The organism is Hymenobacter fodinae (assembly GCF_004745825.1).
Lineage (GTDB): Bacteria > Bacteroidota > Bacteroidia > Cytophagales > Hymenobacteraceae > Hymenobacter > Hymenobacter fodinae.
Genome location: NZ_SRLA01000002.1, coordinates 400,374 through 458,044, shown reverse-complemented (window position 1 = coordinate 458,044; position 57,671 = coordinate 400,374). Strand labels below are relative to the sequence as shown.

The 57,671-nt window shown below is 57.0% G+C and carries 48 protein-coding genes (2 of these 48 cut by a window edge); 24 read left to right on the top strand and 24 right to left on the bottom strand.

Features of this window, described 5'->3' with window-relative positions; genetic code table 11:
* The 4 genes from EU556_RS09195 to EU556_RS09180 form a co-directional block, all read left to right on the top strand.
* A protein-coding gene (locus EU556_RS09195; protein ID WP_135433447.1) for an FAD binding domain-containing protein crosses the window boundary here: on the top strand, nucleotides 1–1,008 show its 3' portion. 477 nt of this gene lie to the left of the window's left edge; only the last 1,008 of its 1,485 coding nucleotides appear in the window; its start codon lies off the left edge, out of view; it ends in the stop codon at nucleotides 1,006–1,008.
* A gap of 181 nt (nucleotides 1,009–1,189) precedes the next feature.
* On the top strand, nucleotides 1,190–3,499 hold the full coding sequence (locus tag EU556_RS09190; RefSeq protein ID WP_135433445.1) for a xanthine dehydrogenase molybdopterin binding subunit: 2,310 nt from the start codon (nucleotides 1,190–1,192) through the stop codon (nucleotides 3,497–3,499).
* Nucleotides 3,460–3,936 carry a hypothetical protein gene (locus EU556_RS09185; RefSeq protein ID WP_245327540.1) on the top strand — a complete coding sequence of 159 codons (477 nt, stop codon included), beginning with the start codon at nucleotides 3,460–3,462 and terminating at the stop codon, nucleotides 3,934–3,936. The genes EU556_RS09190 and EU556_RS09185 overlap by 40 nt, the downstream gene beginning before the upstream one ends.
* Nucleotides 3,937–4,031: 95 nt before the next feature.
* A complete protein-coding gene (locus EU556_RS09180) occupies nucleotides 4,032–5,018 on the top strand; it encodes an XdhC family protein (protein ID WP_135433441.1) in 987 nt (328 codons plus the stop codon).
* A gap of 57 nt (nucleotides 5,019–5,075) precedes the next feature.
* On the opposite strand, the gene EU556_RS09175 is transcribed toward EU556_RS09180, so the two are convergent.
* From EU556_RS09175 to EU556_RS09160, 4 genes are all read right to left on the bottom strand, one after another.
* Nucleotides 5,076–5,669, bottom strand: a complete 594-nt coding sequence (locus EU556_RS09175; RefSeq protein ID WP_135433439.1) for a DUF4136 domain-containing protein — start codon at nucleotides 5,667–5,669, stop codon at nucleotides 5,076–5,078.
* Nucleotides 5,670–5,731: 62 nt separating this feature from the next.
* Entirely contained in the window at nucleotides 5,732–6,226 is a 495-nt protein-coding gene (locus tag EU556_RS09170; protein ID WP_135433437.1) for a GNAT family N-acetyltransferase, read from the bottom strand.
* Between the two features lie 75 nt (nucleotides 6,227–6,301).
* Complete coding sequence (locus EU556_RS09165; RefSeq protein WP_135433435.1) at nucleotides 6,302–7,255, bottom strand: bifunctional helix-turn-helix transcriptional regulator/GNAT family N-acetyltransferase; 954 nt, start codon at nucleotides 7,253–7,255, stop codon at nucleotides 6,302–6,304.
* A gap of 138 nt (nucleotides 7,256–7,393) precedes the next feature.
* Nucleotides 7,394–9,271, bottom strand: a complete 1,878-nt coding sequence (locus EU556_RS09160) for an ABC transporter ATP-binding protein (RefSeq protein WP_167855518.1) — start codon at nucleotides 9,269–9,271, stop codon at nucleotides 7,394–7,396.
* Between the two features lie 342 nt (nucleotides 9,272–9,613).
* Between EU556_RS09160 and EU556_RS09155 the strand changes: the two genes are divergently transcribed.
* Nucleotides 9,614–11,209, top strand: coding sequence for a hypothetical protein (locus EU556_RS09155; RefSeq protein WP_135433431.1), 1,596 nt, complete (start codon nucleotides 9,614–9,616; stop codon nucleotides 11,207–11,209).
* Between the two features lie 75 nt (nucleotides 11,210–11,284).
* Here the strand turns inward: EU556_RS09155 and EU556_RS09150 are convergent, their stop codons facing one another.
* Complete coding sequence (locus EU556_RS09150; RefSeq protein ID WP_135433429.1) at nucleotides 11,285–12,967, bottom strand: catalase; 1,683 nt, start codon at nucleotides 12,965–12,967, stop codon at nucleotides 11,285–11,287.
* 178 nt (nucleotides 12,968–13,145) lie between these two features.
* Here EU556_RS09150 and EU556_RS09145 point away from each other — a divergent pair, with 178 nt between their 5' ends.
* From EU556_RS09145 to EU556_RS09120, 6 genes are all read left to right on the top strand, one after another.
* Nucleotides 13,146–14,327 carry an MFS transporter gene (locus tag EU556_RS09145; protein WP_135433427.1) on the top strand — a complete coding sequence of 394 codons (1,182 nt, stop codon included), beginning with the start codon at nucleotides 13,146–13,148 and terminating at the stop codon, nucleotides 14,325–14,327.
* Between the two features lie 390 nt (nucleotides 14,328–14,717).
* Nucleotides 14,718–15,293: a methyltransferase domain-containing protein gene (locus EU556_RS09140; RefSeq protein WP_167855517.1), complete on the top strand. Its 576-nt coding sequence runs from the start codon at nucleotides 14,718–14,720 to the stop codon at nucleotides 15,291–15,293.
* A 152-nt stretch (nucleotides 15,294–15,445) separates the two neighbouring features.
* Complete coding sequence (locus tag EU556_RS09135; RefSeq protein WP_135433423.1) at nucleotides 15,446–17,476, top strand: DUF3857 domain-containing protein; 2,031 nt, start codon at nucleotides 15,446–15,448, stop codon at nucleotides 17,474–17,476.
* A gap of 294 nt (nucleotides 17,477–17,770) precedes the next feature.
* Complete coding sequence (locus tag EU556_RS09130) at nucleotides 17,771–19,816, top strand: DUF3857 domain-containing protein (RefSeq protein WP_135433421.1); 2,046 nt, start codon at nucleotides 17,771–17,773, stop codon at nucleotides 19,814–19,816.
* 2 nt (nucleotides 19,817–19,818) lie between these two features.
* Nucleotides 19,819–21,774 (top strand): DUF3857 domain-containing protein, encoded by a 1,956-nt coding sequence (locus EU556_RS09125; RefSeq protein ID WP_135433419.1) that lies wholly within the window; start codon nucleotides 19,819–19,821, stop codon nucleotides 21,772–21,774.
* 238 nt (nucleotides 21,775–22,012) lie between these two features.
* A complete protein-coding gene (locus EU556_RS09120) occupies nucleotides 22,013–25,609 on the top strand; it encodes a reprolysin-like metallopeptidase (RefSeq protein WP_135433417.1) in 3,597 nt (1,198 codons plus the stop codon).
* A 105-nt stretch (nucleotides 25,610–25,714) separates the two neighbouring features.
* Here EU556_RS09120 and EU556_RS09115 read toward each other — a convergent pair whose 3' ends face one another.
* From EU556_RS09115 to EU556_RS09105, 3 genes are all read right to left on the bottom strand, one after another.
* Entirely contained in the window at nucleotides 25,715–27,844 is a 2,130-nt protein-coding gene (locus EU556_RS09115; protein WP_245327534.1) for a helix-hairpin-helix domain-containing protein, read from the bottom strand.
* A complete protein-coding gene (locus EU556_RS09110; protein WP_135433413.1) occupies nucleotides 27,823–28,731 on the bottom strand; it encodes a PorV/PorQ family protein in 909 nt (302 codons plus the stop codon). The genes EU556_RS09115 and EU556_RS09110 overlap by 22 nt, the downstream gene beginning before the upstream one ends.
* A 151-nt stretch (nucleotides 28,732–28,882) precedes the next feature.
* Nucleotides 28,883–31,180 carry a S46 family peptidase gene (locus EU556_RS09105; protein ID WP_135433411.1) on the bottom strand — a complete coding sequence of 766 codons (2,298 nt, stop codon included), beginning with the start codon at nucleotides 31,178–31,180 and terminating at the stop codon, nucleotides 28,883–28,885.
* A 134-nt stretch (nucleotides 31,181–31,314) separates the two neighbouring features.
* Between EU556_RS09105 and yidD the strand changes: the two genes are divergently transcribed.
* The 3 genes from yidD (at nucleotide 31,315) to fbaA (ending at nucleotide 33,806) form a co-directional block, all read left to right on the top strand.
* The gene (yidD, locus tag EU556_RS09100) at nucleotides 31,315–31,536 is read left to right on the top strand and encodes a membrane protein insertion efficiency factor YidD (RefSeq protein ID WP_135433409.1); all 222 of its coding nucleotides are present in this window, start codon (nucleotides 31,315–31,317) and stop codon (nucleotides 31,534–31,536) included.
* A 119-nt stretch (nucleotides 31,537–31,655) separates the two neighbouring features.
* Entirely contained in the window at nucleotides 31,656–32,549 is an 894-nt protein-coding gene (locus EU556_RS09095; RefSeq protein ID WP_135433407.1) for an SdiA-regulated/phytase-like domain-containing protein, read from the top strand.
* A gap of 168 nt (nucleotides 32,550–32,717) precedes the next feature.
* On the top strand, nucleotides 32,718–33,806 hold the full coding sequence (gene fbaA, locus EU556_RS09090) for a class II fructose-bisphosphate aldolase (protein ID WP_135433405.1): 1,089 nt from the start codon (nucleotides 32,718–32,720) through the stop codon (nucleotides 33,804–33,806).
* Between the two features lie 199 nt (nucleotides 33,807–34,005).
* Here the strand turns inward: fbaA and lgt are convergent, their stop codons facing one another.
* The 7 genes from lgt to EU556_RS09055 all read right to left on the bottom strand — a co-directional run bounded on the left by lgt (nucleotide 34,006) and on the right by EU556_RS09055 (nucleotide 40,636).
* Nucleotides 34,006–34,998, bottom strand: a complete 993-nt coding sequence (lgt, locus tag EU556_RS09085) for a prolipoprotein diacylglyceryl transferase (protein WP_135433404.1) — start codon at nucleotides 34,996–34,998, stop codon at nucleotides 34,006–34,008.
* A 119-nt stretch (nucleotides 34,999–35,117) separates the two neighbouring features.
* On the bottom strand, nucleotides 35,118–35,402 hold the full coding sequence (locus EU556_RS09080) for a hypothetical protein (protein ID WP_135433402.1): 285 nt from the start codon (nucleotides 35,400–35,402) through the stop codon (nucleotides 35,118–35,120).
* Complete coding sequence (locus EU556_RS09075) at nucleotides 35,395–36,027, bottom strand: RNA polymerase sigma factor (RefSeq protein WP_135433400.1); 633 nt, start codon at nucleotides 36,025–36,027, stop codon at nucleotides 35,395–35,397. The genes EU556_RS09080 and EU556_RS09075 overlap by 8 nt, the downstream gene beginning before the upstream one ends.
* Before the next feature lie 209 nt (nucleotides 36,028–36,236).
* On the bottom strand, nucleotides 36,237–38,171 hold the full coding sequence (nadE, locus tag EU556_RS09070) for an NAD(+) synthase (RefSeq protein WP_135433398.1): 1,935 nt from the start codon (nucleotides 38,169–38,171) through the stop codon (nucleotides 36,237–36,239).
* 129 nt (nucleotides 38,172–38,300) lie between these two features.
* Nucleotides 38,301–39,050 carry a ribonuclease III gene (gene rnc / locus EU556_RS09065; RefSeq protein WP_135433396.1) on the bottom strand — a complete coding sequence of 250 codons (750 nt, stop codon included), beginning with the start codon at nucleotides 39,048–39,050 and terminating at the stop codon, nucleotides 38,301–38,303.
* Nucleotides 39,050–40,297 carry a beta-ketoacyl-ACP synthase II gene (gene fabF / locus EU556_RS09060; protein ID WP_135433394.1) on the bottom strand — a complete coding sequence of 416 codons (1,248 nt, stop codon included), beginning with the start codon at nucleotides 40,295–40,297 and terminating at the stop codon, nucleotides 39,050–39,052. Before fabF ends, rnc begins: the two co-directional genes overlap by 1 nt.
* Nucleotides 40,298–40,399: 102 nt before the next feature.
* Nucleotides 40,400–40,636, bottom strand: a complete 237-nt coding sequence (locus EU556_RS09055; RefSeq protein ID WP_019948606.1) for an acyl carrier protein — start codon at nucleotides 40,634–40,636, stop codon at nucleotides 40,400–40,402.
* Between the two features lie 162 nt (nucleotides 40,637–40,798).
* On the opposite strand from EU556_RS09055, the gene EU556_RS09050 reads away from it, so the two are divergent.
* Together EU556_RS09050 and pyk are read left to right on the top strand one after the other, a co-directional pair.
* Nucleotides 40,799–41,227, top strand: coding sequence for an IPExxxVDY family protein (locus tag EU556_RS09050; RefSeq protein WP_135433392.1), 429 nt, complete (start codon nucleotides 40,799–40,801; stop codon nucleotides 41,225–41,227).
* A gap of 178 nt (nucleotides 41,228–41,405) precedes the next feature.
* Entirely contained in the window at nucleotides 41,406–42,845 is a 1,440-nt protein-coding gene (pyk, locus tag EU556_RS09045; protein ID WP_135433390.1) for a pyruvate kinase, read from the top strand.
* Nucleotides 42,846–43,167: 322 nt separating this feature from the next.
* Here pyk and rpsT read toward each other — a convergent pair whose 3' ends face one another.
* Complete coding sequence (rpsT, locus tag EU556_RS09040; protein WP_135433388.1) at nucleotides 43,168–43,425, bottom strand: 30S ribosomal protein S20; 258 nt, start codon at nucleotides 43,423–43,425, stop codon at nucleotides 43,168–43,170.
* 247 nt (nucleotides 43,426–43,672) lie between these two features.
* Entirely contained in the window at nucleotides 43,673–44,263 is a 591-nt protein-coding gene (locus tag EU556_RS09035) for a DUF4142 domain-containing protein (protein WP_167855516.1), read from the bottom strand.
* Between the two features lie 416 nt (nucleotides 44,264–44,679).
* Here EU556_RS09035 and EU556_RS09030 point away from each other — a divergent pair, with 416 nt between their 5' ends.
* On the top strand, nucleotides 44,680–45,666 hold the full coding sequence (locus tag EU556_RS09030; RefSeq protein WP_135433384.1) for a YheT family hydrolase: 987 nt from the start codon (nucleotides 44,680–44,682) through the stop codon (nucleotides 45,664–45,666).
* Between the two features lie 37 nt (nucleotides 45,667–45,703).
* Here the strand turns inward: EU556_RS09030 and EU556_RS09025 are convergent, their stop codons facing one another.
* The 6 genes from EU556_RS09025 to EU556_RS09005 form a co-directional block, all read right to left on the bottom strand.
* Entirely contained in the window at nucleotides 45,704–47,056 is a 1,353-nt protein-coding gene (locus EU556_RS09025) for a serine hydrolase (protein ID WP_135433382.1), read from the bottom strand.
* On the bottom strand, nucleotides 47,047–47,499 hold the full coding sequence (locus EU556_RS09020) for a MarR family winged helix-turn-helix transcriptional regulator (protein WP_167855515.1): 453 nt from the start codon (nucleotides 47,497–47,499) through the stop codon (nucleotides 47,047–47,049). Before EU556_RS09020 ends, EU556_RS09025 begins: the two co-directional genes overlap by 10 nt.
* A gap of 157 nt (nucleotides 47,500–47,656) precedes the next feature.
* Nucleotides 47,657–48,289 (bottom strand): 16S rRNA (guanine(527)-N(7))-methyltransferase RsmG, encoded by a 633-nt coding sequence (gene rsmG / locus EU556_RS09015; RefSeq protein WP_135433378.1) that lies wholly within the window; start codon nucleotides 48,287–48,289, stop codon nucleotides 47,657–47,659.
* 71 nt (nucleotides 48,290–48,360) lie between these two features.
* The gene (locus EU556_RS26325; RefSeq protein ID WP_210116251.1) at nucleotides 48,361–48,651 is read right to left on the bottom strand and encodes a hypothetical protein; all 291 of its coding nucleotides are present in this window, start codon (nucleotides 48,649–48,651) and stop codon (nucleotides 48,361–48,363) included.
* Between the two features lie 132 nt (nucleotides 48,652–48,783).
* Nucleotides 48,784–49,401 (bottom strand): RNA polymerase sigma factor, encoded by a 618-nt coding sequence (locus tag EU556_RS09010; protein WP_110978453.1) that lies wholly within the window; start codon nucleotides 49,399–49,401, stop codon nucleotides 48,784–48,786.
* Complete coding sequence (locus tag EU556_RS09005; protein WP_135433376.1) at nucleotides 49,392–50,513, bottom strand: glycosyltransferase; 1,122 nt, start codon at nucleotides 50,511–50,513, stop codon at nucleotides 49,392–49,394. Before EU556_RS09005 ends, EU556_RS09010 begins: the two co-directional genes overlap by 10 nt.
* Nucleotides 50,514–50,677: 164 nt before the next feature.
* On the opposite strand from EU556_RS09005, the gene tgt reads away from it, so the two are divergent.
* From tgt to EU556_RS08985, 4 genes are all read left to right on the top strand, one after another.
* Nucleotides 50,678–51,808, top strand: coding sequence for a tRNA guanosine(34) transglycosylase Tgt (gene tgt, locus EU556_RS09000; RefSeq protein ID WP_135433374.1), 1,131 nt, complete (start codon nucleotides 50,678–50,680; stop codon nucleotides 51,806–51,808).
* Nucleotides 51,766–52,230 (top strand): hypothetical protein, encoded by a 465-nt coding sequence (locus EU556_RS08995; protein ID WP_135433372.1) that lies wholly within the window; start codon nucleotides 51,766–51,768, stop codon nucleotides 52,228–52,230. Before tgt ends, EU556_RS08995 begins: the two co-directional genes overlap by 43 nt.
* Before the next feature lie 289 nt (nucleotides 52,231–52,519).
* On the top strand, nucleotides 52,520–53,596 hold the full coding sequence (locus EU556_RS08990; RefSeq protein ID WP_135433370.1) for an LptF/LptG family permease: 1,077 nt from the start codon (nucleotides 52,520–52,522) through the stop codon (nucleotides 53,594–53,596).
* Nucleotides 53,597–53,729: 133 nt separating this feature from the next.
* Complete coding sequence (locus EU556_RS08985) at nucleotides 53,730–54,644, top strand: DMT family transporter (protein ID WP_135433368.1); 915 nt, start codon at nucleotides 53,730–53,732, stop codon at nucleotides 54,642–54,644.
* Between the two features lie 71 nt (nucleotides 54,645–54,715).
* Here the strand turns inward: EU556_RS08985 and ispE are convergent, their stop codons facing one another.
* Entirely contained in the window at nucleotides 54,716–55,528 is an 813-nt protein-coding gene (gene ispE / locus EU556_RS08980) for a 4-(cytidine 5'-diphospho)-2-C-methyl-D-erythritol kinase (protein ID WP_135433366.1), read from the bottom strand.
* A 67-nt stretch (nucleotides 55,529–55,595) separates the two neighbouring features.
* On the opposite strand from ispE, the gene EU556_RS08975 reads away from it, so the two are divergent.
* From EU556_RS08975 to EU556_RS08965, 3 genes are all read left to right on the top strand, one after another.
* A complete protein-coding gene (locus EU556_RS08975) occupies nucleotides 55,596–56,252 on the top strand; it encodes a sugar transferase (RefSeq protein ID WP_135433364.1) in 657 nt (218 codons plus the stop codon).
* Nucleotides 56,249–56,965: an acetyltransferase gene (locus EU556_RS08970; RefSeq protein ID WP_135433362.1), complete on the top strand. Its 717-nt coding sequence runs from the start codon at nucleotides 56,249–56,251 to the stop codon at nucleotides 56,963–56,965. The genes EU556_RS08975 and EU556_RS08970 overlap by 4 nt, the downstream gene beginning before the upstream one ends.
* 127 nt (nucleotides 56,966–57,092) lie before the next feature.
* Nucleotides 57,093–57,671: the start of a DegT/DnrJ/EryC1/StrS family aminotransferase gene (locus EU556_RS08965; RefSeq protein WP_135433360.1), read on the top strand. It continues 579 nt past the right edge of the window; 579 of the gene's 1,158 nt are visible here — the first part of the coding sequence; its start codon is at nucleotides 57,093–57,095; the stop codon falls past the right edge of the window.

Sequence of the window (57,671 nt, the reverse complement as noted above, 5' to 3'; positions counted from 1 at the left end):
CAACAACTGACGAACCGGCCTACGGAGCAACCCTTAGCTTGGCTGGCGGAGCAAGGTTTCGTGCCTACCTATTTCCAAGGCATTCCGGCTAAGCTCACGGCTCTGCGCGCGGCCACCGAAGCCTCCGCAGTAAGCGCACAGCCGGCTCAGAACAGTCATTCCGTTACCGTCACTGGCCTAGATGCTGCCTCGGCGGCCCGTGCCCAAGTGCTAGGCGGCGGCACCGATTTGCTGGTGCAGCGCCCCGAGCAGCTGCGCGAGATGCCGGTGCAACTGCTGTACGGGCAGCCCGAGCGCCGTGGTATTCGCCGCGAAGGCCACCAAATTGTGCTGGGCGCCGCCACCACGGCCCAAGAACTGCTGGAGTCTGAGGTGCTGCAAGAGATGCTGCCGCACCTGCCAGAGTACCTGAAGCTGGTGTCGAGTACCCCTATTCGGAACATGGGCACCGTGGCGGGTAACTTCATCAACGCTTCGCCCATCGGAGACCTAACTATTCTGTTTTTGGCCCTCGGTGCTAGTCTTACCCTGGAAGACCCTGGCCTAGGCCAGCGCCGAGAGTTACCGCTGCAAGACCTATACCTAGGCTACAAGCAACTGGCAAAAATGGCCGACGAGCAAGTGCTTTCCATTCATTTTCCGGCGCCCTTAATTACCGATTACTTCAACTTTGAGAAGGTATCAAAGCGCACTCACCTCGACATTGCCAGCGTGAACTCAGCGGCGTGGCTGCGGGTGCAGGGTGGCCTAGTGCAAGCTGTTCGGCTTTCGGCGGGGGGAGTTGGTCCAGTGCCGCTGATGCTGCCGCGCACGGCCGAGTTTTTGGTAGGTCGGGAAATTAGCGCCGAGACGGTACGTGGGGCACTAGAGCTGGCCCAGGAGGAAATAAGCCCCATCAGTGACGTACGCGGAACTGTGCAGTACAAGCGCCTGCTGTTGCGGCAGTTACTGGCGGCGCATTTCCTGCAGTTCTTCCCGGCGCAGCTGCAGTTAACTGACCTGCTGTAAGACGACGCTCAATGCCCCAGCTGTTCAGGCATACCTAATCGGTGGGCTCTTCCTCTCCATTCTGAAAATAGCGCCGGGAAGTAAGGCACCCCGCCAGCATGAAGCTGCGCAGCCATTTACCCTGTTCTAGGCCACCCTATCTATAATCCGCCCAGCGGAGGATTCGCATTACACTCTCGCCATGAACCACCTCGACCCAGCCCGCCACGTGCGCGGCGAATCGCAGTACCTCGATGATATTCCGGTGCAACAGGGCACCTTGTACGCGGCCGTGGTAGAGTCACCGGTGGCGCATGGCAAGCTGCTTAGCATTGATTTTGAGGCCGCCCTGCAATTGCCCGGCGTGGTGCGCATTCTTACTGCCGAGGATATTCCGGGGGAAAACCAAATTGGCGGTATCGTGCCTGATGAGCCGTTGCTGGCCGAAGGGCACGTGCATTTCAGGGGGCAGCCGGTAGCGCTGGTACTAGCTGAAACCGAGCATCAGGCCCACGCTGCGCTCGGCCACGTGCGCGTAGAGGTTTCACCCCTGCCCATTATTACCGACCCGCGGCTGGCGGCCGCGCAGAACGAGCTGATTGTACCGCCGCGCACGTTTCAGATTGGCGACACGCAAACGGCTTGGGCGCAATGCGCGCACGTGTTTGCGGGCGTAGCCGAATCGGGCGGGCAGGAGCACCTCTACATCGAAACCCAGGGTGCCTATGCCTTTCCCACCGAAATGGGCGGTGTGCGTGTAGTTTCTTCAACCCAGGGCCCTACCGCGGTGCAGCGCCACACGGCGCGGGTGCTGGGTGTGGGTATGCATCAGGTAGAAGTAGACGTTACACGCTTGGGCGGTGGTTTCGGGGGCAAAGAAGACCAGGCCACTACTTGGGGTGCCTTGGCCGCACTGGGCGCTTCCATAACCCGCAAGCCGGTGAAGCTGGTGCTTGACCGCATGGCCGACCTGCGCATGACCGGTAAGCGTCACCCCTACTCCTCCGATTTTAAAATCGGGTTTGACGAAAACCTAAAGCTAGTGGCCTACGAAGCCACGTTCTACCAAAATGCTGGTGCCGCAGCCGACCTTTCGCCAGCCGTGCTGGAACGGACGCTGTTTCACGCCACCAACAGCTACTTCATCCCCAACGTAACGGCCACGGCCTACAGCTGCCGCACCAACCTGCCGCCCAACACCGCTTTCCGGGGCTTTGGCGGGCCGCAGGGAATGTTCGTGATAGAGTCGGCGCTGGTGTGTGCGGCGGAGCAACTGGGCGTGCCGGTGGCGGAATTGCAACGGCGTAACCTGCTGCGCGAGGGCGACGTGCTACCCTACCGTCAGCCCACCGAGGGTTGCCATGCCGAGCAGGCCTGGGACACAGCCGCTAGCCGCTACAACCTACCTGGCCTACGAGCCGAGGTAGATGACTTCAACGCCCAGAACCAGCAGTTCAAGAAGGGGCTGTCGGTAATGCCGATTTGCTTCGGCATCAGTTTCACCAAAACGCCCATGAACCAGGCTCGTGCCCTGGTGCACATATACACCGACGGTTCGGTGGGCGTGAGCACGGGTGCCGTGGAAATGGGGCAGGGCGTAAACACCAAAATCATGCTGGTGGCAGCGCGCACGCTGGGTATTTCGCCGGAGCGCGTGAAGGTGGAAAGCACCAATACTACCCGCGTGGCTAACACCTCGCCTTCCGCTGCCAGCGCCACCGCCGACCTCAACGGCAAAGCCACCGAACTGGCCTGCCTAGCTTTGCGCGAGCGGCTGCTACGCTTAGCAGCCACCGAGCTGCAATTGGAATACGAAGGCCTGACCATCGAAGGCGAGCAGGTGCTAGCCGCCGGCACGCCCGCCGATACTACCTGGGAGAAGCTGGTGTCGGCGGCGTACTGGCAGCGCGTGAGTCTCACCGAAAACGCCCACTACGCTACGCCCGGCATTCACTTCGACGGGCAGACCAATCAGGGGCACCCCTTCGCATACCACGTCTATGGCACGGCCATTACCACCGTCACCGTCGACTGTTTGCGCGGCACGTATGCCTTCGATGCGGTGCAGATTGCCCACGACTTCGGCCAGAGCTTGCACCCGCAAATCGACCGGGGACAGATTGAGGGTGGCCTAGTGCAGGGCATCGGCTGGATGACGCTGGAGGAACTGGTGTTCAACGAAGAAGGTCGCCTGCTGAGCAATTCCCTGAACAGTTACAAAATCCCGGACCTGTACTCGGCGCCCAAAACTATTGACGTGCATTTCCTGGATACGCCCGGCCACCCCAACGCCATTATGCGCTCCAAGGCCGTGGGCGAACCACCCCTGATGTACGGCATTGGGGCCTACTTTGCCGTGCGCGACGCTATTCGCAGCTTCCGTCCCGGCGCTACCCTACCATTTTCCGCTCCTATCACCCCCGAAAAGGTATTGCTCAGCCTCTACCCCGACGTTTTACTTACCACACCCGCTTGCGTTTCGACTACCGTACCCACATCCGTGGCTCCCTGATTTACGCCGCCGGCGACACGGCCGCGGCCCTGCTTCAACACAACTTTTCCTGGTCGCGCCTGCTCGGCATTGCCCTGATTGCGGGCACCATTTACTCGTGGGAGGTACCGGCGTATTTCCGCTGGATTGACCACCGGGTGCCACACCGCCCTGGCTGGACGGCCAAACTCCGGCGGGCCTCCCTGGCGCTGGCCTACTTCAACCCTCTCTGGATTGCCCGCCACTTTGTATTCATCCGGCTGTGCTCGGGCCAGCTTGACCAGATAACCTGGGACTTGCTCCCCATGGCCGCACGCTCATTCTTGTATAATGCACCCGTATCGTTACTGGTGAACTACTACATCCAGAATAAGGTACCAGCCGACCGGCGCTTTTTAATCAGTGCCTTATTTTCGGGTGTAATGGCCGTGTACTACGCCCTCAGCGCCAACTGGTAACTACCGGCTACAGATTTCAGCTCGTGCTCACCTGCTCTTTTCAATAAGCCAGAGGCGCGGACTGCCCTAGTGCTACACTTCTCCCTTACTTCACGTTGAGCCCCCTTCCTCCATACGCCTCCCCTGCCACCCCGCGCGATTTGCTTGTGTGGGAACACGCGGCTGCCAACTTGCGGGCGGGGGTGCCGGTGGCGCTGCTGTGCGTGCTGGCGAGTGAGGGCAGCAGCCCCGGCCGCCAGGGCTTCAAAATGAGCGTAACAGCCAACGACACAACCGGCTCCATTGGAGGTGGCGTGATGGAACACAAGTTTGTGGAGCTAGCCCGCGCCCGCCTACTGGAAGCCGATACTAGGCCGCTCTTCCGCCCCCAGATTCACCGGAAGGACTCCCCCGCCGACCGCTCCGGCATGATTTGCTCGGGCGAGCAATGGGTACTGCTTTTTCCGCTTGCTTTATCTGACTTGCCAGCGGTAGAAGCGTGCGTGAAGGCTTTAACTGAGAATACCAGACCCCTCCTGCAGTTAGCAACTACTGGCCTAGCAGTGTTGCCAGCGCCACAAGGTGCCCCGAAGTTCGACTTTCAACCGGGCGAGCAGTGGCAGTACCAGGAGCGCCTAGGCTTTGCCGCGCGGGTTACCATCATTGGGGCGGGGCACGTGTGCTTGGCTCTGTGCCGTGTGCTGGCGGCGCTAGATTTCGAGCTGACCGTGCTTGATGACCGCCCAACTCTGCCCACGTTACGTGCCAATCCATTCCCCCACCACAAGCGCACGGTGGCCTACGACGCTATAGCCGCAGAAATACCCGAAGGCCCAGACGAGTACGTGCTCCTGATGACAGTGGGGTACCGCTCCGATTTGGTGGTGCTGCGCCAGTTGCTAGGCCACTCCGTGCGTTACTTAGGTGTGTTGGGCAGCCAAGCTAAAATTACCGAGTTGCTGAACACCCTCCGCCACGAAGGAGCAAGTGAAGAATTGCTAGCCCGTATTTCAGCACCCATTGGCCTACCCATTCACAGCCGCACCCCTGAGGAAATTGCCATCAGTATTGCGGCAGAGCTCATTCAGGTGCGAAATGCGTAAGGGCGAGGTGGTGCAAAGCGACAGGTCGGGCGTGCCTATGCCACCCTACTGCCTCAATTATTCTCCCCCGTTGTTGCCCTGTAGGTAGCCTTCGGTGAAGACGTGGTATTGGTCGAAAATGGAGCGTACGGAACGACGCAGGATAAGCTCGCCCTGGGGACCGGTGGGCACCGATACGCCAGAGGCATAGCCATTCCAAACGGCGCGGTTGGTTTGATTATCAATTAGGGTGACCAACAGCGTGCCATCTAGTAGCAACATTTTTACGGGACTGTAGCCCTGGCGCTGGTCGCTGGGAGTTTCGTCATCGTCGGCATAGCCGGTTTTCACCCAGCGAGAGAAGTCGGGCTGCTGATACCCGCGGAAACGCATGGTGCCCTCAAACAGCCGAAAGTTGACTAGAAGATCGGGGCGCCGTTTGGCGGGACGGTAGCCTTGCACCTTCATGCGCGTCCGAATGGCGTCGCGGACGGCCTCACCCAGGCGGCTGGTATCGGAGGCAATGCCATCCCCGCTCACAAACTCGTAGGTGCGGTAGCGCCGAAACTGCCCGGAAAAGCTATAATCGGACTCGACACGAGCCTCCCGGGACATCAGACACCCAGATAGGGCCATACTCAACCCTACCAATAGAAGTACAAACAATTTCATAGACAAGAAGCACAGGGTGGAACCTTGCCTAAGATACAGCGCTCCTCCTCAATTATCAACTACTACTTAATAGCATAACTTTGTGCCTCAGCCGTTTCGTCGCTGTTCAACTCCTTTTCAAGCACAATAACCAAACCGTACGCCCCCTGCATAGTGCCTACTATATCGAAGCCCATTCGCAGGTTCAGCAGCAGCATGGCGCGCCACTGATTATAGGTTTGGGTACGGATGCGTTGGTATCCGTGCTGCTGGCACCAGGCGTGCTGCTCGCGCATTAGCTCAGCCGCAATACCTTGCCCCCGGAAGGCCGTGGCAACCCCACCCAGCCAACTGTAGTAATGCCCTGGTTTGCGCTCATAGCCTACTTTACAGCCAACCAGCCGTTCCTCGGTTTCGGCCAGCCATACTTGCACGGGGCCACGTGCCTGTTGGTAGCGCAGCTCCGCAGCCTGCTGTTCTTCGGAAGTAGAGAAAATAGTAGCCAGCAGCGCAAGCAGGTTGTCCCAGTCCGGGCCAGCGGGCGGCAAGTCGGGCAGCAAACGGAAGGATACGGGCATGAGCGAAAATGTAAAGGGGTTGGTAAAGCGCTAGGCCTGTATGCTGGACGCCCAGCACCGCCAAAGTCCGCTACGTTAGGTTGTCAGGAGGCGCTCCATCTGGATGTTGCAGCGCTCATAGGGCGAGGGTTGTCCGGCCACGGTTTTGCGGAAGCCTAGCTTGTGGTACAGTTGCAGCGCTGGCGTCAGCTTAGTATTGCTTTCTAGGTAGAGGCGGCGCGCCCCCAACTCTTGCGCCTTGGCAATAGCGGCCTCCCCCAACCGGAACCCAATCCCTAGCCCCTGCGCCGTGGGCGAAACCGCCATTTTTGCTAACTCAAACGTTTCATCTTCCATGCGCAACAAGGCGCAGGTGCCCACAATTTCCCCCTGGTACTCGGCCAGCAAAATGTGCCCACCGCGCTGCAGAATGTATTCCTCGGGATGGTCGAGGGCTTTCAGATCGGCCTCTTCCACCCGGAAATATCGCTCAATCCATTCCACGTTCAGCCGTTTAAAATAAGCCTGATATTGCGGCTGATAATCTAGGAGCCGGACCTGTGCCGCCACGCGCGCATCCCGAATGGCCTTTACCCGGCTAGCTAAGCTCTGGCGCGACAAGGCATACTCCATTTCCCCTAGTGCCAGCCACAGATTATGCCGTGTTTCGGCCAGTAGCTCTTCCATAGCCTGACTAACATCGGCGGTTTGCTGCTGCAGGGCGTGCCACAGGTCAGCCCCCTTTTCGGTTAGCGACACTTCACTGCGGCGCTGGTCTGCCTCGGCGCGTTGTACCACTACTAATTCGTGCTTGGCGAGGTCTTTTACCACCTGGCTTACCGCCGCGTGAGTCTGCCCAATGCTCTCAGCAATGTCGCCGATGTGGCGGCCGGCATTAGAGGCCACGGTATAGAACACCGGGAACCACCGAGGCTCAAACGGCACGTGGTACAGCGCATACACCTCCGTCGCCTGACTGGTCATCATGTCATTCAAACGGCGCAGCCTACTTCCTAAAGCTGCAGTGCCTACTTCTTCGAAGAATTTCATGACACAAATAAAAGCATTTATGTAAGTACTTACAAGTTTTAGTTTATTTTGACTGATAGTAGGCTTCGCTTCTTATCTCCATAAAGAGAACAGGCCTAGCATGAGGTGCTAGGCCTGTTCTCTTTATGGAGAAGTAAATTAACGGTAGCCAGCGGCTTGCAATTGAAATAGCTCTGCGTAGCGGCCTCCCTTATGCAGCAGCTCTTCATGACTACCAATTTCTACGAACTGCCCATTCTCAATAACTAGAATTCGGTTGGCCATCCGCACCGTGCTAAAGCGGTGCGAAATGAGTACGGCAGTTTTGCCTTGGGTCAGGTCATTGAAACGTTGGAAAACCTCGTACTCGGCGCGAGCATCGAGAGCTGCGGTGGGTTCATCCAGAATCAATAGCTGAGCTTCGCGCATGTACGCCCGACCTAGGGCAATCTTCTGCCATTCTCCCCCACTCAGGTCAACACCGCCGTTGAAGCGCCGGCCAATCATCTGGTCGTAGCCCTGAGGCAGCTTGGCAATAACTGAGTCGGCAAGGCTCTGGGCGGCTGCCTGCTCAATGCGGGGCTGATTGTCTTTCTGTTCAATGCGCCCCACCGCTAGGTTTTGGCCGGCTGGCAACTGAAAGCGCACGAAGTCTTGGAATATAACACCGATTTCCTGGCGCAGCTCGGCGGGGTCGTACTCACGCAAGTCGTAGCCATCAAGCAGAATACGGCCCTCAGTAGGGTCATAGAGGCGGGAGAGCAGTTTCACCAGGGTTGTTTTACCAGCCCCGTTCTCTCCCACTAAAGCCAGCTTCTCGCCAGCCTGCAGGGTGAAGTTGAGGTTGCGCAGAGCCCATTTCTCGGCGTTGCGGTACTTGAAGCCCACATTCTCAAATGTGAACCCCTGCCGGATGGGGTGCGGGAACGGACGCACCGGCTGCGTTTCGTCGCGCCGAATGCGGGGTTGCAGGTGGAAGAAGTCAAAAAAGTCCTGCAAGTACAAAGCCCCTTCGGCTACTGAGCTAAACCGACTCAAAATACCTTCCAACAATCCTCGCATACGGCCAAACGAGCCGGCCAGAAACGTCAGTTGGCCAATGCTTACGCGCCCGTACACGGCCTGGCTAATGATGTACACGTAAGCTGCGTAGTAGCCCCCGGCCCCCACGGCCGCAAAGAACGTTCCCCAGCCCGCTCGCCGAATCACTAGGTCTTTGTTCTTCTGGTAAAACTCATCCGACAGCGTCCGGAACCGATCAATCAGGAAGCCCGAGAGTCCGAATATCTTGACCTCTTTGGCAGTTTCGTCGGAGGCCCCGGTTTGGCGCAAATAGTCCAGCTCACGTCGCTCGGGCGTCCAGCCGTGTACCAGGGAGTAGCTGCGCTCATTGAAGTGAGACTCGCCCAGGAACGCCGGCACCACTGCTACCAGCAGCAACAGCAACAGCCAGGGGTTGAAAGCGGTGAGACCCACGGCCAGGAACCCCATGGTGATGAAATCCTGGGCTTGGCTAAGCACCTGGGCCATGAGCACGGTACGGGAGAGGGTCTGCCGCCGGGCACGCTCCAGCTTATCATAAAAAACACTGTCTTCGAACTGGTCCAGGTCTAGCTCGGCGGCGTGCTCCATGAGGCGCACGGAGGTTTGGTTGGCAAACAAGTCGCCCAGCAATGAGTCTAACAACGCCACGCCACGGCCCAGGGCATCCGACAGAATAGCCAAGCCAAACTCTAGAGCTACGAGCCCCATAACCGGAGCCAACGCCCGCTCAGCGACGGGCTGCCGACTCAGCTGCACCACCGTGTCGAGAATCAACTGGCCTACGTAGAGCATAACCACCGGCAACGCGGCCCGCAACAGGCGAAGGCCAATGTTGCCGAGGGTTAGGGCCGGGCTGGTCTGCCAAACCAGCCGCAGGAATTCAGGTAGATTTTTTAGAGCCGAAAACCGCTCCTGCACCGAAAGAGCCGGCTTACCATCAGGGCGCGGCTTTTTAGCAGATATGGTAGAGAAAAAAGAATCAGAACGAGCCATAATTCCGTGTACGGCACACTTCGCGCCGAATCTGGAACGCGGCCGTTTTGGCAGTAGTAGTGGTTGTGTCTGAGTGGCCTAGAAGTTGTTCTTGCGTTGCCCGACGGTTGGGAGAGTGCCTGTAGTTGACATTGCCCTTATCGCTCATCTAGGCCTATACTGTGCTACTTCCTTCATCAAGCACTATCGTGTCGTATAATGCAGCCAGAAACAGTCGCGTTATGCACACGCTTTCCACCGCGTGCTTGCTCAATGCACTATTGCTCTTTCACCATAGTGCTTCATTAGAACCCCTCGGCGGGCGGCCCATGCGGTGCCTGTTACGTTTACACTTTCTCACGTATGCTGCACAGCCTCCTGTATGCTCCCTTTGCTGATGCGGCCCGCCAGGCCCAATACGAGGCCGTGCGCACCGCTCTGCTAGCCGACACTACCCCTAACACGGCGCTGCTGCTCGGCAACTTTGAAGTAGAAGGTGAGGTGGTGGATGCCCTGATTGTACGCCCGCGCAGTATCACGGTGCTGCTGTTTGTGCCCGAAGGTGGCCTACTAGATATTTCTACGCAGCCCGATGCTGCCTGGCAGCTCGGCGCCTACACTCTGCACGGCGACGAACATGCCGCTAATCCCTTTGAGCAGTTTTTACACCAGCAGGAAGCAGTAGCTACTTGGCTGACGGACCAGCTGCCCTCAACTGCTATTTTACCTGAGTACATAACGGGCATTGTGCTCTTCGCCAACCCCGTGCAGTTTGGGCCGGGCGTGGAGGCCTACCTGCGCCGACAACCCGGCGCCGAAAACTTTCAGCTCCTCGGCGCGGCCGCTCAACTGCCCCGGCGCCTGCGGCAGCTAGGCCACCCCGAGCTCAATTTCACGGCTGATGAGTTGCTGACTTGGGCCCACGACCTGACGGCCAGCGCCGCAGCGGGAAGCACTGCGCCCGAAGAGGCGCCAGAAATAGGTTATTGGGAGCAGAAAGCCCGCCAGCTCTGGTATTGGCTGGGGGCCGTTGATGTTCCGGAAGATGCACCATATGGTGCCCCGGCCGAGGCTGTGGCCGCCGGGCAACAGGAGATGCAACGGCTAGAGCAGCTTAGCCAGCAAGTGCACACCGAGCTTACTGCCCAGCGCCAGGCCATGGAGGCCCGGGAGGCCGAGCGGGAGCAGAGCATTGCCCAATTGCGGGCCCAACTAGCGCAGGCACCTTCCGCTGCCGCCGAAGCCGCTGAGCTACGAGCCCGGCTTCAGCAGGAAAGCCAGGAGAAGGCGGCATTGGAAGAAGCCATCCAGGCCGCGCGGGCAGAAGCAGATGCTCGCAACCGGGAACTGGATGCCCGTATTCAGCAGCTAGGCCAGTTGATTGAGCAGATGCAGCGGCCACCTGCCCCACCGCCTCCTGCCCCCACCGCTAGGCCAGTTCCAGCGGCGGCGGTTACTAATAAATCGGCCGCCAGACCACAGCCAACTTCTAGCTCTCGGTCGAAGCCACTGGTTGCACCTCCGGCCAAATCCCAGTCTGCGCCTGCCCTGCACGGCCTGCGGCGCCTGCAAGCAACCAACCTCCGCCTGCCGCGCGTGGCTTTGGTATTGGCCGTCCTGGTTTGTGTGGCTTTGGGGGGCTGGGCCATTGTGCGCTCCTCAAAGAAGTTGTTGCGGGAGCAAGATCAAGCCCCTGCCCGTACTGCTACCCGCCCACAATACCAACCCGAAGCCGAAACGGACGAGTCGGAAGCTACCCCGCCTACAATCGAGGATATTTTGCCCGACACTATTCAATTGAACTCGGAGGAACGGTCTGCGGCAACAGAAACCACTCCCAATTCTTCTTCTGAGGCCACAACCACAACCTCTGATTCAGTAGACACAGATACTGTGGAACCTTCCCCTAGCTCTGAGCAACCAGATAGCGCAGGCGTTGCAGCACCTGTTACTCCGTGAGGTCATTTAAGTATAGCGCATAAAAAAGGCTCCTACCGTGGTAGGAGCCTTTTTTATGCGCTAATTCGGAAAGAACTAGTAGGGCTTGGCGTCGTGAGCAATAGCCTCGGCTTCGGCTACGGCATCAGAGCCTTTGCTTTCGTTGTACTGATTGCCGCCCTGGGCCGTCTTGCCGGCGCGGGCTGCCTTCAGGCCTTCTTCCAAACGGCGGCCCCAATCAGGGTCGCAGTTGGTGCACAGCTCCACCATCTTGTCGCTCACCTTGTGGTTGGCATCGGCAAGGGCGCCCACCATGTTGTTGATGAGGTCGTCACGCTCCCAATCTTCGTGCAGACGGTACCGCTCACCGGCCTGCTTGAAGTTGTTTTCGCGGTCGATGGTCTGGCGCACCAAGCGGCCCGTGTACTGCGGCATGTGGTCGGGAGCAGTGCGGGGTGCTTCCTTCAGACCGTTGAGAGAGCTAGGCTCGTAGTTGATGTGGTTATTCTGACCAGGAGCCGAGTCAACGTGGTAGGCCATCTGACCGTCGCGTTGGTTGGTGGCCACGTGCTTTTTGGGCGCGTTGATGGGCAGTTGCAAGTAGTTGGTGCCCACCCGGTAGCGCTGGGTATCGGAGTACGAGAACGTGCGGCCCTGCAGCATCTTGTCGTCGGAGAAGTCGAGGCCGTCTACCAATACACCCGTACCAAACGCCGACTGCTCTACCTCAGCGAAGTAGTTCTCGGGGTTCTTGTTCAACGTCATCTTGCCCACGGGCAGGTGCGGGAACTGATCTTCGGGCCAGATTTTGGTATCATCCAGCGGGTCGAAGTCCAGCTCGGGGTGCTCATCGTCGGACATGATCTGCACGCGCAGCTCCCACTGCGGGAAGTCGCCCTTCTCGATGTGCTCGTACAGGTCCTGGGTGGCGTGGTTGAAGTTTTTGGCCTGAATTGCCTCGGCTTCTTGCGCTGTCAGGTTCTTGATACCCTGCAGCGGCTCCCAGTGGTATTTCACCAGCACGGCTTCGCCCTGAGCGTTTACCCACTTGTAGGTATTCACGCCTGAGCCCTGCATCTGGCGGTAGTTGGCTGGAATGCCCCAGGGTGAGAATAGGAACGACACCATGTGCATGGCCTCCGGCGTATTCGAGATAAAGTCGAAAATCCGCTCACCAGTCTGGCGGTTATGCACTGGGTCAGGCTTCTGCGAGTGAATCAGGTCCGGGAACTTCATGGCGTCCCGAATGAAGAACACCTTCAGGTTGTTGCCCACGAGGTCCCAGTTGCCGTCTTCGGTGTAGAACTTTACTGCAAAGCCGCGTGGGTCGCGCAGGGTTTCGGGCGAGTGGCCACCGTGGCCTACGGTGCTGAAGCGCACAAACACGGGAGTTTGCTTGCCAGCGGTGTTAAACAGCTTGGCGCGGGTGTACTTCTCAATGGGTTCATCGCCCACTTTGCCGTAGGCCTCAAATACACCGTGGGCACCGGCGCCGCGGGCGTGCACCACGCGCTCAGGAACCCGCTCCCGGTCGAAGTGGCTGATTTTCTCAATGAACTGATAGTTCTCCAGCGTAGCCGGCCCGCGGTTTCCCACGGTACGAGTGTTCTGGTTGTTGGTCAGGGGGTGGCCCTGGCGAGTGGTGAGCGTCTGGGCGTTTTCGCCAGCAGCGGTGCGCGTGTCCTCAGAGGTGCCAGCCCCGGTTACGGCCGTACCCGTACCGTTGCCGTTGGCCGCGTGGCCGTTGGAGGCGGTGTGGTTTTCTGGTTCTTGACTCATGGTATCGGAATTGAAGGATGGAAACCTTGCCTAAACTACCAGCTAGGCCAGTAGGCTGTTTAAATCAGGGCTTATAAAATTTGGGGCTTTTCTCGGGTGCACGCAGCAAAGCCGGTAGTTTTCGGCGGCTTCGTCGCGGGGCGTCCTACCTTTGTAGCTACTCCGCTTCGCATACCCCATGCCCGCTTTCCGCTCTTCTACGTATACTATCGGCTTCTGGCTGATGTGCCTGTCGTCGTTTTTGTTCTTCATGAGCTTTAACATGCTCCTGCCAGAACTACCCGACCACCTCACCCGCCTAGGCGGCGCCGATTACAAAGGCTTCATCATTGCCCTGTTTACTCTAACCGCCGGGCTTTCTCGCCCCTTCAGTGGCAAGCTAGCCGATACGGTGGGCCGCATCCCGGTGATGGTGTTTGGCTCGCTGGTGTGCTTTATCTGCGGTTTCTTTTACCCTTGGGCCACCACCGTTACGGGCTTCTTGCTGCTACGCCTGCTGCACGGCTTCAGCACCGGCTTTAAGCCCACCGGCACGGCCGCTTTCATTGCCGATATTATCCCGGTTGAGCGCCGGGGCGAGGCTATGGGCCTGCTGGGCGTGGCGGGCTCCCTGGGCATGGCCGCCGGCCCCGCCATCGGTGGCCTACTGGCCCAGCACTTTTCACTTAATACCATGTTCTACTCTTCCTCGGGCATGGCCTTGTTAAGCCTCGTGGTGCAGGGCACCATGACGGAGACGTTGCCTCAGGCCCAGCGCGAAAAGTTTAGCTGGCGCCTACTTAAGCTAGAGTGGAGTGAAGTGCTAGAGCCCCGCGTGCTTGCCCCGGCCCTTGTGACGTTGCTGTGCCTGTTTCCGTACGGCGCCGTGCTAACCGTCATCCCCGACCAAAGCCGACTGCTGGGCATCGAGAATAAAGGCCTGTTTTTTACCTGTTACACTGTGGCCTCGCTGATAGTACGCCTAGTAGCCGGGCGCGCCTCCGACACGTACGGCCGGGTGCCGGTACTACGCTGGTCATCCGCGCTGCTGATGGTAGCACTAGGCCTGTTGTCATTTGCCACTACGCCCCTGCTGTTCTTGGTGGCGGCCGTGTTGTTTGGGCTGGCCACCGGACTCAATTCCCCTACCCTCTACGCCTGGACCATCGACCTGAGCCACCCTGAACGGCGGGGCCGGGCCGTGGCCACTATGTACATTGCCCTGGAAGCCGGTATAGGCCTAGGCGCGCTGCTGGCCGGTTGGATCTACGGCAACCTAGCCGAGCATTTGCCCTATGTGCATGCGCTTAGTGCTAGTTGCGTGCTGCTGGCACTGGCCTACTTGCTAGCAGTAGTACGCGAAAAGCCAATAGTGGCCTAGGCGCGGGCGCATCAATTTTCTAGGTCGTCCGTGAGTTGATACTCCGTTATATCTAGACGCGAGGCCCCTTATTGTCGCGCCCCCTGTGTCTATCCGTCTTTTGTATGTTATATCTATAATAAATATATTACCAATTTAGCCAAAAAGCACCAATTGCACCTTAGATTAGAGCATCACTTCCACTTCAGGTGTAGTAGCATGCTCACAACAAAGCAAAAGGCCGATCTTGGTATCCTCTTCAAGATTCCCAATAGTATCAGGTTAGCCTACCTCCGCCATAAGTTTGCCGGCGACAAGGTACTTTGCCCGTGTTGTAAGAGCACGTTCCGTGAATTTGCCCCCTTCAGCATCTGGAAGAAGCCAAACTCATGGTGCGTCAGGTGCGAAAGTTTGGAAAGGCACCGCGCCTTGTGGATGTATCTGGAAGATAAAACGGATATTTACCGGAAGCCCGTCAAGCTCTTGCACGTGGCGCCGGAAGATATGCTGTTCAAACGCTTCGCGCAGGAAGCAAATATTGACTATTACCCCGCCGACATTCTGCCTTATCTTTATCAGAAGGGCACCAAATATTTAGACCTTCTCGACCCTGATATTCCGGATAATACCTTTGATGTAATACTTTGCAACCACGTTTTTGCCTACATCCACGATGATAAAAAGGCCATCCGCAACGTCTATAAGATGCTAAAGCCTGGTGGCTGGGGAATTTTACAGGTGGCGCTGGACCCCACCAAAGCCGAAACGCACGAAGACCTGACGATTACCGACCCCAAAGAGCGGGAGCGGGTTTTCGGCCTCAACGACCACGTGCGGCTATATGGTCTAGACTATAAAGATACCCTGGAAGCCGCCGGTTTTGAGGTGCGTGTAGATGACTACACCGCCGAGTTTACTGACGATGAGATATTCAAGTACGGCTTTTGGAAGGGCGACCCATTTTACGTTGTCACCAAGAAACTATAGCTACATCTGCCTACCCTAGTACATGCGCTTATTGCTACGGTTCAGCCGGTTCGGCTGACTAGATGGTTCCTACCCGACTATATCTAACACATTATTTCCTTAGCCAGCTAGCCACTTGAGGTGGCCTAGCCGGGCAAGTTACTTATTACATCATGTCCGTATTTACGCGTCGGCGTTTTTGGGCGTTTGCCCTTAGTTTATGCATGAGTTTGCCGGCACTGGCACAAAAAGCCGCGGCTCCTCCCATCAAGTTTGGCACGGTAACCAAAGCCGATTTCGAGGCCCTGCCAGTTGCCACTGACAGCACGGCCGCCCCGGCCGAATACCTCTGCGACTATGGCACCAGCAAAATAGTTGGGGGCAATGGCGATTTTAAAGTGGTATTTGAGCGCACGGCTCGTTTGCGCATTCATCAGAAAGCTGGCTATGAATATGCTACGGTGCGTGTTCCGCTCTACGTCCGCGACGGGAAGCAAGAGCGCGTTAGTTCTCTCAAAGGCCTCACCTATAACCTCACCGACGGCCGCGTAACCCAGACCAAGCTGGTAGCTGATCCGCAAGTAGCTAAGGAAAAGCTCGACAAGAACCATGTGCAATTTTCCTTTACTATGCCCGATGTCCGGGAGGGCTCCATCATCGAATTCACGTACAGCGTCACGTCCGACTTTATCTTCAATCTGCAGGACTGGCAATTTGAGCACGAGATTCCGGTGCGCTGGAGCGAGTACCGGGCTAATATTCCGCAGTTCTACTCCTACAAAACCATAACTAGGGGCTATTTGCCTTTTGCGGTGCAGGAGTCGCTGACGGTGCCGTATTCCACCAGCTTTACCTCGGCCGGTGAGGGCTTAGCGCCGGGCGTGAACTCCCAAATTGCAGGCCTAGCCTTGCAGTTGCGCTGGGTGCTGAAAGACGTGCCCGCTTTCCGGGAGGAGCCGTTTATGACCACCGAGCGCGATTATCTGCGCAGCGTACACTTTGAACTGGCGGGCACCAATTTCTCGGGCAATGACTACCACGATGTAACGGGCAAGTGGGATGCCCTCTGGAAGCTGCTGCAGCAAGATGAGGAGTTTGGCAATGCCATTTCGGCCACGGCCCCTTTGGCTGCTGAGGCGCAAGCTCTCAAGGCCCGGTACCCCGACCCTAAGGTCCGGGCGGCGGCCGTGCTGGCCCTGGTGCAGCGTAGCATCAAGTACAACGACCAGCCCGCCGTGTTTGTATCGCAGCCATTGCGCCGGAGCGTAGAGCGCCACTCTGGCAACGCCGCCGACGTAAACCTGCTGCTGGTGCAAACGCTCCGGGCCGCCGGCCTAGAGGCCACGCCCCTGCTCATCAGCACCCGCAGCCACGGCATGGTGCAAACCGATTTGCCGGTAATTACTCAGTTCAACTATGTAGCAGCCCACGTGGCCCTGCCCAACAATACCGAGGTGCTGCTGGATGCCACGGAGCCCAGCCTTCCGTTTGGGGTATTGCCCGAGCGCTGCCTAAATGAGCAAGGCTGCCTGGCTAATGCCGCGGGCCGGTGGGTACCGCTGAAATCATCTACTGCGTACACGGAGCTTTGGACGACTCACCTGCGGCTCACGCCCGAGGGCGACTTACAGGGCAATACCAAGCTAGAATACGCCGGATACGCGGGCCTGCAGGCCCGTCGTCAGATTCGGCATAGCTCGTCCGCTGAGTATTTGGCGTCGCTAGGCCACCGGTGGTCGGAGTGGCAGCCTTCCAAGCTGCAGTTGCTCAACCCCGACTCGGTACACAAGCCGTTGGGGGTAGCCATGGACCTAACTTTTGCCGGTCCAGAAGGAAAGGCAGAACTGCTGTATTTGCCCCTGCTGAAATCATTGGGTGCCGTTACCAATCCGTTCACCTCAGAAGACCGGCGCTACCCCGTCAACTTCGGGATGCCTCACGAATATACTTCGCTCGTGACCCTGACGCTGCCCGCCGGGTACTCCGTGCAGGAAATGCCTTCTTCCGTGGCGCTCAGCTTACCGAACAATGGGGGGCGTTTTCTCTATCAAGTGTCGCAGACTACACCCGAAACCGTGCAGCTAGTCGCCCGCCTACAGCTCCTGAAGGTAGAATACTCCCCTAGCGAGTACACCGCCCTGCGCGCCTTGCACCAACAGGCCACGGCCAAGTGCGCCGAAATGCTGGTGGTGCGCCGTAAGTAGGCCTAGCTCCTGTGAAAGCATTGAGCTATAATGCACAACGCTTTCAGGGCGTATTTTACCGCGGGTGACCAGGCCTAGAAGGCTTCACCGCCAGTAGCACTTTACCTAGTAGGTTGGCCGATAACTAGGTGCTTCATTTTTCTTCATCTGACCTGCAAACACAACTATATATTTCTCACCTTTAGTCTAGCATACGCGCTTTAGCTCTTTTGCTCTCGCTATATCCTATTTATCGTCTACTCCCGCCACTAGCCGGATCAGCGTATTTACGACTGCCTTTTTACCTCATCTTATATGATGTTACCTATACTGCGCCGGCTGGCTCTGCTAGCCGTAGTAAGCGGAGGCCTTATGCCCGCCGCCTTGGCTCAGGCTCCAGAACCCATCAAATTCGGGAAGCCGAATCCGGAGGATTTCGACCCGAAAAGCTTCATCGCTGACAGCACCGCGGAAGCCGTAGTGTTATGCGACTACGGCAACTCCCGGTTTGTGTACAGCGAGGATGATTTTCACATCGTATTTGACCGCGTAACCCGCATCAAAATCCTTAAAAAATCCGGGTACGATCGGGCCACCGTTAAGGTGCCGCTGTATCATAAAAACACCAGTGAGGAAAGGCTCTCCAAACTGAGAGGCTTCACTTATAACATGGTGAATGGGCAGTTGGTGAAAGAAAAGCTCGCATCGGAGGCCATTTTCCGGGAGGAGGCAAGCCCCAATGTTACCATTCGCAAATTCACGCTGCCTAATGTGCGCGAGAACTCGGTGATAGAATTTGCCTACACCGTCACCTCCGATTTCACCTTTAACTTCCAGGATTGGCAGTTTCAAGACGACATTCCGGTGCGCTGGAGCGAGTACCGCGCTAGTATTCCGAAGTACTACGACTACAAGATGATGATGCAAGGGTATGCCACCGCCGATGTCTCGGAGCATACCACGGGCACCATGCAGGTTACGGTGCGAGAAGGCGGTGGCTTTGCGGGCAATACGCGGGTTGCAAGTTCTAGCGCTACTATTCCAGTGGAGGTGAAAGAGCACCGCTGGGCCATGAAAAACGTGCCCGCCTTCCGTGATGAGCCGTTTATGACTTCCTCGAAGGATTATATCTCACGCATTGATTTTGAGTTGGCCGGCGTGCAGTGGGAAGACCAGCCCTACCGAGCCGTAGCCAATACCTGGGACAAGATCAATGAGGAGCTGCTCGACCACGAAAACTTTGGTGGACAGTTGAAGCGCTGCAGCTTTCTTAAGGACCAGTTGACGTCTTTGATGGCTAAGGAGACTACACCGGCTGCGCAGGTGGCGGCCATCCATAGCTTGGTCCGCAAAACCATAAAGCACGATGGCAACAACTGGATGTACAGTTCGGGGCCAGTGCGCAAGGCTTACGACCAGCACCGAGGCAGCTCCGCCGATATTAATCTGCTACTGATTGCGGCCCTGCGCGAAGCCGGATTCCAGGCCAACCCCGTGCTGCTGAGCACCCGCGACCATGGTTTTGTGGAGCCGGAGATTATGCCGTTGCTCTCGCGCTTCAACTATGTAGTAGCGCACGTGACTATGCCCGATGGGAAAGAAGTTATGGCTGATGCTACCGACGAGCTGTTGCCCGTGGGCATGCTGCCCACCCGCTGCCTTAACAGCGTGGGTCGCTTGATAATGCCCACTGCCTCAGCCTCCCGTTGGATTAGTTTGGCCCCGCAGCAGCGCCTGACGGAGTACCAGAAAATTCAGCTCACGCTAGATGAGAAGGGCGGCTACAGTGGCAAAGTGCACGCTGAACATGGCGGCTACGCTGCCCTAATGCAGCGGGACAAACTGCGCGACAGGGGCGAAAAGAAATTTGTGGAAGAGCTGCTCAAGGGCCGGGAGGGCTGGAGCATCGATAAATACCAGTTTTTGCAGCGCGACGCGTTGGAAAAACCGCTCACGCTCGACTACGAAATGACGGTAGCTGGGGGTGAAGCGCCGGCGGGCACGCTGTACTTGCGTCCGCTGATGCATTTTGGCAACTCTCGCAACCCCTTTGTGCATGAGAACCGCCTGTTCCCGGTGGACTTCGGTTTTCCTATGGATGAAATTCTCATCCTTACCATCAACCTTCCAGTCGGCTATGAAGTGGAGGAGCTACCTAAACCAACCTCTCTGATGCTACCCGATAACGGGGGGCGCTTTGTTTTCCAGGCGCAGCCTGAGGCAGGTATTCTGCAAATTACCAGCCGCCTGAACCTGAGCCGCCCCATATACAGCGCCGATGAATACAGCTCGTTGCGCGAGTTTTACCGCTTGGTAGTGGCTAAGCAAATGGAGCAAATTGTTCTGAAGAAAAAATCGTGAAGGTGATACCAACTCTTTGGGCCCGCACGCTACTAGGCCTAGTAGCTGGGGTTACCCTGCTGCCAACTGGCCTAGTGGCCGGACCCGCCCCAAAATACCCGGTGGCAGCCATGGCCAGCGAGCTACGCGAAAATGCCCACGCCGTGATCCGCGAGGTTGACGAGACGTTTCTAGTTAAGTCGGTGGGGCGCACGGTGCAAACCGTACGGCGGGCGGTAACTATTCTGGACGAGGCCGGCTCCCATTACGGGCGCGAGCTGGTGGTGTATGACCAACTCAACAGCGTTAACTACTTCCGGGGCTCTGTGTATGATGCTGAGGGGCGCCTACTCCGCTCCTTGCGAGCCGCTGACATCAAGGACATTGCCCTTTCCGATGGTTTTAGCCTGGCCAACGACGGCCGGGGCCGCACCGCCGACTTGCGCCAGCCAGTGTACCCGTACACTGTAGAGTTTGAGTATGAAGTTGCTTCCACCAACACGTTGTTTTACCCCACCTGGCGCCCCCAGTACGACGAAGAGGTGGCCGTGGAACATGCTTCCTTCCGGGTACTGGCTCCTATCAACTTACCCCTGCGCTACCAGGAGCACGATTTGCCCTCGGGGGTAGCTCTGCGCAAGTCAACCCAGCCGGGTGGTCTAGAGGCATATGAATGGCAACTGAGTAACCTGCCCGCCACGGAGGAAGAAGCCGATGGCCCGCCCATTGGAGAAATTACTCCTAGGGTATACACGGCGCCCAGCAGCTTTGAGGTGCAGGGCCATACTGGCATGCTTACCTCCTGGCAAACCCTAGGCCAGTGGAATTATGAGCTAAACCAAGGGCGTGATGAACTGCCCGAGGCCGTGCGCACCAAAATTGCGGCCCTGGTGCAGCAGGAGCCCGATGAGCGCGCCCGCATCCGGAAGGTGTATGAGTGGTTACAGGCCAATACCCGCTACGTTTCGGTGCAGTTAGGCATTGGTGGCTGGCAAACGTTCCCGGCCAGCAGCGTAGCCAGCAACGGCTACGGCGACTGCAAAGCCCTAACCAACTACTGCCAAGCCCTGCTAAAAGCGGCTAGCTTGCCCTCTTACTGCGCCTTGGTGCGGGCCGATGCCCCCGACATTCGTACTGATTTCCCGAGCCAGCAGTTTAACCATGTGGTGCTGTGCGTGCCCCTGCAAAAGGCGGCCAAACCCGATACGGTGTGGCTGGAGTGCACCAGCCAAACCAACCCTTTCGGGTATATGAGCAGCTTTACGGGTAACCGCCACGCTTTGCTGATTACGCCCCAAGGCGGCAAGCTGGTGCGCACCCCTCAATACGGCGCCCCCGACAACCGCCGCGAGCGGCGCACCGACGTGTACGTGGATGCAACGGGCAACGCCACCGCCAGCATTTTTACCCGACGTACTGGCCTAGAGCAGGATATGTACGCCCAGCTCACTCATGCTCTTAACCCCGCTGACCAAAAGAAATACATAGCGGAGCACTTACCATTCTCCAACTTCAGCATCAGCAAACTGGCCTACACCGCCGACCAGCGCGCTACCGTGCCGGCCCTAACGGAAACGCTTGGTCTTACGTTACCCGGCTGGGCTTCCGTATCGGGCAAGCGGGCTTTCTTAACGCCTAACCTATTAAGCCGCTGGAGCGCCCTGCCGGCCACTGTAGGCGAACGACGCACCCCAATCTGGCTGGATAATGCCTTTACCTACACCGACACCGTGCGTATTCACGTGCCCGCCGGTTTCCGCCCCGAAAGCTTGCCCACTCCCGTGCAGTTAACCACCGCATTCGGCACCTACTCCAGCCAACTCCAGCCCCTCCCCGATGGTACGCTACTGTACGTACGGCGCTTGCTAATGCCTCGCACCCGTTTTGCCCCGTCTGACTACCCAGCTTACCGGGAGTTTCGGCGCAAGATTAGTGCAGCTGACAAAGCCCAGGTGGTCCTCGTGAAAACAGATGCTTAGCATAGTCTCAGCCGTTGGTTTAGCGTTGATGACAGGAAAGCCCGCATAAGCGGGCTTTCTTTATGTGGTGGAGATGCTAGGTCCGTTTCCACACTTATCGCGCAGTAAATACCACCCGGTCATCTAGTAAAAAGGGTGAGCTGCAGATATTTGCCTTATCACGCCTACAAAACCGCTACATTAGGTTTCTTGCCCGTACCTCTCCTCTGGTGCATTTCTACCTCTCTTTTAGGCCTACATGTTTAAACAATTTACTGTACTCCGGCAGTTTGGCGAACCGGCATTACTGGGTGGCCTACTACTAGCCATCCTGGGTGCCTCATTGCCAGCCACCGCCCAGCGGGTGCTCTGGTCTGATGCTCAGCTGCCGGCTGCCGCTCGGCAGGTTACGCAGCCGCTTTCCCACTTCCGAGCCATTAACGTTCAGCTACCCGCTGTGCGCGAGGCGTTAAGCACTGCTCCTGCCCAGCAAAAAGGCAGCGCCCGGACCTCCGCCACCGTAGTTTCCTTGCCGTTGCCCGACGGCTCTTCTCAGCGGTTTCGGGTGGTGCAGGTCCCCGTGATGGCACCAGCCCTGGCGGCGCGCTACCCTACCATCCGGACGTACGCTGCCCAGGGCATCGACGACCCAACAGCTACTGCCCGCCTTGATGTGAGTCCGGCGGGCCTGCACGCCATGATTCTGGCCGGCGACAAAACGGTATTTATCGATCCGGCGGGCCAAAGCTCGGAGGCCCACGTCGTATTTGAGCGCCGCGCCATGAACCGGGGCGCCTTCTCCTTTGTGTGCGCTACGCCCAGCGCCGATGAGCTGGGGGCCACCGTGCCAGTAGCTAACCGGGCCTTGATAGCTAACGGTACTACCCTACGTACTTACCGGCTGGCTCTGGCCTGCACCGGCGAATATGCAGCTTATTATGGCGGAACGAAAGAGGGCGCACTGGCGGGTATGGTAGCCTCAATAAACCGGGTAAGTGGCATTTATGAGCAGGAGCTGGCGGTTCGCCTTGTGTTGATACCGCGAACTGACGAGCTCATCTACCTTGACCCCGCCACCGACCCCTACACTAACAACGATGGGGAGGATATGCTGGATCAGAATCAGCAAACCATTAGCACCAAAATAGGAGAAGACAATTACGACATCGGGCACGTATTCAGCACGGGCGGCGGCGGTATTGCCCAGCGGCCCTCTGTGTGCTTGCCCACCAATGCCAGCTTTACTCAAGGCAAAGCCAGGGGCGTAACGGGCCTGCCGGCTCCCATTAACGATGCTTTCAATATTGATTTTGTAGCGCACGAAATTGGCCACCAGTTTGGGGCCGACCACACGTTCAACAGCGTGAGTGGTAACTGTGGGGGCGGCAACCGCGCTGCTTTCTCCGCCTATGAGCCGGGCTCGGGCACGAGTATTATGGCCTACGCCGGCATTTGCAGCAACGACAACCTGCAGGCCAACTCCGACCCCTATTTTCACTCACGGAGCATTGACCAGATTGTAGCGCACATCACGGGAGCGGGAAACTGCGCCGTAAATACAGCTACCGGCAACACCCCACCCGTAGTAAACGCCGGTCGTAACTACGCAATTCCTATCAGCACCCCCTTCGTCCTAACGGGCTCAGCTACCGACGCCAATGGCGACGCCCTCACATACTCTTGGGAGCAATTTAACCTAGGCCCCTCGGGCTCGGCCAATTCCCCCTCGGGCGATGCGCCCATCTTTCGGTTCTTCGCTCCTACGCCCAACCCTACCCGTAGCTTTCCTCGCCTGACGAGCCTTGTCAACAACACCCAGACTATTGGAGAGCTACTACCTTCCTACGGGCGGCGCCTGATTTTTCGCCTCGTGGCCCGCGACAACCGCGTGGGTGGCGGCGGCATAGAGTATGACTCCATGCAAGTAGTGGTGGTTGGCAATGCGGGGCCCTTTGTAGTCACGCTGCCCAACACGCCTACTACGTGGCTGGCTACGGCTCCGCAGCAGGTTACCTGGAACGTGGCCAATACCTCGGCAGCGCCTATCAATGCCGCCAACGTGGATATTTTGCTTTCTACTGATGGCGGCCTGACCTACCCTACCACGCTGCTGGCAGGCACCCCCAACGATGGCGTGGAAACAGTTACTATTCCTGCCAGCGTAGGCAACAGCAGTACAGCTCGCATTCGGGTGCAGGCTACGGGTAGCATTTTCTTCGATATCTCGAATCAGAACTTTACCATTCAAGTTCCTACCGGCCCTACCTTTTACCTGACTGCCACGGCTGCTCCTGCTATTCCGGTACTGTGCCCCGGTGCCAGTTCGGCGAGTCTGCCAGTGGCCGTAGGGGCCCTGCAGGGCTTTACTGGTGAGGTTACGCTGGGCGCAACAGATTTGCCTGCCGGCGCTACCGTCACATTTGGCAGTAACACCCTGAGTCCGGGCAGTTCTACGTCTTTCATCATTAATACCTCAGCGGCAACCCCGGCGGGCACCTACACCGCTACGCTCACGGGCACTAGCGGTGGCACCACACAACGCCAGCAGTTTCGCTTCACGGTGTTGCCCGCCACCACGCAGCCAGCGGTTATCACTACTCCCCTAGCTTCTGCCCGCACCACGCTGCGCCCCACCCTGGCCTGGAACGCCGTGCCCAACGCCACCTCCTACGACGTGCAGCTGGCCACCGACCCAGATTTTACCAACCTGGTGCTTAACCTCACAGGTGTTACTGGCACTTCACTCACGGTGGGCGCTAGCCTGCTTCCAAGCACTACCTATTACCTGCGGGTGCGCGGAGTGGGCACCTGCGGTGCGGCTCCGTACTCAACTGTTATCCCTTTCCAGACGGGCGTACAAAACTGCCAGACGGAGGTGGCCGCCAGTGTACCAGTGACTATTCCGGCCGCCGGCACATCTACCGTTTCTTCCATTATCAACATCACTAACACAGAGCCAGTGTCAGACATCCGGATCCGTAATCTGGCCATTACTCACCCCAATGTTGGAGAGCTAGAGATATCTCTCACCAATCCGGCTGGAGTCCGGGTGGTGCTGTTCTCGCGCTTGTGCGCTGGCACGGCCAACCTGAACCTTACTTTTGATGAGGCTGCGCCAACAGCTTTGGCCTGCCCACTTACCAGTGGTAGTACGGTTAGGCCTGCTAATTCACTCAGCGCCTTGCTGAATTCGCCTGCCAACGGCAACTGGACGCTGACTATTTCTGATAACGCGAATGGTAATGGAGGCTCGCTCACGGGCTGGGCGCTGGAGCTGTGCACCCTAGCAGCCGCGCCTAACGCACCTACCTCGCTTACCACCCAGGCGCCGGTCAGCGCAAATAATCGTGCCTCCATTGATCTACTTTGGTTGGATGCCTCCGCTAATGAAACTGGGTTTGAAGTGGAACGCACCGCCGACAACGGGACCTTTACCCGCATTGCTACGCTGCCCGCCAACAGTACGTTCTACACCGATCAGGTGAGTACTAACAGCCGTTACTGCTACCGCGTGCGAGCCATCAATAGCACCGGTAACTCCGGTTACAGCAACGAAAGCTGCCAGACCGTTTCCACTATTACGGCGGTGCGAAACGCTGCTCTTCAGCAGGGCATTGAGGTATTCCCGAACCCAAGCACAGGCGTATTTGCGGTTAGAATCGATAACACGCAGCGCGGTACCATTACCCTGCGGGTCACAGATGCCCTAGGCCGCACGGTTGACTCCCACACTCTCACGAAGGGAGCCGCAACCCTGACGCAGTCGTTGAACCTAAGCTCCCTCAGCAATGGCGTGTACACCCTGCACCTCGATATGCCCAACGGCTCAACTGTGGTGCGGTTACTAAAGCAATAGACAGCTATACTACTACCAACAAAAGAAAGCGGCTCCCGATGGGGAGCCGCTTTCTTTTGTTGGTAGGCCACTCTAGGCCACTTCTCTCAGCAATACGCTAATCTTCTAAAACCGATAACGAGCCTGAAATTTGATATCGGAGCGACGCGGCCCCTGAATCTCCTCCAACCCAGAGCCAATGACCTGCTGGTGGCGGTAGTGGGTTTCGGCGTAGCGCAGCCAAAGCGTCAGATGGCGGTTCACATCTACTTGCGTGAGCACATACGAACGGGTACCACGCCCAGCCAGTACGGGCACTGTAAAGGCGTAGAGCACATCCTGCTCATACACATACTGCCGGGTGTCATAGTCATCCGTATCAAAAAGAGCATAGCGGCCCGAAAAACGCAGGTGAGGCAGTGGGCTTACGGTTACATCTTGCGCCAGCACGTAACCGTGGCGGCGAGGCCCTTCATCTGCGCGGTACTGGGTGCCCTGCACGCGGGTACGCAGGCTCAGAAGGGGCAGAGGGCTAGCATCATAAAACAGCAAGAGGCTGCGGCGTTGAGTGGGCACCGGCAAAGGCACCGGGCGCAGCGTATCGGCATCGTAGGCCTTAGTGCGCTGCCGCAGCTGGGCATAGAGCAAGCTGGTTTTCGTGGGGCTGAAGGTTACCCGCACCAGCCAGTCGTGACCTTGCGAGGGCGCTCCTACTTGGTATTTCAGCCAAGGAAAGCTAAACTTATCATAGTAGGCCGACAGCTCCCACCGCGCCACAGGGCGCAGCTTCAGCCCCAGGTACAGGCCACTTTCGTTGATGTTGCGCGTGTTCTCACTCAGGGCGTTACCATAGAAGGAATGGAAGTTGCGCGCGTAAGAGCGGTACAGTACCGATACATCTAGGTTAGGGGCCAAGCTGGCCAGCAGCCCATTGACCGTGCCTAGGCCACCACTGCTGCTGCGGGCCGTCTCGCCAAAGAGCAGCGTATTACGCCACACGTAGCTATAGTGCGCGCTGATGGCCAAATTGTGTCGGCCACTGAACTCGTAGGCGTTGTAGGCTTCGGGCCGGCGCAGCAAAGGTTTATCAAACTGCGTGCTGATGGCCGTAATTCCTAATGTTAGGTCGCCGCTGCGGCTGGCGTAACTGAGGTTGCCTCCCAGTACCGTTTCGCGGAGTACTTGCCGGTTTGCCAGCTCCGATGGGGTGCGGTGCATGCCCGACAACTGCAAGGACGACGCTACCTCAGCGAAATCACCGAGGGTATCTTGGCGCTGCGTGAAACTGGCATCAACCCGTTTGCGGGATGCAAAGCCGGTGGCCCGCAGGGTAGAAGTTACCGCTACCGTGGCCGCCGCACCACGAAAAAACGAATTCTCCAGCACCGATGAATATGGCCGTAGGCCTACTGAGCTGCGCCGCAACGTGGTAATGGTTTCGGCCCCCTTGCCCACGGCCAGCCCCGACGACAGCAACAGCCCCTGCCCAAACTGCAACTGGTAGTCGCCGAGGGCGAGGGCTTTGAGGCGGCCACGCTCTTGTACCAGAAAATGGCCCGAGTAAAAATCGGCGCCGTAGCGACGGGTAGATGGGCTCCAAGTCAATGGCTCACCGGCGTCCTTCTCCGCGGTAAATCCCAGACTAAAATCGCGGGCCCGACTCACGCGGTATCGTACCAGTAGCTTATCCGGCGAGCCCAGGTACCGGGTGGTGGGCCGACCGCGAACGGTATCGGGGGCGGAGTAGCCGCGCCGCGCCTGTAGGCCACGTTCGTAGCGCAGAAATAAGGCGTTGTTGTCTTCCTGCCGAATCCGTTGCCAGAGCGGCCCGCGCGTGGTGTTTGGGTCAGGCGTCTGCACCGTGACGAAGGGAGCTAGGCGGTAGATAGTGCGCAGGTCGAACCCGTCGATGCTCTGCAGCTCATATAGGCTCAGGAGCCCGCCCGTTTTTCCCCGATGGTCGAGCAGGTTGGTGATTTGGGTTTCTGAGAGCAGCAGCAATGCTCGCAATTCCTCACGGGCGGCGGTGTTGATGTTGAGTGGCGTTTGATAGTACTGCAGCAGCGTTTCGTACAGGTCCTCATACGGTACCTGGTCGTTCTGCACCTCAGCAAACAGTTCCTGGGTTAGTCGGTCGAGGTCGGGCACTGCCGGCCGCGGATACTCCTGCGCCTGCGCCAGGTTTGCACAACCCAGCAATAGGCCTAGGGCCGTGAACACCCTGCTGATGCGCCTCATGGCTGCTTCCTTTCCCATTGCAGTGCAATGCTCAGCTGCTGACTTAGGCCTAGGGCCTGCTGCCAAGCTGCCGCGTATTCTATCTGCACCCCACCACTTCGGTACCCTACGCCGCCGGTAGTTTGGTGGGAAAGCGTAGTGAGGCCGCCGCGAAGCGCTAACCCCGATACCGGCCGATACTCCAGACCAGCCTTGAAATCTGCATCCTGCTCCACGTCCTTTTCCGTTTCGGCCAGCACCAGCACTTTCTCCGAAGCATGCCACCCCAACCCGGCGCGCAGCACCGTGGGCACTCGCTCGTCTTGGTAAGGCGCTAGTCGAGCCTGATTTAGGTTGTAGAGTGTGGCCCCAAAGGTGAGTTTGCGCGGAATGATATCGGCTTGCCCGCCCAACGAGGCGGCCACTGTCCGCCGGCTACCCAACCCTTCCAGGCTCATCTGCAACACTTCCATTCGGGCCCCCACCCGCACGGTTCCTAGTTGGTACCCGTAGGCCACTCCCAGCGCCTGCTCAGAATACAGCTTACCGCCAAAACGTTGGCCTGTAACGCCTACCACACCAAAGCGCGGAACCTCTGCTCCCGCTACAGCTCCCGGCACGCCCGCAACGGCTCCGGCTGGGGTGGCCCGGTGTCCTAGAGGCACTGCCACTGCTACAGAAGCCGTATTCAAAGAGGGCAGCAAAAACTTATTGGCGGCACCAAAGCCCACGGTAGGGTGCGCTAGGCCACCCAAGGCAGCCACGTTATTGGTAGCGGCCCACACATCGTTTTCCAGCACGGTGCTTATCTGGCCTAGGCCAGCGGCGCGGGCGCCACCCGTCCCGAGTGTGCTTACTTGTGCTTGTACTTCACGTGCGCCAACCCCAATCAAGAGCAGAATGCTCAGCGTGTATAGTTTCACCATCAATAGAAATTGGACAACTATAAAAGATTCTATTGCTGAAAATTAACCACACGCCTTACCTCCCGCAAGCTTACTCGACCAACGACACAAAAAAGCCTCTGTACCGACTGGCACAGAGGCTTTTTGTCACATTCAAAGGGCAAGACCTGCTTTACAGCATAGCGGCGTCTTTCTTACGCTTGATCTTGGTTTTACCACCTTTTTCGGTTTTTACCTTCATCTTCTCTACGTCGCTCATGTCGGTGGCAGATGCGGCGGTAGCGGGGCCAACACCAGGGTTAGGACCGTTATTCACGATGGTCATTTCATCCACGAGGCTCTTGGCGCCACCCAGCTTCTCGATGCACCAGAGCACGTACCGAATGTCGGCGTTGATGCAGCGTTTCAGCTCGGGGTCGTAGGCCAGGTCGCCGGTCATGGCTTCCCAGTTGCCATCGAAGGCAATGCCAATCAGCTCGCCCCGGCCGTTGATGACGGGTGAGCCGGAGTTACCGCCCGTGATGTCGTTGTCGGTGATGAAAGCCACGGGCAGGTTGCCCTGCTTATCGGCGAAGCGGCCATAGTCTTTCATCTTCAGCAGCTCCAGCTCTTTCTTGGGCACCACAAACTCGGGGTTGGTGGCATCTTCCTTTTCCAGAATACCCTGGGCCGTGGTTTTGTAGTCGTAGGCCACTGCGTCGCGGCCTTTATAGGGGCGCACGGTGCCGTAGCTGAGGCGGATGGTGGAGTTAGCATCGGGCGAGTACACCTTCTGGCTGTTCTTCTCGCGCAGGGCGGCCACATAGAGGCGGTTGGCGCGGCCTAGGCCAGCCTGCAGGCCCTGCAGCTTGGGCAGAATGTTCTGCACGTAGTTCGAGTACACCGACTGATACGTTTTGAAGCCGGGGTCTGCTTCAAGCTTGGCCAGCGTAGGGTTAGCCAGGAAGGTATTCACCTTAGCTTCCGAAGTCAGGAAGGAGTTGCTGAACACGTAGTCGGCGTACTTCTGCATGGAGCCGCCGTACTGCTTCTGCACCGTCTGGAACACGTCGGGCTGTTGGTCTTTGGGCACGTCCTGCATGTAGAGGCCTATGAGTGCGGCAAACACCTTCTTGTCGGTAGGGGCGCTGTAATCTTTGAAATACTCAGCCACGGGCTCCTTCAAATCGGCTACGGCTTTGCTGATGGCGGCCTTGTCGGTCGGAGAGTTTTTCAGAGCAGTATAGAGCGGCATCATGCGCGCAGCCAGCGTTACAATTTCCGTCCCGAAGGCGGCTTCGTTCACGTACTGGGTGCTCAGGTTGTACTGGCGCATGCCGGCGTAGGCCTGGTTGATGGCGTTAAGGGCCTCACCGTACTGCTGGGCGCGGTTCTGGTCTTGGGCAATCCACTGCATCAGGGAGTTTTCCTCGGCCTGCTTGGCTTCTACCGTTTTCAGGCGCTTCATGCCCTCGTTCTGCCCGATGTAGTACTTCCAGTAGTTGGCAATACCGGCGTACTTCGAGGCGTACTTAAGGCGCAGGGTAGCATCCTGGTCCATATCTTCTTTCCACAGCTTCAGGCGAGTGTCGCGCAGCTTGATGCGGGCGGGGTTGGTTTGGTCGAGGGTCATCTGCAGGCCAGCGGCGGGCAGGAAGCGTTGGGTGCGACCGGGGAAGCCGAACACCATGGCAAAGTCGCCTTCACTCACGCCCTGCAGGCTTACGGGCAGGTGCTTTTTGGGCACGTAAGGCACGTTGTCGGGCTGGGGCTGGGCGGTGGGCTTGTTGTTTTTGTCGGCGTAGACGCGGAACATCGAGAAGTCGCCGGTGTGGCGGGGCCACATCCAGTTGTCGGTGTCGCCACCAAACTTACCTACTGCTTCTGGCGGAGCGCCCACCAAGCGCACGTCGCCGAAGCGCTGGTACACGAACAGGTAGTACTCGTTGCCCCCGAACATATCACGCACGTAGGCTACGTACTGGCCGTTTTCCTTAGCGGCGTCGGCTAGCTCGCGCTGGCGCTTCTGTACGGCCGCTACGCGCTCGGGCTCGGGCGTGCCGGGCGTAACGCCTTCCAGCACCTTGCTGGTCACGTCTTCCATGCGCACCAGAATATCCACGAACAGGCCGGGGTTGGTCTTCTCCTCCTGGGGGGTGGTAGCGAAGAAGCCGTTCTGCAGGATGTTGTTCTGGGGCGTACTGTGGGTTTGCAGGGCGTCGTAGCCGCAGTGGTGGTTGGTCAGCAACAGGCCTTGTTTGCTCACAAACTCGCCGGTGCAAAAGCCGCCGAGCTGCACCACGGCATCCTTCAAGGATGCATGGTTGATGTCATAGATTTCTTCGGCGGTCAGCTTGAGCCCTTTCTTCTGCATGTCGGCCTGGTTGAGGCGTTTCACGAAGAGAGGCAGCCACATACCTTCGTCGGCATGGGCCGCGAGAGGCAGCAGCAGCGCCAGCAGCAAGGCTTTCGCCCAGTGGTTCTTACGCATATAGTGGGGTGGATTAGGGGAGGAAATTATCTGGCTAGGCCAGGCAACGAAGGTACAAAAAGCCCCGCACCTGCCCCGGGTGGCCTAGGCAGGGGGCTGCAATCATTTGCCCCAGGTTGTGGTTATTTGCGCATATGTCGTACCTGTTTCGCCAGCTGCTGCTAGGCCTGCTCTGGGTGTACCGCCACCTTATTTCGCCGCTCACGCCGGCCAGTTGCCGCTACACGCCCACCTGCTCGGCCTACGCGGTGCAGGCCATTGAAAAGTACGGCCCTTGGCGCGGCGGTCAGCTGGCCCTCCGCCGCATCAGTCGCTGCCACCCCTGGGGCAGCAGTGGCTACGACCCCGTTCCCTAGCCAGCGGCGTCATTAACACAATTCTAATTCACTATTTCAACCCACCTGCGTATACAGACGCTACTGTTCCGCGGCGGCCCAAGGCTTGCTGCGGTTTTTTCTGACTTTCATTGTTCCTTATGCGCATCCTATTCCTTGCCGCCCTTTTTGCAGGCTCTATTTTGAGCAGTAGCTGTTCTGAAGCTCAAACCGGAGAAAAATCCAACGAAAAATCGGAGAAGCAGGAGAAATCCGGCAAGAAGAAAGGCAAGAAATCGAAGAAGGGAGCCGACATCGAGAACCTGAACCAGGTGGGCACCCTCGACCAGGTGCCCGAAAGCTCCGGCCTAGCTCTCACGGGGCAACCCGGCTCTTTCTACACGCACGGCGACGATGGCAACCGCCCCATCCTCTACAAAGTGGATACGAAGGGCAAGCTGCTAGAAGAAATTGAGGTGCAGACCGAAAGCAACGACTGGGAAAGCGTTACGCGCGACGACAAAGGCTACGTGTATATCGGTGACGTGGGCAACAACAACAACTCCCGCCAGAACCTAGTCATTCATCGGCTCAAACCGGAAGCGCCTAATCAGGTAGCCGACATCAAGCTCAAGTACCCCGATCAGAAGGCCTTCCCTCCGGCCAAAGCCGAACGTAATTTCGACTGCGAAGCTACACTCTGGCACCAGGGTAAGATTTACCTGTTCACCAAAGACCGTGCGCAGTCTTCTACCAGCAAGGTATATACCGTACCCGATCAGCCTGGCTCTTACACGGCCACGCTGCTCACCAAGCTGGCTATTCCGGGACAGGTGACGGATGCGGCCCTGAGCCCCAATGGCCGCCGGTTGGTGCTGCTGGGCCGGCAAGAAATGTTTGTGCTGGAAGGCAATAGCCTGGCTGATATTCTGAAGGCCACGCCTCAGCAGATTTCGCTGGCTGGCGCGGGACAAACGGAAGGAGCCGTTTTCACCGACGACAACACTCTTTACATCAGCAGTGAGCAAGGCTCACTCTACGAATACACGTTTTAGAAGCCACTATTTCGTACTATCGGGGCCTAATCATGGTAGGTAAGCGGAGAGGTTTTGCCCTCGATGCTTGTTATGCTGTGGATAGGCCCTGTTCTTTTCCTTAAGTTTGGCTTCTGATTCCGAAACCCGGCGCGGCCTTCCCTATCCCGCGTCATCATCCCCCAGCAAATGGCTGAACAATCCACTCTTACTGGCCTACGCGCCGGTGTGCTGCACGGCGACGAAGTGCAGCAGCTCTTCGAATACGCCAAGGCAAACCACTTTGCCCTGCCCGCCGTGAACGTAACCGGCACCGATACGGTGAACGGTGTGCTGGAAGCGGCCCGCGACCTAAACTCGCCGGTTATCATCCAGTTTTCTAATGGTGGCGCTCAGTTCTTCGCGGGCAAAGGTCTGCCCAATGATAAGCAGCAGGCCAGCATTGCTGGCGGCATCTCGGGTGCTCAGCACGTGCACCTGATGGCAGAGGCCTACGGCGTGCCCGTGATTCTGCACACCGACCACGCCGCTAAGAAGCTGCTGCCTTGGATTGATGGTTTGCTGGAAGCCGGCGAGAAGCACTTCGCTCAGTACGGCCAGCCCCTGTTCAGCTCGCACATGCTCGACCTCTCGGAGGAGCCCATCGAGGAGAACATCGAAATCTGCAAGGAGTACCTGAAGCGGATGGACAAGATCGGGATGACGCTGGAAATCGAGCTGGGCGTAACCGGTGGCGAGGAAGACGGCGTGGATAACTCAGACGTTGATTCCAGCAAGCTCTACACGCAGCCTTCGGAAGTGGCCTACGCCTACGAGGAGCTCAGCAAAATCAGCCCCCGCTTCACCATTGCCGCTGCTTTCGGCAACGTGCACGGTGTGTACAAGCCCGGCAATGTGAAGCTGCAGCCCGTTATCCTGAAGAACTCGCAGGAGTACGTGAAGGAGAAGTTCAACCTGACCGATGAGCGCCCCATCAACTTCGTGTTCCACGGCGGCTCGGGCTCGTCGCAGGAGGAAATCCGCGAGGCCATCAGCTACGGCGCCATCAAGATGAACATTGATACGGACCTGCAGTGGGCGTTCTGGGATGGTATCAAGAACTACTACCAGAAGAATGAAGGCTTCCTGCAGAGCCAGATTGGTAACCCCACCGGCGAGGACGCTCCCAACAAGAAGTACTACGACCCCCGCGTGTGGCTGCGCGAAGGCGAGAAAACCTTCGTAACCCGCCTGAAAGAGGCCTTCGAAGACCTCAACGCCGTAGGCAAGCGCCCCTAAGTGGCCTAGCTTCTAGTGCACAAAAGGCCCCGCTCTCATCTGAGAGCGGGGCCTTTTGCGTTTATTAAAAGAACGTCATGTCGAGCTTGTCGAGACATCTCACATGCTGACGTTGATAAGCTACCTCAACGAAGCCGGTAGAGGTACTTCGGCTGCGCTCAGCATGACTGTTTCTTTTAGTCGTTCTGGGGGTACTAGCCTAGCGGCTTGTAATGGCTTCTTTGGCGTCCTCCTGGCCTAGGTCACGCGGAGCGTAGCCATAGGGATTGTTAGGGTTCTTGCCGGCGCGCCAGAACACGTAGAGTCCGATGAATACCAGCGGAATGCTCAGCCACTGGCCCATGTTTAGGGTCATGCCCCGCTCAAACGCCACCTGGTCTTCCTTTAGGAACTCCACCAGGAAACGGAAGGAGAATAGCAAAATCACAAACAATCCAAACAGCTGGCCGCGTGGTGTGCGCTCTTTGGTCCGGTTCCACATGCTGTAGAGGAGCACGAATAGGAACACGCAGAATAGGGATTCATAGATCTGGGTGGGATGGCGCGGCACAGCAATTTCGCTGCCGGGCGTAACGCTGGTGCTCACGGGTTGAGCGTCTACTTTGATGTTGCCATCGGCATCCTTAAAGCGCTGCACCTGGTAAGAGCCGGCTGGTACGGGCTGGTCGGGGCTGTAGGGCTGCAGGTGCTCTGCGTCGCGCGGGAAGACAAAGGCCCAGGGCTTATCAGTCGGCTGGCCTACAATCTCGGAGTTCATCAGGTTGCCCATCCGGATGAGGGCGCCTCCCACGGCCACCACCAGCACAATGCGGTCGAGGGTCCAGAGCACGTCAAACTTATTGTTGCGGCTGAACAGCCACACGGCGAAGATGATACCAATGGTAGCGCCGTGGCTGGCTAGGCCACCATGCCAGATCTTCAGAATCTCCAGGGGCTGGTCTTTGTAGGAAGCCCAATCGTAGAAAAACACGTGGCCTAGCCGGGCGCCTAGCACCGTGCCAAGCAGCACGTAAATGGTAATGACATCAACCCAGCGCGGCGACGTGCGCTCCGACTTGTACACGTGCGACAGGATGAACGTGCCGACCACAAAGCCCGACATAAATAACAACCCGTACCAACGCAACGTCAGTGGCCCGATGTTTACGATATCGGGGTCGGGGCTCCAAAGAATGGCGCTCAGAAAGCTCATAAGCAGAAAAGGAAGAATAAGGCTCGAAAGTACGGAAACAGATTTAGCTGCGCCTAGTGTGGTACTGCAAGGCAAGCGCGGAACCAGGCAGGTGGCCTAGCAGCAGACGAGCATAAGGCCTACCGACCACCAGAATATATTTGGTAGTGGTTGGCTGGCTCAACGGAGCGCTCCACAGCCCCATCACCACTTAGCAGTAGTATGATGCCCAGCATGACGGCGTAGCTAGGCCACCGTAGCCACACGGGTAGCGGCTGAGGCCCTCTTGCTACCTCGCCGGTGAGCCGGGCGCGTACCCTATTGTAGAAGAAAGGCCGGGGTTGGGCAGTTGGCTGCGTGCGCCATTGGTGCAGCAGGTTTTCCCATTCTTCGTCGGCAGTGGGGCGCGGGGCTGAATCAGGCATGGTGCAAAGGAAGCGAAAGGTGGGTGCGAAGGGTTTTGCGGGCGCGAAACAGCAGGGACTCTACGGCCGGCACCGTGGTCTGGAGAACCGCTGCTATTTCCTCGTAGCTCAATTCCTGCTCGTGGCGCAGCGTGAAGGCCACCTGTTGATGGCCGGGTAAGCGGGCAATGTGCGCGCGGAGTATTTCTACTTGCTGCTGCCCTTCCAGTTGCGCTTGCGGGTGCGAATGATCTGGCGGCTCGTGCAGCACTTGGTTGTTGAAGCCCAACAGGCTAGTGAAGTAAGCAAAACGTTTCTGCGCCCGGGCCCGCTGCTGGTGTTTCAGAGCCCGCGAAGTAGCCAACCGATACAGCCACGTGCTCAGGGCAGCCTCGCCCCGGAAACGACCAATCGTCTGGTAGACTTCCACGAACACTTCCTGCGCCACGTCCTCGGCGTCTTCCGGTGAGCGTAGCAAAGCCAATACCGTGCGGTAAATTCGATTTTGGTAGCGCTCCACCAGCGTCCGAAACGCCTCCTCACTCCCTTGCTGCAACTGCGCCACCAGCTCGGCATCGGCAGAAGCAGGGGCAACCGGCGCAAGAGGCAGGACGCTGTGAACAGCAGGCAGCGGAAGAGTATACACTAATGAAGCGAGAACTAAACGATAGAAACGACGCCTGCTCAGCACCCGTTTTCCCGCGACTACTGAGGTTACATCTGCTTAGGCCAAGTTAACACGGAAAACTTGCGCCCGTCCTCTCACTTTTTTCATATAGCACTGACTAGCAACGTCATTTTGTAAGAAATAACATTGCTAGTCAGCGCTAAGGCCTAGCTCCGCCCCGCAAGCAACTATAGCCCATTCAACTCCTCGGTGTAGCCGCCGCTAAGAATGGGGAAACGCAGCCAAGAGCGCGGGTCCACGTTATAGTCGTCGAGGTGGAAGGCTGGGGCGAATCGCTCGCGCTTCCACTGGTTGCGGCTCCAGAGACTGTAGAAGCGCTTTACGTAGGTTTTCAGCAGCTCTGGGTCGGTGGCGGATTCCTCTTCTTTCAGCACGTTGAATACCTGCCGTGGGCTAAGGCGGTCGTAGAAGGCCAGCCGCTCAATGCGGTTGAGCAGTGGGTACGGCATCAGGTCGCGCTCGTCAGTTTGCTTGTCTTCCAGAGGACGTAACTCGGCAGTTGGCTGCAGAGCATTCACGTGACGCAGCGCGGGGTAATTCAACGCTGTTTCGGCCCAGCGCAGCCAATCTTTCACAAACGCCTTGTCAACACCGGCAATGGGCGAAATGGAGCCGGCAGTGTCTCCGTCCATGGTGCAGTAGCCCACACTGGCTTCTGAGCGGTTAGAGGTAGTTATCAGTAGAGCGTTCTGAATGTTGGCCAGCATCCAGATGGCGGGGGCGCGCACCCGTGCCTGAATGTTTTGTAAGGTCAGGTCGTCAGTCTTCCAGGTTAGCTCGCGGCCAATGGCGTGCTCAATCTTGCCCACGTAGCCCGTCACCTCATCGTCGATAGTCCAGTTGTAGAACACGGCCCCGATGGAGTCAGCCAGCTCTTTCGCGGAGTTGAAGGTATCGTCGGAGGAATTGACAGTGCCTTGGTAGGCGCAGGTGAGCAAGCGGCCCGTCAGCTCCCGGTTTACTCGGGCCTGCTCTTGGTCGGGCTCGGAGTGCGAGGCGTCCTTGGGGCCCGGCGCGTTTTGGTCGGGCACGGGTGCCACAGGGCCAGCTAGCTGCTCAATGTCTTCGGCGGTGAAACATCCAGCCCGGCGCATGAATTCGGCCGTGCCCAGTTCGGCAGTACCCAAGCGCACCAGCTCGGCTACTGCCACGGCGCACATCACGGAGTCGGCGCCGCCGCTTAGGCTGAGCACGAACCCACGGCTGCGGGCTTTGCGCAGGTAATCGAACAGGCCTAGGCTCAGGGCTTGGTTTAGCTCGCGGTATTCATTAGGGGCTGGTAGGGGCTGGATTTCCTCGGCGCGCACTTGCTCGGTAGCAAAGTCTACGTCTACGCACTCCATATCCACCTCCTTGAAGCTCATGAGCTGGTTACGCAGCAGCAAGTGCCCGTTACGGGCCACCAGAATCTCGCCGTCGTAGATGATGCGGCCGGCTTCATTGCCCAGCAGGTTGGCGTAGAGGTAGGTGCAGTTGAAGTTGCGCGAGGCATTGAGCACCAGCTTGTACCGCAGGTCTGTCTTGCTCATGGCAAAGTGACTGGCCGAGGGATTTACAATCAGATCAACCCGCCCCATAAGCCGGCACGCCGGCCGCACATCATCAGGCCGCCAAGCGTCTTCGCAAATCTCAAAGCCGAACTTCACACCCTTATGCTCAAAGATCATGTCGCCTAGCGTCCACTCCTCCCCTTCCCACTGCACAGTGGTAGTTTCGCCCGCAGGCCACGGATAGAAGAAGCGTGGCTCGTAGTGCACCCCGTCGTTAGCCAGAAACTGCTTGGCCGCAAACCCCAGAATCTGGCCGTCGCGCAGTACGGCGGCCGTGTTATACGTCCGGTGGCCTAGGCGCACCGGCAGGCCTACTACCACGCAGATACCATCAGTCCAGGGGCGCACCTGCTGCAAGTGTTCCAGCGCCGACTGCGGTAGCCAGTCGCTCAAAAACAAGTCTTCGCAGTTGTAGCCCGTGAGGCACAGCTCAGGCAGGCAGAGCAGCTCTACGCCCGAGGCTTTAGCTTGCTCAATGGCTTCGCGGATAGTCCGCAGGTTATGGGTCCAGTCGAAAGGTATCTGGTTGATGGCGGCGCCGGCAATTCTCATAGTTCGGAAGGGAAGTACGTTCTGCAAAACAACTCCATTTCCTCGGTTCAGGTTGCCGCTAGGCCACTCCTAAAACGCAAAAAGCCCTGACAAACGCCAGAGCTTATGTTTTCTGATGAGGGTACTGGCCTAGACGCCTAACACCTCCAACGCGCGCTCAGCGGCTAACTGCTCAGCTTGCTTTTTGGAAAGGCCCATGCCCGTTGCCACCGCGTTTTCATCAATCACTACCGTAGCCGAAAACTCCATTACGCCTCCTGGCCTGGGCTCGCCGGTGAGGTCGTAGCGCATGATTTTACCGTTGCGCTGGGCCCACTCAATCAGCTTGCTCTTGAAGTTGGTGGTGGTAGTCGTCATCGACTTCACATCCACGAAGGGCTTAATCAGGCGGCTGAGTACAAACTTGCGCGACGTTTTGTAACCGTGGTCAAGGTAAATGGCTCCTACCAGTGCCTCCAGCGCATTACCGTTTACGGAGCGTGAGCGGGCTGCGCGGCCTTGGGCGGGGTCGAGCTGCACCAGCTTATCTAGTCCTAGCTTCAGGGCCAAACCATTGAGGCTTTCCCGGTTTACGATGCGGCTGCGCATCTCCGTCAGGAAGCCTTCCTGCTCATACGGAAACTTGCGGAACAGGTACTCGGCTACCACCGTGCCCAGCACCGCGTCGCCGAGAAACTCTAGTCGCTCGTTACTCTGATGCCGCCCTACTTCCGGCTGCTGCCGAATAATGGAGGAGTGCGTAAACGCCAGATGATACAACCGGATGTTATCCGGCGTGCTGCCCGTAACGGTGGCTATAGCCTGCCGAAAGGCCCGGTCATGGCCCAGCAGCCGGCGAAAGAAGCCGAACAACGGAAGGGGCTGACCGGGCCTTGGCATTAGTCGCGGACTTTACGGAAGATGACCGACGTATTGTGGCCACCAAACCCGAAGGTGTTGCTCATGGCCACATTCACCTCGCGCTCCTGGGCCTTGTTGAACGTGAAGTTCAGCTTGGGGTCCAGTTCGGGGTCGTCGGTGAAGTGGTTGATGGTGGGCGGCACAATGTTGTGCTGCATAGCTAAGATGCAGGCCACTGCCTCAATGGCGCCGGCTCCACCCAGCAGGTGACCCGTCATGCTCTTGGTAGAGCTGATGTTCAGGTCGTAGGCATGCTCACCAAACACCTTCTGGATGGCCTTCACCTCCGCCCCGTCGCCGAGGGGAGTGCTGGTACCGTGGGTGTTGATGTAGTCGACGTCCGCCGGTGAAATACCAGCGTCACGCAGAGCATTCTGCATCACGAGTACCACGCCATTGCCCTCGGGGTCGGGGGCGGTGATGTGGTACGCATCAGCCGACATACCGCCACCGATGAGTTCGGCGTAGATCTTCGCGCCGCGGGCCTTGGCGTGCTCGTACTCTTCCAACACAAGGGAAGCGGCACCTTCGCCCAGAACAAAACCGTCCCGCTCCTTGTCGTAGGGGCGCGAGGCCAGCTCGGGGGCGTCGTTGCGCTCACTCATGGCCTTGAGGGCGTTGAACCCACCCACTCCCGACTCAGTGACAGCTGCTTCGGAACCGCCGGTTACCATTACATCGGCCATGTTCAGGCGAATGTAATTGAAAGCAGAGATGATGGAGTCAGAGGAAGACGCGCAAGCCGAGGTCGTCACGAAGTTCGGACCGCGGAATTTGTGCTTGATAGAAATGTTGCCCGACGCGCTGTCGGCAATCATCTTCGGAATGAAGAAAGGATTGAAGCGAGGGGTACCGTCGCCGTTGGCGAAGGCAATGCACTCAGCTTGCAGGGAAGTAAGGCCCCCGATACCGGAGCCCCAGATGACACCGACGCGGTCTTTGTCCACTCCCTCTAGGTTGGCATCCTGAATGGCCTCATCGGCGGCAATCAGGCCAAACTGGGTGAAGATGTCCATTTTCCGACCTTCTTTGCGCTCGAAGTAGTCATCCGGATTGTAATCCTTCACTTCACACGCAAAGCGAGTCTTGAACTTGGTGGCATCGAAACGGGTGATGGGCGCGGCGCCACTAACGCCGGCCTTCAAGCCCTCCCAATAGGCGGGGGCGGTTTTGCCGAGCGGGGTAATAGCACCCAGGCCGGTCACGACAACTCTCCGAAGAGACATAGGCTGGCTCAGAGAAGCGAAAGAAAGGAATGGTAAGAAAGCAAAACGGCCGGCGGCGAGCCGGCCGGTAAGCACTCAAAAGGGTAAAGAGCTTGCCTTAGACTACTTGGCGTGCTCTTCGAGGTAGCTGATGGCTTGGCCCACGGTACCGATGTTCTCGGCCTGGTCGTCGGGGATAGACACGTTGAATTCTTTTTCGAACTCCATGATCAGTTCAACGGTGTCCAGCGAGTCAGCACCCAGGTCGTTGGTGAAGCTAGCTTCGGGGGTTACTTCAGAAGCTTCTACGCCGAGTTTATCGATGATGATGGCTTTTACTTTTTCTGCAATTTCAGACATTTCCGTGGGGGTTTAAGGAAAACTCGGCACAAATAACACCATCTTCCCTAACATTGTCAAACTTCGCCCCCCTAATCTTCCGGGTACAAGATTATGACCGTGGAGGTTCCACAGGGCCGCTCGGCTGCTTAAATTTGCCTTCTCCGCCCCCTATCACACCCTATGAAAACCCTGACGCTAGACGTAGAATATGACTGCGACTTCGACTTGTTCGGGCTCGTTTCGTCTTCGCGGGAGCACACCCTAGCCTGGACGCTCAACCGCCTGCTGCACCTACGTTTGGTGAAACAGCAAGACCTGATTTACGACCTGCTCACGCGTGGACGCCTCGTTATCAGCAACTACCTGCATGCCACGGAGCACTTTACGTTACGCTTGCTACGCAACCGCTCCGTTGATCCCTCTCCCCTGAAAAAGCCATTCTTGGCCCCCGACATAAAAGAGTACGATTATCTGCTGCAGGTGAGCAATGGGACGGGGGCGCTGGCGGCTGAAGCCCTGCTCTCCTGCCTAACGGCTCTGCCAGAGGTGCAACTGGTAAGTCAGTTGGACCCGAATGACCTAAAATTCAAAGAAAATCTGCTCTTTTGAGCTTCCATTGCGTCATTTCTGACCTAGCGCACACCGCGAAGGACCTTCTTACGTCTGCCACACCTGCAACAGAGCTCTTGATTCTGCGTCGGGTGCTCACGTAAGAAGGTCCTTTGCTGCGCGGCTGCCCGCTTCGGAACCGATACCTCAACTTTTTCAACCAGCCATACCTTACTGCATGGAACCTCGCCCGCATTTTAATAAGACCAAAATTGTGGCCACCGTTGGCCCCGCTTCCAATACCTATGAAAAGCTGGGCATGCTCATCCGCGAAGGCGTGGATGTGTTTCGTCTGAACTTCTCCCACGGCAGCCACGAAGACCACCTGTCGGTAATCAACACGGTGCGTCGCCTCAATAAGGACATGCGCACCCACGTAGGCCTGCTCCAAGACCTGCAGGGCCCTAAGATCCGGTTGGGCGAAGTAGAGGGTGGTGCTGTGGAAATCAAGCCCGGCGACCGAATTAAGTTGGTGTGTGGCGAAAAGGAAATCAGCACGGCTACGCGCCTGAGCACTATCTACCTAGGCCTAGCCCGCGACGTGAAGCCCGGCGACATGATTCTGATCGACGACGGCAAGATTGAGCTGCGCGTACTGGCTACCGACCGCGACAAGGAAGTAGACGTGGAAGTTATTTACGGTGGCACCGTAAAGCCCCGCAAAGGCATCAACCTCCCCGACTCGGAAGTATCGGCCCCTTCCATGACCGATAAGGACATCGAAGACCTGAAGTTTGGCCTGGAGAACGACGTAGATTGGATTGCTCTTTCGTTTGCTCGCCGCGGCGAAGACATTCGCTTCATCAAGAGCCTGATTGCCGAGAGCGGCAAATCGGCCAAGGTAATTGCCAAGATTGAAACGCCGGAAGGTCTCAAGAACCTCGACGAAATCATTGCCCTCACCGATGCCGTAATGGTGGCCCGCGGCGACTTGGGCGTGGAGGTGAAGATGGAAGAGGTGCCAATGGCGCAGAAGATGATTGTGGAGAAGTGCAACAAGGCCGGTAAGCCCGTTATCGTAGCTACTCAGATGATGGAGAGCATGATTACGGCCCCCCGCCCCACCCGCGCCGAAACCAGCGACGTGGCCAACGCCGTAATCGACGGAGCCGACGCCGTAATGCTGTCCGCTGAAACTGCCGTGGGTGCTTACCCCGCAGAGGTTATCCGCTCGATGGTGGGCACTATTATGAGCGTGGAGACCCGGATGCCAAGCTTGTACAATCACTGGTTCCCTATTACGCCTGAGTCGCCGACGTTTATGGTAGACAGCGTGCTGTCGGCGGCTTGCCACTTGGCCAAGAACACCGGCGCCAAAGCTATTACCGGCATGACGCACCGCGGCTATACGGCCTTCCAAATTGCCAAGTATCGGCCCAAAGCGAACATCTTCATCTTTACCGACAACCGCTCTCTGCTGACCACGCTGAGCCTAATTTGGGGTGTGCGCGGCTTCTACTACGACCGCATGATCAGCACCGACGGCACCGTTTCGGACATCAAGTATGCTCTCACGGCTTCCGGACACTTGCAAAAGGGCGACGTATTCATCAACACCGCTTCCATGCCCATCAATGAAAAGGGCAAAACCAACATGGTGAAAGTAAGCGTGGCCTAGGCCTCTTATCTTCTTATAGAAAAAGCCCGGTCGATAACTCGGCCGGGCTTTTTCTATGAAGTCAGATTATTTATAGGGTGTTGTAAGGCACCCTCGTGTTTTGTCGCCAGACCAAACTGGAACAGCAGGTCAGCAGAGCCAACGACTGGCCTAGGTACAACAAATAACCTCAGCCGTGCTAGACGCGAGTATAAGTTTCAACACCGTTTACCAATCTGTTACTAGGCTGGGCTAGTAGCCTAGGCTAGTTTACACGCGAAAAGGCTCCGCGCTGCAGCACGGAGCCTTTTCTATACAAGAGCAGAAACGCCAGATTTGCCGTTTAGGCAGCCAGCGTCTTCACGAACTTAGCCAGCTTCGACTTGTTGTTAGCGGCTTTGTTCTTGTGAATGATGTTCTTCTTGGCCAAGCGGTCCAGCATCGACGATACTTTCTTCAGCAGCTCTTGAGCAGCCGTAGCATCAGTGGTAGCACGCAGCTTCTTGATAGCGGTGCGAGTGGATTTAGCCTGGTAACGGTTCAGCACGCGCTTCGCTTCATTGGAGCGGATGCGCTTCAGGGCCGACTTATGATTTGCCATGGGTTAAGAAAAATGGTCTTCTGCTCGGAATCAATTCAATTGGGTTGGCAAAGGTAAGGGTTTGGTTTGAAATAGCAAACCCTCAATGCGAATCGGCTGAGCAATACCACGCTACGTTGACACTTTCATTCAGAAAACGTGCTATACCTGGCCTAGAAACGCCGGCAACTAAAAATCCCCCGCTTGCAGTGGTACAAACGGGGGACTTCAGCTGTGATGTGACATGCCTAGCTTGTAGCTCTAGCTGCTAGTCAACCTTTTTCTCTAGGTCACTAGCCATCTTCTCGTGTGAACGAAGCATAGGCAAGGTTTGGGTGGCGAAGGATTTCACGGTTGGAGTATCGGCGGCTTTATCTTTTACCTCGAACATGGCCACATCCATTTTGTGCGCGGTTTCCATGGCATCCATGTAGGCCTCGTCAAATTCTTTACCCGACTTAGCCAATACCTTGTCGGCCATAGCTTGGTGGATGGGCATTAGGGTCTGTGGCATCGTAACGCCTAGTGGCGTTGCTACACCTTTGAGTTGCTGGGTAGCCTTAGTATGGTGGTCTACCATCATTTGAGCGAACTGCTTTACATCTGCATTGGAGGCGCGCTGGGTGGCAGCCTGGCCTAGTTGAATTTCTAGTAGGTTGCTGCTAGCTGCCGTCATCAGAAATACGGGGTCCTGCATGGTAGCAAACGTGCTCATAAATGCGGTCATGTCAGTAGCAGCAGTTCCGCCAGCGGGTGCCACACCGGGGTAGGAACTGCTGGAGCGCATATCGGTGCCGGGGTTGTTGGTGCCTAGCGTAGCACCCGTATCAGCAGTGCCACTGGTAGCCTCTGTATTCATGCCAGTGCCAGCCGAACTACCAGATGTGGTACCGGAGCCGGTACCTGTGTTTGAGGTTGAGCAGGCACTACTGAACAGCAATGCACTAGCTACAAGAAATTGCGGAAATACTTTTGTTGTCTTCATAGTGTAGAGAGTTAGGACTGAGACTTGGCTATACGAGCACTATTGAAAAAAGTAAATATTTCCACTAGATGGCATTTTATAAACTCATCCATATATCATTATTTATTAACAGTATTATCTATAGTTTCTCCAAACAATTAGCAGCCACAAACTCAACAATATTATACTAGTGTAACCAAGGAGCTTTCACTGAGAATGAACAACAACCAGCTTCTGGTTGTATGCATGCATACTTAATAGCGTATATTTAAGTATCGGACGAAGCCCTCACTTTTCCGCTTGTAGTCGTTATGCCTCTCGTTGCTCATTCTTCGTACCAGCCACCCTTCTACCTGTTCAATGGCCATCTGCAAACCATCGTACCCAGCCTGTGGCGGACGGTGCCTGATGTGCGCTATCAGCGTGAACGAATAGAGACGGCAGACGGTGACTTTCTGGACCTAGACTGGTCTCGGCTGCCAATTGGCCAAGCCTCTGATGCGTTGGCTATAGTATCACATGGCCTAGAGGGCGATGCTTCCCGGCCGTACGTGCGCGGTATGGTGCGGGCTCTAAACCAAGCAGGCCTAGACGCCCTAGCGTGGAACTACCGCAGCTGCAGCGGCGAAATGAACCGCCTACTCCGCTCCTACCACCTCGGTGACACCGACGACCTTGATTTTGTCGTGCGCTACGCCCTGAGCACCGGCCGCTACCGGCGAGTATATCTGACGGGCTTTTCGGCGGGTGGTAATGTAACGCTGAAATACCTTGGCGAAAAGCCCGAGCGGGTACCACAGGAGGTGAAACGCGCCGCCGTCTTCTCGGTGCCCACCGATCTGAAGGCTAGTTCTTATCAGATAGCCCGTCTGGAGAACCGCATTTACCTGAAGCGTTTTCTAAAAAGCCTGCGCGCCAAAATGCGGCAGAAAGCCGAACTGCTGCCCGGCCAAGTAGATCTGCACGACCTAGATCAGCTTCAGGATTTCCCGCAATTTGATGAGCGCTTTACGGCTCCCATGCACGGCTTCAAATCAGCGGATGACTACTACGAGCACTCCAGTTCCGGCCGCTACCTCAGCCACATTCAGGTGCCCACTTTGCTGGTAAATGCGCAGAACGACCCCTTCCTCTCTCCCACCTGCTTTCCGAGGGAAGTAGCTGCGAAGAGCCCCTACGTGTTTCTGGAAACGCCTTCTGATGGCGGACACGTGGGGTTCGCGGAGGGCGCTCCTGACGGGGCCTATTACTCAGAGCGCCGCGCTGTAGCATTCCTGACTTCAGAAGTGCCTGCGTAGGCCAGTAGATACCCATTGCTACCGGCTGCGCCGGGCTTCACTTACGAGAGGCCTTCTGTTTCAGAACGGTTTCTTTCACGCCGCCTTTGGTTAAGACCAGCCCATACACATGCCCTTTGGCATTAGTTAAGAATTCTACCGTGCGGTCTGGGTTATCGGGGCGAAAAAATTTTCGTGCTGACTCCGGGACCAACGGCGTATTCGTGTCTTGCAGGTATAACTGTCCGTTAGTGTGAAGAATTGTTACCGTGCCGTACTTCCCCGCAAATGGCAATAGGCGCTCGGGAGTTATGGTAACCGGTTGATGATGGTAAGGTATTTCCACCGCTTTCCCGAATAGAATAGCTGCGAGGCCGTAGCTGATCCAGTGAGACTCAGCTTCGTTATTCGATAATACGGTTACCAGTATATCATCATTGGGGTACCAGTCCCAGGTTGTCATGGCCCCGAAAAAGCCGCCGCTGTGAGTTAGCAGGTAGTGCCCCTGATTGTAATACGGATTCACCAGCACCCCGTAGCCGTACCGGTCGATAAAGCCGTTACCCGGGAAGTGCGAGTTGTGCTGGGTGAGCATCAGGTCTTTCGAGCGTTGCGAAAGTAGCTTGGTTCCGCGCAACGCCTGGGTTAGCTTGGCTAGATCAGCGGCCGTTGCATAAAGCCCATCGTGGCCTACGTTGAGGTGCCAGTTGATGTAGGGGTTCTTCACAAACGTTGCTCCTTCTCGGTAGTAAAGCCGCGCCAAGTGTGGCACCAAAGCAGTGTTACTGTTCAAGCCGGTATCCGTCATACTGGCTACTTCCAAAATTTTGCGCTGCAAGTATTCGCCATAAGGTACCCCCGAAGCTTTTTCGATGATCTGGCCTAGCAAATAATATCCCACGTTGCTATAGCCCACTTGGGTGCCTGGTGCAAACCTCACGGGTAACCGCTGAATAAACGCCAGCGCGGAGTCAGGCGAAACGGCCGTATGATCTAGGTATTGAGTCTCAAAGTCCAGAGCTAGCCCGGAGGTATGGGTGAGGAGTTGGTGCAAGGAAATTGCCTGCCCGTTAGGGAAGCGCGGAAAGTACTTGTTGAGCTTATCGGTGAGTTGCAGCTGGCCTCGCTCTGCTAGTTGCAGTACGGCTATGGCCGTGAAAGTTTTGGTGATAGAGGCCAGCGCAAATTTGGTGTTCAGAGTGTTAGGCACCGCCCACTCGTAGTCGGCCAGCCCGTAGGCTTGGTGCAGCAGTACAGAATCGTGACGGGTAACCAGTACTACCCCGGAGAAATGGTTGACGATGTGCTGACCCTGCATGTAGGCTGCTAGCCGCTGCTGCACGGTTGACTGCGCGGCGCCCGAGCCCACACCGCATAGCATTATCAGCAGAATTAGACTGGCTAGGCGCATGCGGGTGGCACCAAGCAGTTGGCAATAATTTTCTGCAGAGTCTGGTGAAATTGCCGAATTTCCTCGTCCGCTAGGCCTGCCAGAGCCGTTTGCTGGTTGAGCGCAATGGTATCGGCTAAGTGTGCCAGAATATGCTTGCCTTGTGTCGTGATGGAGAGGGCAAACTTGCGCCGGTCTTGCGGATGTATGTCTCGGGTGAGCAGGCCTTTCTGTGTCAGCAACTCAATGATGCGCGTGATGGAAGCCTTGTCTTTGAAGACTAACTCTGCAATCTGCTGCTGGCTAAGCGCAGGGTATTTCTCCAGCACAATCAGGGTAAGGGCCTGATCTACGGTTAGGTCGTCTGCTACGGCATCTAGGTTGTGCTGACACAGCTTGCGGTACGCTTTAATGGCTTGCTCTAATGTATAGAGCACTGTTTGAGTTGGGGTATCTACAGTCATATAACAGCTAGTTGATACCAATATAGTTGATATATCAACTATACAAAAACTCATACAGATTCCGGTAATGTTTTTTGAATTTGCTAGGCCAGAAAGTACAACGCCCCAGGCTGTGGCTAAACCTGGAGCGTTCTGGTGAAACTGGTTGCGAAGTGGCCTAGCGCTGCTTGGCAGAGTTAGCGGGCACGTACACTACCTTTTTGGTCTCGAAGAATTCTTCTTGATAGAAATCCTGCAGGTCATGAATAGTGGCTTTTAGGCCCGATTCCTCAATTTCCTCTGTTAGGTCGCCGCCTTTTAGGTAATACAGACCGCTGTTAGCGTAGCCATTAGGCTTGTAGCGGTGGGCAATCCAGGTGTGAAAAGTGGCCAACCGCGCTACCGCACGGCTCACCACGTAATCGTACTTGGGGCGTAGCTGCTCTGCCCGGATCTGCTCGGCCGTGACGTTGGACAGGCCTAGGTCGCGGGCCATTTCCTGCACGGCGTGGATTTTCTTACCGATGCTATCAACCAGATGAAACTTCACCTCTGGAAATAGAATAGCCAGCGGCAAGCCCGGTAGGCCACCTCCCGTACCTACATCCAGCACCGACGCACCAGCCGGAAACTCTACCACTTTCGCAATACCCAACGAGTGCAGAAAGTGCCGCTCGGCCAGGTTGTCGACATCGGTGCGGGCGACCAGATTGAGGCGCTCATTCCAGCTGCGGAATTCCGTCTCAAGCTGCTGAAACAACCGCCGCTGCTGGTCGGTAAGGTGGGGGAAGTAGTGGTTGATAATATCCATCGTGGGCGCAAAGATAGTGGCTGTCTTTCACGGCTTCCTATTGAAAAACCCTGGTCATAGTGAAAACAAGCTCACTTACTTAGTAGCACTGCGCTGATAATCAACCCAGCAGCTATAGGCAGGTAAAGCACGCTAGCGTTAAAAATCCAGCGGTGATACCGGGAAAGTTGCGTGAGCCGTGCTGTCCGAATTGCTATAACGAGCATAAGGACAGGGGCAACAACTAGTAGGTACAACAGCCCTAGTGAAGCCATTCCCGACCATTGCCAAAACATGCCAGTTAATGCCACCATTAACCAGCCACCATAGGTGGCCATCACCACCAACAAATGCCACGACGGCACCATCAGTTGCTTGCTCATTCGGTGGCACAAGTTCCAATAGACCCAGACCCCAGCTAATGGCAGTATGAAGTAAATCAGTAGGGGTACCACTATCAATGAGCTATACCTGCCAGACAAAAAAAGTCCTGGCCTAGGCCAGGGCTTCTATCACTAGATGATTTCTTTCTTGTTCTTCACCATGTCATAGAGCAACTCACGGGCGCGGTGCAGTTGCGCTTTTACAGTGCCGAGGGGAGCTTTCAGCTCCTGAGCAATTTCTTCGTAGCTGAGCTCATCAAAGTAGCGCAGGGTAACAAGGCGCTGGTATTTCTCGGGCAGCCGTGATACCACGTGCTGCATAATCTCGATCTTCTGGTTCTTGATGGCCGACTCCTGCGGGTTCAGGTTCTGGTCACGGAAGTCGATGGTGATTTCGTCGCCGTTATCAATCTTGATGGCCGAGTCAATCGACATCGTTTTGATTTTATTCTTGCGAATAAAGTCGATGCAGTTGTTGGTGGCGATGCGGAACAGCCAGGTGCTGAAGGCAAACTCCGGGTTAAACTTGTGCAGATTCTTAAAGGCCTTCGCGAAAGCTTCAATGGTCAGGTCCTCGGCATCATCGGGGTTGCGCACCATCTTGAGCACCACGTGATACACCGGCTTCTTGTAGATCTGCATCAGCTCAGCGTAAGCCTTTTCATCACTTTGCTCAACGGCGGCCCGAATCAGCTTGAAGTCATGCTTGGCTTTGGCGGAGAACTGTTTTTCCTGATTATTTACTTCCATCGGAGAGAGCGGTAGAGGAACAGCGAGATTCCCAGAGCGAGATAATAAAAAAAATAGACAGCGTCGAGAATAGGCAGCCACGCTAGCGGCAACCGGTCATCGAGCCGGCGGCCAAGCTGGGTATACACCACCGTGACGCACACGGTACGAAATAGCCAAGCTATAGCCAAAGATACCCAATTGAGCGGGGAAAACAGCAGGCCGATTGCCGTGCCGTAGAAAACCAAGTTGGTGCCTATAAACATACCAACCCGGAGACGGTCAGAGAGTTTATACTGCCGCCCTGCGGAAAGATGTCGGCGCTTCTGATGCCACCACGCTCCCCACGTTTGCGCCGGCTCACTCAGCGTGTGCGCCCCCGGCTCGGCCACCACTGCTACCCGCGCGCCTTGGGTCACGGCATCCTGCACAAGCAGGTCGTCGTCGCCGCCAAGGCTGCGGATGTGAGAGGCAAAGCCCTTAGTAGAATGAAAGACTTGACGCGTGTAGGCCAGGTTGCGCCCAACTCCCATATAGGGAAAGCCACGCCATGCGAAAGACAAATACTGTGCCCCCGTCAGGAAGGTTTCAAACCGAATCAGCTTATTTAAGAAGCCCGGCTCCGGGGCGTAGGCCGAGTAGCCCACCACCATATCGGCCGGGCGGCCAAAGCCGCGCTGCATATAGTTGAGCCACTGATTGGTGGCCGGAATACAGTCGGCATCGGTGAACAGCAGGCGCGAATTACGAGCTGTTTTTATGCCCAGCGTCAGGGCATATTTTTTTGGTGACAAACCGTCAGGCGTGCTCTTGACCGTAACCATCCGGACGTGCGGATAATACTGCGTGAGTTGCTGCACATACAGAAACGTGTCATCCTCGGAACGGTCATCTACCAGAATAATCTCGAAGCCGGCGGGGTAGTCTTGCTGAAGCAGCAGAGGCAGCAACCGCCGGAGATTGTCCAGCTCATTGTGGGCACACACCAGCACCGATACGGGCTCCGGGGTTGGGCCTTCAGTTGGCTCCGGGGGGCGGCGGGCAAAGGGCAAAAAGTAGTAGGCCAGGTAATAGAGCTGCACTACTATACTCAGCAGCAACAGGCCTAGGGCCGGGGAAACGTGGAAAGACAAAGCGCAGAACGTGAATTAGTGCGCAAAAGTAGGCATTCGGGGTGGGCAGAGTACCTTTGTATTTGTATCAGTTGCCAATTGTAGAGTACCAGCTGCCAGATTGTTCCTGGAAAGAACGTCGGTCAGCGGGCACCCCATAATCGGCAACCGGCAACCGACTTTCCATGACCTTCGATTTAGTAACTCAGGACCCGCATACCAAAGCCCGCGCCGGCGTAGTGCACACCGACCACGGCGCCATCGAAACCCCGATATTCATGCCCGTAGGTACGGCGGGCACCGTGAAAGCCGTGCAGCAGCGCGACCTCAAGGATGATATTCAGGCCCAGATTATTCTCGGCAACACCTACCATCTCTACCTGCGCCCTGGCCTAGACGTGCTGAGCAAAGCGGGTGGCCTACATAAGTTCAACGGTTGGGACCGGCCCATCCTCACCGACTCAGGGGGGTATCAGGTGTACTCGCTGAGTGGCACGCGCAAGATCAAGGAGGAAGGCGTAAAGTTTCGCTCTCACATTGATGGCTCGCAACACCTATTCTCGCCGGAGGGCGTAATGGACATCCAGCGCACCATCGGGGCCGACATCATCATGGCCTTTGATGAGTGTACGCCCTGGCCCTGCGAGTACGACTACGCCGCCCGCTCCCTTGACATGACCCACCGCTGGCTCAAGCGCTGCATCCAGCGCTTCGACAGCACCGAGGGTCACTACGGCTACTCGCAAACCCTCTTCCCTATTGTGCAGGGCTCCACGTTCAAAGACTTGCGCGTAAAGTCGGCGGAGTTTATTGCCGAGCAGGGCCGCGAGGGCAACGCCATCGGGGGCCTCAGCGTGGGCGAGCCCGCGGAAATGATGTACGAGATGACGGAAATCGTCTGCGACATTCTGCCCCAGGATAAGCCCCGCTACCTGATGGGCGTGGGCACGCCAGCCAATATCCTTGAGAACATTGCGCTGGGCGTGGATATGTTCGACTGCGTGATGCCCACTCGCAACGCCCGCAACGGCATGCTGTTCACCACCCAGGGCATCATGAACATCAGCAATAAGAAGTGGGCCGAGGACTTTGAGCCGATTGACGCCGAGCTAGGCGGCTACGTGAGCACGTTCTATTCGCGCGCTTACGTGCGCCACCTGTTCCAGAGCAAGGAGATGCTGGGGCCACAAATTGCCTCCATCCACAACCTGAGCTTCTACCTGTGGCTGGTGAAGCAAGCCCGGCAGCAAATCCTAGCCGGCACCTTCCGCGAGTGGAAAGAGAAAATGGTGAAACAGGTGATGACACGATTGTAGTCCTTGGGAATATGTCGCCCGCTATACATCGCCTGCTTCGCACCCTTTTATGGATACTACTGATAGTCTTACCAATCAGCTATTGTCTCCTGATTATAGCGGCGGATTTTAACATGCTATTTGGCTGGTTTTTTCTAGATGATTCCGAAACAGATGCTGATAGTCTGATCTTCAACACCAGTATTCAAACTTCTATTCAAGCACAAGAGCCGGAATTGATCTTCTTTCAAATCACATTTCGCCTTGCTCCGCTCTGGATTGGGTTTGCCTCAGCCGTTCTAGTACTGTTAGCAGCAGACTTGTTAGCTTACGGTTTCGGAAAGCGTCCTCTGCTTAAATCTGCGTTGTCGAACAGACAGTTGGCTGGGCAATTACTTACCCTACTGCTGGTTGCTTACCTAATGGGTACACTTATCCATTAGGTAAGCAATCCTTGGTTTAAAGCATTTAATCTAGGCCCAGTAGTTTCCATGTCTCAACCTGAGTATTGGTGGCCTTATTACGGCTGGCCTATCCAATCTCCTGCTGTGGAGGGTTGGACAATTTACCCGCCGTTGGATCTAACCTCAATTCCTATGTTCCCGGGAGCACAAGCGGCATGCGTAAAGCTGGGCACTTTACTGGCCATCTTAGCAGCCCGATACGTATGGCTCCGGCGGCAGCGCACGTTACAGCCGATATATTCGTTAAAACAGCAGTAATCTGCTATCCATGAGGCTGCTCGATAAATACATTCTTAAGAAGTTTCTCACCGCGTTTTTCTTCACGGTGGTGTTGCTGGTGTCCGTAATCTGCGTGATTGATTTCACGGAAAAGAACGACGACTTTATTCAGCACGACCTGGGGGCCTGGCAGATCATTTCGGAGTATTACGTGAACCTGTTCCCGTACTTCGCCAACCTGCTTTCCCCCATCACGGTGTTTATTGCGGTGGTGTTTGTGACGGCGCAGCTCGCGTCGCGTACCGAGGTGGTGGCCATGCTGGCGTCGGGCATCAGCTTCAAACGGTTTCTGCTGCCCTACGTGATGGGTAGCGCCATTCTAGGCGCCCTCACCATGGCCATGACGGGCTGGCTGATTCCGATTGCCAATAAAACCCGCGTGCAGTTCGAGAAGGCCTATATCAAGAACCCCTACCGCTTCAGTGGGCGCAACGTGCACTTTAAGATCGGGCCGAACTCCTACGCTTTCATGGAGAGCTACGACAACGTGAACAACGTGGGCTACAAGTTTGCGCTGGAAACCGTAGAAGGCACCCTGCTCAAGCGCCGCCTCACCGCAGAAGCCATTAGCTGGGACTCAACCAAGCACGCTTGGAAGCTGACGCCGCAGTTGCTCCGCACCTTCAATGGCGAAAAGGAAACCCTGAAAAGCATTCCCGCCCGCGACACCACGCTTAACCTCTACCCCAAGGATTTCGCCAGCACGTACCGCCTCGCCGAAACTCTTACCCTGCCGGAGCTCAACCGCTTTATTCAGCAGAAAATTGACCGCGGCGCCGACGATACCCAGCTCTACTTGAGCGAAAAGTACGAGCGGTACGCCTACCCTTACGCCATGTTCATCCTCACGGTGATTGGGGTGATTATGAGCGCCCGCAAAAGCCGCGCCGGCGTGGGTGGGCAGATTGCGCTGGGCTTCGTGCTAGCCTTCGTGTTCATCATTTTCGTGATTCTGAGCCGCAACCTGGCCTCAGTAGGCACGCTGCCACCGCTGCTGGCCGCCTGGGTGCCCAGCATTGTTTTTACCGGCATTGGCCTGATCCTCTACCGCGTCGTTCCGCAATAACAGTGGTTGAGTGACTAAGTGATAAAGTGAGTTTGATGTTCTGTCGGCGCCAACAGTGCCATACGTGCAGCCTAGGCCACTAGTACATCAAATCCCCTTCATCACTAAGTCACCTCTTCACTTCTTCCCCTCTATGCTCAAAGATTACCTTCGCCTGCATTTCATTGTGTTGCTCTGGGGTTTCACGGCCATCTTGGGTAAGCTGATTTCAGTGCCGCCGGTGGAGCTGGTTTTTTGGCGGACGCTGCTGGCCGCTGCTGGCCTAGCGGTGCTGCTACTGGCTCGGAAACAGCCGTGGCGCGTACCACCCGGCGAAGCGCTGCGCATGTTAGGCGTTGGGGTGCTGGTGGCCGCGCACTGGATAACTTTTTTCCTGGCGGCGCGCCTTTCCTCGGTGAGCGTGTGCTTGGCCGGTATGGCCACGCTAGCCCTCTGGACGTCATTCCTAGAGCCCCTGATTTTGTGGCGGCCTATTCGGCTGTATGAGGTAGGCCTAGGCCTGCTGACTATGGTGGGGCTGTACCTAGTGTCGCAGGCGGAGTTTGACCAGATGGCCGGCCTGTTGGTGGCCATCTTATCAGCGGGCCTCTCGGCACTGTTTAGCGTGCTTAACGTAAAGCTGGTGAAGCGCCATTCCCCACTCCGACTCACGTTTTACGAAATGAGCGGTGCCTGCCTCAGTATTGCGCTTTTCTTCCCGCTCTACAGCCAATATTTCACCAATGGCACTGGCTTACACCTCGCCTGGCGCGGCTTCGACTGGCTGTGGCTGCTGGTGCTGGCCGGCGGCTGCACCGTGTACGCTTTCTCTAGCTCAGTGGAATTGATGAAGCGCCTTTCTGCCTTCGTCATCAACCTCACCATCAACCTGGAGCCCGTGTATGGCATTCTGCTAGCCGTGCTCATTTTCGGAGCTCAGGAAAAAATGTCGACTGGCTTCTACATGGGCACGGTGGTCATCCTTTTTAGCGTGCTCATTCACCCCGTAATTGAGCAGTGGAACAAGCGCCGCCAGCGCAAGCCCGAGCCAGTGGAGGCTGTTTTATAATGGCTTAGAGCAGAGGTAAAACAGAACGACCTACTAGGTAAACCTAGCAGGTCGTTCTGTTTTAGGCCGACTTACAGACGGCCATTCCACACGGTGTATTCAGTTGGAAAAGCTACCTGCGGTGGTAATTCTAAACCAGGAAAAAGCCCATACACGGCCGAGCCGGACCCCGACAAGCTGGCATATGCCGCCCCTGCAGCATACAGGGCCTCCTTAATTTCGCCCAGTACCGGATAAATCGGGGTTAAGGCATCCTCAAAATCATTGCTGACGGTTTCTCGCCAAGTTTCGAGGGGCTGGGCCAGGGCGGCCCGCAACTCGTGGCGCGGCGGGCGGGCTGTTACGCGACTATAGGCCTCGGCTGTGCTGATGTGCAGGCCCGGATACACGACTTTGCAGGCCACGCCCGTCAGGTCCAGCGCAATATCCTCGAACACGTCGCCCTTCTCGTAGGCAAACACCGGTTTATTACGGATGAAGAAGGCGCAATCAGAGCCCAAACGGCGGGCGTAGGCCTGTAGAGCTTCCGTGGACAGTTCAAGCTTAAATAAATCGGTGAGTGCGCGCAGGACAAAAGCTGCGTCGCCGGAGCCACCGCCCAAGCCTGCCCCAATGGGTACCAGCTTGTGCAGGTGCATTTGCACGGGCGGCAGATTGAAATCAGTCTTGAGCAGCTCGTAGGCCCGCAAACAGAGGTTCGTGTCTGGCTCACCGGGAATTGGAATGCCCGTGAGGGCGAGGCTGGTTTTGGCGGCGGGCAGCACTTCTAGCGCATCGGTCCAGGGCAGCGGCACAAACACCGATTCGAGGTTGCGGAAGCCGTCGTGGCGCTGCCCCGTGATGTAGAGGCCTAGGTTGAGCTTGGCATTGGGAAAAACGAGCATACGGCAAAGCTAGCGCTCTGCCACTACTTGCGCTATCTGTCGGCCCAGACCAGTAGCTTTGTTGTGCATGACTGTCGCCCCATCTGCTTCTTGGTACGCCCGTTACGGCAAGCGCCTGCTCGATGTAGCCTTGGCGGCTCCGTTGATGCTGATAAGCCTGCCCTTGCTTGTACCAGTGGCGTTGACGCTGGCGGTGCAGAACCAGGGTGCTTGGCTGTTTCGGCAGCGTAGGCCCGGTTTGGCCGGGCAAGTCTTCGTGCTGTACAAGCTGCAGACTATGACCTCCCACCGCGACGCGCTAGGCCACCTCCTGCCCGATGCCGACCGTCTCACCCGGCTCGGCCGCTGGGTGCGGGCCACTTCCCTCGACGAACTGCCCCAGCTTTGGAACGTGCTGCGCGGCGACATTAGCCTGGTGGGCCCTAGGCCACTGCTGGAGCAATATTTACCGCTGTACTCTCCTGAGCAAGCCCGGCGCCATGAGGTACGGCCGGGCATTACCGGCTGGGCGCAGGTGAACGGCCGTAACGCCATTTCCTGGGAGCAAAAGTTTGCGCTTGATGTCTGGTACGTGGATCATCTCAGCTTCGGGCTCGATTTGCGTATTCTGTGGCGCACCGCTTCGCGGGTTCTGGGTGCTTCGGGCATCACGGCTCCCGGTCAAGCCACCACCACCGCCTTCACCGGCACTCCTTCTTCCCCTAATTCGTCCTCTACTTCATGAGCCATCCTCAGCACCCTGTCTCCCCTTCTACCCTAGACCGAAGTGGCCTAGCAGCGACGGACGTGCTACCGCGCTTGGTCATTGTGGGCGCAGGTGGCCTAGGCCGGGAGGTACTGATGCTGGCGCGCCAGATCAACGAAGCTCACCTAACCTGGAACATTCTGGGGTTTTATGATGATCGGGTACCCGCTACTCCTACCATTCACGGGCTACCTTACTTGGGTTCTAGCGCTGCCCTAAACGCTACCATCGAGCCGCTGCACGTGGTTATTGCCGTGGGCAACGGGCGGAGCCGTGCTACCCTAGCCAGCCATCTTACCTCACCGCTACTCTCATTTGCCACCCTTGTGCATCCGGGAGTGGCTTGCCAGCCGTACCAACAGCTTCAGCTTGGGCCCGGCTGCATCATTAGCCAGGGCTGCGTGCTCACCTGTGATATTCGGCTAGGCCACCACGTGCTGCTAAACCTCGGCTGTACCATTGGCCACGATGCTGTACTGGAAGATTTCTGCTCTCTCATGCCGCACGCCAACGTGGGCGGCGAGGCGTACCTGGAGCAGGGTGTATACCTGGGCACCAATGCTACTGTCATCAATCAAGTGCGCATTGGGGCTCGCACCATTATTGGGGCGGGGGCCGTAGCCGTGCGCGATTTGCCCGCCGACTGCACGGCTGTAGGAGTGCCCGCTCACGCTATTAAGCAGCACAAGTAACGCCACTTGCACTACTTAGGGTTTGCAGCAAATTATGCGTAGCGACCAGGCCCCTATCTGATATGCCTATCTTGCCGATAGAACGTCGGTTTACTTGCCGTCAGTAGCCCCAAGCTTATTTCACTCTATGCGCAGCCAGGATTACGACCGAATCTTTCTTTCTCCGCCCCACCTCGGCCGCCACGAGTTAAACTACCTGCATAAAGCTATTGAGGACAACTGGGTAGCCCCCGCCGGCCCAAATCTTGACGGCTTCGAGCGCGACATTTGCGAATTTACCGGCGCTGGCCACTGCGTGGCTCTGACCTCGGGTACAGCAGCCATTCACCTGGGCCTTCGGCTGCTGGGTGTAGGGCCCGGTGATGAAGTACTTTGCCCCTCATTCACGTTCGTGGCTACGGCTAATCCCATCGTCTATTTGGGGGCCAAGCCGGTTTTTGTTGACAGTGAAGCCGACACTTGGAACATCTGCCCGCAGCGGCTACGCGAGGCAATAGAAGACCGGATTCAGCAGGGCCGCAAGCCCAAAGCCCTTATTCTGGTGCACCTCTACGGCATGCCGGCCAAAGTACAGGAAGTGCTAGAAGTAACCGCAGAGTTTGAAATTCCTGTTCTGGAAGATGCCGCTGAAGCGCTGGGCTCACGCTACAATGGCCAGCCGCTAGGCACGTTCGGAGCCGTAGGGGTTTTCTCTTTTAATGGCAAT

What these genes read in the sequence shown, in the direction of transcription:
- tgt (WP_135433374.1), top strand. Translation starts at nt 50,678, where the DNA reads ATGACCTTCGATTTAGTAACTCAGGACCCGCATACCAAAGCCCGCGCC.
- EU556_RS09135 (WP_135433423.1), top strand. Translation starts at nt 15,446, where the DNA reads ATGTCCGTATTTACGCGTCGGCGTTTTTGGGCGTTTGCCCTTAGTTTA.
- EU556_RS09190 (WP_135433445.1), top strand. Translation starts at nt 1,190, where the DNA reads ATGAACCACCTCGACCCAGCCCGCCACGTGCGCGGCGAATCGCAGTAC.
- EU556_RS09035 (WP_167855516.1), bottom strand. Translation starts at nt 44,263, where the DNA reads ATGAATACAGAGGCTACCAGTGGCACTGCTGATACGGGTGCTACGCTA.
- EU556_RS09105 (WP_135433411.1), bottom strand. Translation starts at nt 31,180, where the DNA reads ATGCGTAAGAACCACTGGGCGAAAGCCTTGCTGCTGGCGCTGCTGCTG.
- EU556_RS09150 (WP_135433429.1), bottom strand. Translation starts at nt 12,967, where the DNA reads ATGAGTCAAGAACCAGAAAACCACACCGCCTCCAACGGCCACGCGGCC.
- EU556_RS09165 (WP_135433435.1), bottom strand. Translation starts at nt 7,255, where the DNA reads ATGAAATTCTTCGAAGAAGTAGGCACTGCAGCTTTAGGAAGTAGGCTG.
- EU556_RS09175 (WP_135433439.1), bottom strand. Translation starts at nt 5,669, where the DNA reads ATGAAATTGTTTGTACTTCTATTGGTAGGGTTGAGTATGGCCCTATCT.
- EU556_RS09095 (WP_135433407.1), top strand. Translation starts at nt 31,656, where the DNA reads ATGCGCATCCTATTCCTTGCCGCCCTTTTTGCAGGCTCTATTTTGAGC.
- EU556_RS08975 (WP_135433364.1), top strand. Translation starts at nt 55,596, where the DNA reads ATGACTGTCGCCCCATCTGCTTCTTGGTACGCCCGTTACGGCAAGCGC.
- EU556_RS09155 (WP_135433431.1), top strand. Translation starts at nt 9,614, where the DNA reads ATGCTGCACAGCCTCCTGTATGCTCCCTTTGCTGATGCGGCCCGCCAG.
- EU556_RS09030 (WP_135433384.1), top strand. Translation starts at nt 44,680, where the DNA reads ATGCCTCTCGTTGCTCATTCTTCGTACCAGCCACCCTTCTACCTGTTC.
- rsmG (WP_135433378.1), bottom strand. Translation starts at nt 48,289, where the DNA reads ATGGATATTATCAACCACTACTTCCCCCACCTTACCGACCAGCAGCGG.
- EU556_RS09055 (WP_019948606.1), bottom strand. Translation starts at nt 40,636, where the DNA reads ATGTCTGAAATTGCAGAAAAAGTAAAAGCCATCATCATCGATAAACTC.
- EU556_RS09115 (WP_245327534.1), bottom strand. Translation starts at nt 27,844, where the DNA reads ATGGGAAAGGAAGCAGCCATGAGGCGCATCAGCAGGGTGTTCACGGCC.
- EU556_RS09170 (WP_135433437.1), bottom strand. Translation starts at nt 6,226, where the DNA reads ATGCCCGTATCCTTCCGTTTGCTGCCCGACTTGCCGCCCGCTGGCCCG.
- EU556_RS09130 (WP_135433421.1), top strand. Translation starts at nt 17,771, where the DNA reads ATGATGTTACCTATACTGCGCCGGCTGGCTCTGCTAGCCGTAGTAAGC.
- fabF (WP_135433394.1), bottom strand. Translation starts at nt 40,297, where the DNA reads ATGTCTCTTCGGAGAGTTGTCGTGACCGGCCTGGGTGCTATTACCCCG.
- rnc (WP_135433396.1), bottom strand. Translation starts at nt 39,050, where the DNA reads ATGCCAAGGCCCGGTCAGCCCCTTCCGTTGTTCGGCTTCTTTCGCCGG.
- EU556_RS08985 (WP_135433368.1), top strand. Translation starts at nt 53,730, where the DNA reads ATGCTCAAAGATTACCTTCGCCTGCATTTCATTGTGTTGCTCTGGGGT.
- EU556_RS09160 (WP_167855518.1), bottom strand. Translation starts at nt 9,271, where the DNA reads ATGGCTCGTTCTGATTCTTTTTTCTCTACCATATCTGCTAAAAAGCCG.
- fbaA (WP_135433405.1), top strand. Translation starts at nt 32,718, where the DNA reads ATGGCTGAACAATCCACTCTTACTGGCCTACGCGCCGGTGTGCTGCAC.
- rpsT (WP_135433388.1), bottom strand. Translation starts at nt 43,425, where the DNA reads ATGGCAAATCATAAGTCGGCCCTGAAGCGCATCCGCTCCAATGAAGCG.
- EU556_RS09010 (WP_110978453.1), bottom strand. Translation starts at nt 49,401, where the DNA reads ATGGAAGTAAATAATCAGGAAAAACAGTTCTCCGCCAAAGCCAAGCAT.
- EU556_RS09120 (WP_135433417.1), top strand. Translation starts at nt 22,013, where the DNA reads ATGTTTAAACAATTTACTGTACTCCGGCAGTTTGGCGAACCGGCATTA.
- EU556_RS26325 (WP_210116251.1), bottom strand. Translation starts at nt 48,651, where the DNA reads ATGAGCAAGCAACTGATGGTGCCGTCGTGGCATTTGTTGGTGGTGATG.
- pyk (WP_135433390.1), top strand. Translation starts at nt 41,406, where the DNA reads ATGGAACCTCGCCCGCATTTTAATAAGACCAAAATTGTGGCCACCGTT.
- EU556_RS08970 (WP_135433362.1), top strand. Translation starts at nt 56,249, where the DNA reads ATGAGCCATCCTCAGCACCCTGTCTCCCCTTCTACCCTAGACCGAAGT.
- EU556_RS09110 (WP_135433413.1), bottom strand. Translation starts at nt 28,731, where the DNA reads ATGGTGAAACTATACACGCTGAGCATTCTGCTCTTGATTGGGGTTGGC.
- EU556_RS09080 (WP_135433402.1), bottom strand. Translation starts at nt 35,402, where the DNA reads ATGCCTGATTCAGCCCCGCGCCCCACTGCCGACGAAGAATGGGAAAAC.
- EU556_RS09145 (WP_135433427.1), top strand. Translation starts at nt 13,146, where the DNA reads ATGCCCGCTTTCCGCTCTTCTACGTATACTATCGGCTTCTGGCTGATG.
- EU556_RS08990 (WP_135433370.1), top strand. Translation starts at nt 52,520, where the DNA reads ATGAGGCTGCTCGATAAATACATTCTTAAGAAGTTTCTCACCGCGTTT.
- EU556_RS09020 (WP_167855515.1), bottom strand. Translation starts at nt 47,499, where the DNA reads ATGACTGTAGATACCCCAACTCAAACAGTGCTCTATACATTAGAGCAA.
- EU556_RS09025 (WP_135433382.1), bottom strand. Translation starts at nt 47,056, where the DNA reads ATGCGCCTAGCCAGTCTAATTCTGCTGATAATGCTATGCGGTGTGGGC.
- lgt (WP_135433404.1), bottom strand. Translation starts at nt 34,998, where the DNA reads ATGAGCTTTCTGAGCGCCATTCTTTGGAGCCCCGACCCCGATATCGTA.
- yidD (WP_135433409.1), top strand. Translation starts at nt 31,315, where the DNA reads ATGTCGTACCTGTTTCGCCAGCTGCTGCTAGGCCTGCTCTGGGTGTAC.
- nadE (WP_135433398.1), bottom strand. Translation starts at nt 38,171, where the DNA reads ATGAGAATTGCCGGCGCCGCCATCAACCAGATACCTTTCGACTGGACC.
- ispE (WP_135433366.1), bottom strand. Translation starts at nt 55,528, where the DNA reads ATGCTCGTTTTTCCCAATGCCAAGCTCAACCTAGGCCTCTACATCACG.
- EU556_RS09050 (WP_135433392.1), top strand. Translation starts at nt 40,799, where the DNA reads ATGAAAACCCTGACGCTAGACGTAGAATATGACTGCGACTTCGACTTG.